Origin of the sequence: Myxococcus guangdongensis, from assembly GCF_024198255.1 — a bacterium.
In the GTDB taxonomy this organism is placed as follows: domain Bacteria; phylum Myxococcota; class Myxococcia; order Myxococcales; family Myxococcaceae; genus Myxococcus; species Myxococcus guangdongensis.
In genome coordinates this window covers 57,056-114,726 of sequence record NZ_JAJVKW010000009.1, presented here as the reverse complement: position 1 = coordinate 114,726, position 57,671 = coordinate 57,056, and the positions used below count along the sequence as shown (strand labels likewise).

At 69.9% G+C, this 57,671-nt stretch carries 45 protein-coding genes and 1 pseudogene (2 of these 46 running past the window's edge); 19 read left to right on the top strand and 27 right to left on the bottom strand.

Translation table 11 applies throughout. The features are described 5' to 3' along the window. From LXT21_RS26410 to srmL, 5 genes and pseudogenes are all read left to right on the top strand, one after another. Nucleotides 1-143: the 3' portion of an iron-containing alcohol dehydrogenase gene (locus tag LXT21_RS26410; RefSeq protein ID WP_407667032.1), read on the top strand. It extends 1,033 nt beyond the left edge of the window; only the last 143 of its 1,176 coding nucleotides appear in the window; its start codon lies off the left edge, out of view; its stop codon occupies nt 141-143. A gap of 58 nt (nt 144-201) precedes the next feature. Next, nucleotides 202-438 (top strand): annotated as a pseudogene (locus LXT21_RS26405) (DUF2380 domain-containing protein); the annotation flags it as partial. Continuing rightward, nucleotides 435-1,214, top strand: a complete 780-nt coding sequence (gene sitI6 / locus LXT21_RS45675; RefSeq protein WP_407667031.1) for a SitI6 family double-CXXCG motif immunity protein — start codon at nt 435-437, stop codon at nt 1,212-1,214. The pseudogene LXT21_RS26405 and the gene sitI6, both read left to right, overlap by 4 nt. A gap of 23 nt (nt 1,215-1,237) precedes the next feature. Then, the gene (locus LXT21_RS26400; protein WP_254040965.1) at nt 1,238-1,975 is read left to right on the top strand and encodes a dienelactone hydrolase family protein; all 738 of its coding nucleotides are present in this window, start codon (nt 1,238-1,240) and stop codon (nt 1,973-1,975) included. Nucleotides 1,976-2,262: 287 nt separating this feature from the next. Continuing rightward, nucleotides 2,263-3,420, top strand: a complete 1,158-nt coding sequence (gene srmL, locus LXT21_RS26395; RefSeq protein ID WP_254040964.1) for a PheS-related mystery ligase SrmL — start codon at nt 2,263-2,265, stop codon at nt 3,418-3,420. Here the strand turns inward: srmL and LXT21_RS26390 are convergent. Beyond that, nucleotides 3,408-4,937, bottom strand: a complete 1,530-nt coding sequence (locus LXT21_RS26390) for a pyridoxal phosphate-dependent decarboxylase family protein (RefSeq protein ID WP_254040963.1) — start codon at nt 4,935-4,937, stop codon at nt 3,408-3,410. The two genes, srmL and LXT21_RS26390, sit on opposite strands and share 13 nt — an antisense overlap. Nucleotides 4,938-4,954: 17 nt before the next feature. Then, nucleotides 4,955-6,553 carry a xylulokinase gene (locus tag LXT21_RS26385; protein WP_254040962.1) on the bottom strand — a complete coding sequence of 533 codons (1,599 nt, stop codon included), beginning with the start codon at nt 6,551-6,553 and terminating at the stop codon, nt 4,955-4,957. A 170-nt stretch (nt 6,554-6,723) separates the two neighbouring features. On the opposite strand from LXT21_RS26385, the gene LXT21_RS26380 reads away from it, so the two are divergent. Both LXT21_RS26380 and LXT21_RS26375 read left to right on the top strand, forming a co-directional pair. Further along, nucleotides 6,724-8,220 (top strand): ArnT family glycosyltransferase, encoded by a 1,497-nt coding sequence (locus LXT21_RS26380; RefSeq protein WP_254040961.1) that lies wholly within the window; start codon nt 6,724-6,726, stop codon nt 8,218-8,220. A 259-nt stretch (nt 8,221-8,479) separates the two neighbouring features. Further along, nucleotides 8,480-12,082 (top strand): endopeptidase, encoded by a 3,603-nt coding sequence (locus LXT21_RS26375; protein ID WP_254040960.1) that lies wholly within the window; start codon nt 8,480-8,482, stop codon nt 12,080-12,082. 113 nt (nt 12,083-12,195) lie between these two features. Here the strand turns inward: LXT21_RS26375 and LXT21_RS26370 are convergent, their stop codons facing one another. Further along, nucleotides 12,196-13,371, bottom strand: a complete 1,176-nt coding sequence (locus tag LXT21_RS26370; RefSeq protein WP_254040959.1) for an AI-2E family transporter — start codon at nt 13,369-13,371, stop codon at nt 12,196-12,198. A 308-nt stretch (nt 13,372-13,679) separates the two neighbouring features. On the opposite strand from LXT21_RS26370, the gene LXT21_RS26365 reads away from it, so the two are divergent. Further along, entirely contained in the window at nt 13,680-14,009 is a 330-nt protein-coding gene (locus LXT21_RS26365) for a hypothetical protein (RefSeq protein WP_254040958.1), read from the top strand. 112 nt (nt 14,010-14,121) lie between these two features. Beyond that, nucleotides 14,122-14,544 carry a cupin domain-containing protein gene (locus LXT21_RS26360; protein ID WP_254040957.1) on the top strand — a complete coding sequence of 141 codons (423 nt, stop codon included), beginning with the start codon at nt 14,122-14,124 and terminating at the stop codon, nt 14,542-14,544. A 34-nt stretch (nt 14,545-14,578) separates the two neighbouring features. On the opposite strand, the gene LXT21_RS26355 is transcribed toward LXT21_RS26360, so the two are convergent. From LXT21_RS26355 to LXT21_RS26345, 3 genes are read right to left on the bottom strand one after another with little or no spacing between them, the layout of a single operon-like run. After that, nucleotides 14,579-17,140 (bottom strand): polynucleotide kinase-phosphatase, encoded by a 2,562-nt coding sequence (locus LXT21_RS26355; RefSeq protein ID WP_254040956.1) that lies wholly within the window; start codon nt 17,138-17,140, stop codon nt 14,579-14,581. Continuing rightward, a complete protein-coding gene (locus LXT21_RS26350; RefSeq protein WP_254040955.1) occupies nt 17,137-18,540 on the bottom strand; it encodes a 3' terminal RNA ribose 2'-O-methyltransferase Hen1 in 1,404 nt (467 codons plus the stop codon). Before LXT21_RS26350 ends, LXT21_RS26355 begins: the two co-directional genes overlap by 4 nt. After that, complete coding sequence (locus LXT21_RS26345; RefSeq protein ID WP_254040954.1) at nt 18,541-19,554, bottom strand: hypothetical protein; 1,014 nt, start codon at nt 19,552-19,554, stop codon at nt 18,541-18,543. Nucleotides 19,555-19,728: 174 nt separating this feature from the next. Between LXT21_RS26345 and LXT21_RS26340 the strand changes: the two genes are divergently transcribed. From LXT21_RS26340 to LXT21_RS26330, 3 genes are all read left to right on the top strand, one after another. After that, entirely contained in the window at nt 19,729-22,119 is a 2,391-nt protein-coding gene (locus LXT21_RS26340; RefSeq protein WP_254040953.1) for a lamin tail domain-containing protein, read from the top strand. Nucleotides 22,120-22,203: 84 nt separating this feature from the next. Further along, a complete protein-coding gene (locus LXT21_RS26335; protein ID WP_254040952.1) occupies nt 22,204-23,487 on the top strand; it encodes a DmpA family aminopeptidase in 1,284 nt (427 codons plus the stop codon). Nucleotides 23,488-23,624: 137 nt separating this feature from the next. Next, a complete protein-coding gene (locus tag LXT21_RS26330) occupies nt 23,625-25,346 on the top strand; it encodes a coiled-coil domain-containing protein (RefSeq protein ID WP_254040951.1) in 1,722 nt (573 codons plus the stop codon). A gap of 11 nt (nt 25,347-25,357) precedes the next feature. Here the strand turns inward: LXT21_RS26330 and LXT21_RS26325 are convergent, their stop codons facing one another. From LXT21_RS26325 to LXT21_RS26315, 3 genes are all read right to left on the bottom strand, one after another. Further along, nucleotides 25,358-27,115, bottom strand: a complete 1,758-nt coding sequence (locus tag LXT21_RS26325; protein WP_254041194.1) for a DUF885 domain-containing protein — start codon at nt 27,113-27,115, stop codon at nt 25,358-25,360. A gap of 35 nt (nt 27,116-27,150) precedes the next feature. Further along, a complete protein-coding gene (locus LXT21_RS26320) occupies nt 27,151-30,105 on the bottom strand; it encodes a DEAD/DEAH box helicase (protein ID WP_254040950.1) in 2,955 nt (984 codons plus the stop codon). Nucleotides 30,106-30,174: 69 nt separating this feature from the next. After that, nucleotides 30,175-32,211 (bottom strand): membrane dipeptidase, encoded by a 2,037-nt coding sequence (locus LXT21_RS26315; RefSeq protein WP_254041193.1) that lies wholly within the window; start codon nt 32,209-32,211, stop codon nt 30,175-30,177. Between the two features lie 294 nt (nt 32,212-32,505). On the opposite strand from LXT21_RS26315, the gene LXT21_RS26310 reads away from it, so the two are divergent. Further along, nucleotides 32,506-33,969, top strand: a complete 1,464-nt coding sequence (locus LXT21_RS26310) for an amidase (protein ID WP_254040949.1) — start codon at nt 32,506-32,508, stop codon at nt 33,967-33,969. A gap of 71 nt (nt 33,970-34,040) precedes the next feature. On the opposite strand, the gene LXT21_RS26305 is transcribed toward LXT21_RS26310, so the two are convergent. The 14 genes from LXT21_RS26305 to LXT21_RS26240 form a co-directional block, all read right to left on the bottom strand. Further along, nucleotides 34,041-34,811, bottom strand: a complete 771-nt coding sequence (locus tag LXT21_RS26305) for a DNRLRE domain-containing protein (RefSeq protein ID WP_254040948.1) — start codon at nt 34,809-34,811, stop codon at nt 34,041-34,043. A gap of 243 nt (nt 34,812-35,054) precedes the next feature. Then, a complete protein-coding gene (locus LXT21_RS26300; RefSeq protein WP_254040947.1) occupies nt 35,055-35,624 on the bottom strand; it encodes an imm11 family protein in 570 nt (189 codons plus the stop codon). Nucleotides 35,625-35,687: 63 nt separating this feature from the next. Next, nucleotides 35,688-36,146 carry a hypothetical protein gene (locus LXT21_RS26295; protein WP_254040946.1) on the bottom strand — a complete coding sequence of 153 codons (459 nt, stop codon included), beginning with the start codon at nt 36,144-36,146 and terminating at the stop codon, nt 35,688-35,690. Between the two features lie 12 nt (nt 36,147-36,158). After that, nucleotides 36,159-36,617 (bottom strand): hypothetical protein, encoded by a 459-nt coding sequence (locus LXT21_RS26290; protein ID WP_254040945.1) that lies wholly within the window; start codon nt 36,615-36,617, stop codon nt 36,159-36,161. Then, nucleotides 36,617-36,835, bottom strand: a complete 219-nt coding sequence (locus LXT21_RS26285) for a hypothetical protein (RefSeq protein ID WP_254040944.1) — start codon at nt 36,833-36,835, stop codon at nt 36,617-36,619. The genes LXT21_RS26290 and LXT21_RS26285 overlap by 1 nt, the downstream gene beginning before the upstream one ends. Nucleotides 36,836-36,844: 9 nt before the next feature. After that, the gene (locus tag LXT21_RS26280) at nt 36,845-37,279 is read right to left on the bottom strand and encodes an acyl-CoA thioesterase (protein ID WP_254040943.1); all 435 of its coding nucleotides are present in this window, start codon (nt 37,277-37,279) and stop codon (nt 36,845-36,847) included. A gap of 16 nt (nt 37,280-37,295) precedes the next feature. Beyond that, on the bottom strand, nt 37,296-38,615 hold the full coding sequence (locus tag LXT21_RS26275; protein WP_254040942.1) for a hydroxyacid-oxoacid transhydrogenase: 1,320 nt from the start codon (nt 38,613-38,615) through the stop codon (nt 37,296-37,298). Between the two features lie 66 nt (nt 38,616-38,681). After that, entirely contained in the window at nt 38,682-39,632 is a 951-nt protein-coding gene (locus LXT21_RS26270) for a serine hydrolase (protein ID WP_254040941.1), read from the bottom strand. After that, complete coding sequence (locus LXT21_RS26265) at nt 39,632-41,242, bottom strand: right-handed parallel beta-helix repeat-containing protein (protein WP_254040940.1); 1,611 nt, start codon at nt 41,240-41,242, stop codon at nt 39,632-39,634. Before LXT21_RS26265 ends, LXT21_RS26270 begins: the two co-directional genes overlap by 1 nt. A gap of 21 nt (nt 41,243-41,263) precedes the next feature. Then, nucleotides 41,264-43,129, bottom strand: coding sequence for a hypothetical protein (locus LXT21_RS26260; protein WP_254040939.1), 1,866 nt, complete (start codon nt 43,127-43,129; stop codon nt 41,264-41,266). Between the two features lie 4 nt (nt 43,130-43,133). After that, nucleotides 43,134-43,895 carry a protein phosphatase 2C domain-containing protein gene (locus LXT21_RS26255; protein WP_254040938.1) on the bottom strand — a complete coding sequence of 254 codons (762 nt, stop codon included), beginning with the start codon at nt 43,893-43,895 and terminating at the stop codon, nt 43,134-43,136. Between the two features lie 20 nt (nt 43,896-43,915). Further along, a complete protein-coding gene (locus LXT21_RS26250; RefSeq protein ID WP_254040937.1) occupies nt 43,916-44,755 on the bottom strand; it encodes a vWA domain-containing protein in 840 nt (279 codons plus the stop codon). Between the two features lie 123 nt (nt 44,756-44,878). Beyond that, on the bottom strand, nt 44,879-46,138 hold the full coding sequence (locus tag LXT21_RS26245) for a M20/M25/M40 family metallo-hydrolase (RefSeq protein ID WP_254040936.1): 1,260 nt from the start codon (nt 46,136-46,138) through the stop codon (nt 44,879-44,881). Nucleotides 46,139-46,351: 213 nt separating this feature from the next. After that, nucleotides 46,352-47,581, bottom strand: a complete 1,230-nt coding sequence (locus tag LXT21_RS26240; RefSeq protein WP_254040935.1) for a mechanosensitive ion channel family protein — start codon at nt 47,579-47,581, stop codon at nt 46,352-46,354. 267 nt (nt 47,582-47,848) lie between these two features. Between LXT21_RS26240 and LXT21_RS26235 the strand changes: the two genes are divergently transcribed. Further along, nucleotides 47,849-49,066, top strand: a complete 1,218-nt coding sequence (locus LXT21_RS26235; RefSeq protein WP_254041201.1) for an endonuclease/exonuclease/phosphatase family protein — start codon at nt 47,849-47,851, stop codon at nt 49,064-49,066. Nucleotides 49,067-49,072: 6 nt separating this feature from the next. Here the strand turns inward: LXT21_RS26235 and LXT21_RS26230 are convergent, their stop codons facing one another. The 3 genes from LXT21_RS26230 to LXT21_RS26220 are packed head-to-tail and all read right to left on the bottom strand — an operon-like array spanning nt 49,073 to nt 52,506. Further along, nucleotides 49,073-49,387: a hypothetical protein gene (locus LXT21_RS26230; RefSeq protein WP_254040934.1), complete on the bottom strand. Its 315-nt coding sequence runs from the start codon at nt 49,385-49,387 to the stop codon at nt 49,073-49,075. Nucleotides 49,388-49,418: 31 nt separating this feature from the next. After that, nucleotides 49,419-50,867, bottom strand: coding sequence for an aldehyde dehydrogenase family protein (locus tag LXT21_RS26225; RefSeq protein ID WP_254040933.1), 1,449 nt, complete (start codon nt 50,865-50,867; stop codon nt 49,419-49,421). Continuing rightward, entirely contained in the window at nt 50,857-52,506 is a 1,650-nt protein-coding gene (locus LXT21_RS26220) for an acetolactate synthase large subunit (RefSeq protein WP_141329782.1), read from the bottom strand. The genes LXT21_RS26225 and LXT21_RS26220 overlap by 11 nt, the downstream gene beginning before the upstream one ends. 104 nt (nt 52,507-52,610) lie before the next feature. Between LXT21_RS26220 and LXT21_RS26215 the strand changes: the two genes are divergently transcribed. From LXT21_RS26215 to LXT21_RS26200, 4 genes are all read left to right on the top strand, one after another. Continuing rightward, nucleotides 52,611-53,495, top strand: a complete 885-nt coding sequence (locus LXT21_RS26215) for a LysR substrate-binding domain-containing protein (protein WP_254040932.1) — start codon at nt 52,611-52,613, stop codon at nt 53,493-53,495. Nucleotides 53,496-53,626: 131 nt separating this feature from the next. After that, entirely contained in the window at nt 53,627-54,022 is a 396-nt protein-coding gene (locus LXT21_RS26210; protein ID WP_254040931.1) for a VOC family protein, read from the top strand. A gap of 88 nt (nt 54,023-54,110) precedes the next feature. After that, complete coding sequence (locus tag LXT21_RS26205) at nt 54,111-54,521, top strand: AgmX/PglI C-terminal domain-containing protein (RefSeq protein WP_254040930.1); 411 nt, start codon at nt 54,111-54,113, stop codon at nt 54,519-54,521. A gap of 55 nt (nt 54,522-54,576) precedes the next feature. Next, entirely contained in the window at nt 54,577-55,374 is a 798-nt protein-coding gene (locus LXT21_RS26200; RefSeq protein ID WP_254040929.1) for a phytanoyl-CoA dioxygenase family protein, read from the top strand. Nucleotides 55,375-55,577: 203 nt separating this feature from the next. Here LXT21_RS26200 and LXT21_RS26195 read toward each other — a convergent pair whose 3' ends face one another. Further along, nucleotides 55,578-56,273 carry a sigma-70 family RNA polymerase sigma factor gene (locus LXT21_RS26195; protein ID WP_254040928.1) on the bottom strand — a complete coding sequence of 232 codons (696 nt, stop codon included), beginning with the start codon at nt 56,271-56,273 and terminating at the stop codon, nt 55,578-55,580. A 38-nt stretch (nt 56,274-56,311) separates the two neighbouring features. On the opposite strand from LXT21_RS26195, the gene LXT21_RS26190 reads away from it, so the two are divergent. After that, nucleotides 56,312-57,671, top strand: the start of a protein-coding gene (locus LXT21_RS26190; protein WP_254040927.1) for a tetratricopeptide repeat protein. The gene runs 1,556 nt beyond the window's last position; only the first 1,360 of its 2,916 coding nucleotides appear in the window; the start codon lies at nt 56,312-56,314; the stop codon falls past the right edge of the window.

Sequence of the window (57,671 nt, the reverse complement as noted above, 5' to 3'; positions counted from 1 at the left end):
TCCCTGGCCTTGCTCGTTATGGATTGACGCTGGAGCGCGTGCCGGAGTTGGTGATGAAGGCGAGAGCCGCGAGCAGCATGAAGGCCAACCCGCTGCCCCTCACCGACGCGGAACTCACGCAGATCGCCACCCGTGCGCTGTAGCCCTCGTCCTTCACGAGGAACGCCATGGAAGACATCGAGACACCGGATGGAGCGATGAGTCCATGAGTGGACCCTGATGATGGACGCGCAAGTACACGCGAGGCTCCATCGCGAGGCGGAGCGCGGGCCGTGGAATACCGAGTGGAAGGAATGGCGGACGCGCACCCAAGGACGCGCGACGAAGGCCGAACACTTCGAGCAGGCCAGCCGGATGATTCAGCGCTACAAGCTCTTCGGACTGCCCATGACCTACTGGCAGAGCTGGAGCCTGCCTCCATCCCCTCCCTCTCCATGACCTACTACGAGGTACAGAGCAGCCCGGCGCCCCATTGGAGCGGCGCCCTCAGAGCCAACAGGCGCTGGTCGCTCCCCGGCATCGAGGACTGCCCGGGATGCCACGCGACATGGAGCGGCGTGCTCGAGTATCCAGCCGTAGACCTCTCGGAACTCCCCGAGGCCCACGAGTTGGAGGAGGCCCGCCCCGAGCACTGGCCCGAATACTCGCGCCTCCTCGAGCTGGTGCGCCCGTACAGCCCACCTGGCGCGCACCTCGAGCCGGGAACCGGATTCGGGCCACTCGTGGGCTCCGCGCGGGGAAAGTGGGGCCCGGTCACGCTCGTGGACATCGCCTCTCTGCTTGTCCGAGAGGATGCCCTCCGCACCCTGTCCGGACTCAACCTCACCTACGTCTGGCCACAGCTCCGAAGTTCCCCGTCTCCGCGCATCGCGGAGGTTCATCTCGCCCCCCTCGGTCGGCTCGCGCCCGAATGCACACAGTCGGGCCGGGAAACACCTTGTGCGGTGTGTGGACGGAACGGAGGCTTGCTCCCCCAACACTACTGGCTCGACGCAGCCTCAATCCCAGCCGATACGGATGCCTTCCGGCTCATGGATGCGGCAACCTTGGTCATCGTGAGCGGGCGGATGGCAGACCGCATCAACGACCTGGGGGATAGCGACGTCACGCTGACTCCCATCGGAACATCCAGACCTCCGAACTTCCAGACTCCCAAATCTCTGAACCCCAATGGAGTAGGCATCGTCATCCGGCGCGCCCCTTCAGACGTATAGCCTTCAGCCCCGCGAGGAACCTCATGGAAGACATCGACCTGGACACACCTGATGGAACGATGGACGCGAAGCTGTTCCAGCCCGCGGGACGCGGCCCCTGGCCCGCCGTGCTGCTGCTCACGGACGCGATGGGCATCCGCCCCGCCTTCGAGCACATGGCCCAGCGGCTCGCGGACGCGGGCTACGTCGTGCTGCTGCCCAATGTCTTCTATCGCGAGGGGCGCGCCTCCTCCCTGGACCTGAACGGCTCCTTCGCGGACGAGGCCTTTCGCAAGCGAATCTACGCGCTCATCGCCACGCTGACGCCAGAGCGGCAGCGCATCGATGGCGGGGCGGAGCTGGACTTCCTCGCGCAGCTTCCCCAGGTGCGCAGCCCCAAGGTCGGCGTGGCCGGGTATTGCATGAGTGGAGGCATCGCCGTGCGACTGGCGGCGGACTTCCCAGACACCATCGCGGCGGCGGTATCCAACCACGGAGGCAGGCTCGCGACGGACGCGCCGGACAGTCCCCACCTGCGCGTGGGCGATGTGAAGGGCGAGCTCGTCTTCGGCCACGCGGACCAGGACGCCTCCATGCCGGCGGACGCCATCCAGCGACTGGAAGCCGCGCTGAAGGCCGCCGGAGTGCGACACCAGTCACGACTCCACGTGGGAGCACGCCACGGTTACGCGGTGGAGGACTCGGCCGCCTATCAGCCCGAAGCCTCCGAGGAGCACTGGCGCGAGCTGCTCGACGTCCTGGGACGCACGCTGGCGAAGTGAGTCGAACCCGAGGCGCTCTTGCCAGGAAATCGCGGGAGCGCTATTCGTACATCCATGGTTCGCGTCGTGATCGCTCGTCGATTTAGCCGCCCCCCGGCCCCCTTCGGGTGTCGGGAGGCCGTGCTGCCCTGAGCGTGCACGCACCTCTCGTTGGCGAAACGCCGTCTGGCGCGACGCCCACCCGGAGCCGCCGGGGGGGCATCCGAGGCCGGTGACGCCTGGCGGACTCCTCGCTCGGCGTGCCGGAGACCGCTGCGTTTCCCGTTCGCTTTCGAGAGGTCTTCCCCATGTCGTCCCTTCCCATCATCGTCCTCAGCGCCGAGGAGCTTCGGCGCGCCCTGTCCGTCCGTGATTTGACCGACCCCGCCACGGGCCCCCACGCCCTCCAGCTCCTGGTCGCCTCCGCGCTCGAAGCCCTGCGCGGCGCCTGGCACTGCGAGGTGCTGACGCATCGCCAGAGCCCCGTCGTCTCCATCGCCGACAACTACGACCGCCTCCACTACCCACCCGGAGGCGTCGCCCGCGACGCGCGTTACACCCGCTACGTCTGCGACACCGCCCTCCTGCGCTCGCAGACCTCCGCCATGATTCCCGGCGTGCTGCGCCGCCTCGCCGCCTCCCCTCCCGAGGACGTACTCGTCGCCTGTCCCGGCCTCGTCTACCGACGCGACTGCATCGACCGGCTCCACACCGGAGAGCCCCACCAGATGGACCTGTGGCGCATCCGTCGCGGCCCGCCCCTCACCTCCCAGGACCTGCGCCAGATGATTGCCACCGTGGTGCAGGCACTCCTCCCCGGACGCGAGCTGAAGCTCACCGACGCCGTGCACCCGTACACGACGGACGGCCTGCAGGTCGACGTCCGCGACGGTGACGACTGGGTGGAGATCGGCGAGTGCGGCCTCGCGCTCCCCGCCCTCCTCGCCGAGAGCGGCCTGGAGGCAGGCCCCGTCACCGGACTCGCCATGGGACTGGGACTCGACCGCATCCTCATGCTGCGCAAGGGCCTGGATGACATCCGGCTCCTGCGCTCCACCGACGCACGCATCGCCACACAGCTGTTGGACCTGACGCCCTATCAGCCCGTGTCCTCCATGCCCGCGGTGCGCCGGGACATGTCGCTGGTGCTCGACGCGCAACGCACGGCGGAGGAGCTGGGCGACGCCGTCCGAGCCACGCTCGGCGCGCGAGCGGAGCTGGTGGAGAGCGTCGAGGTGGTGAGCCAGACGCCCTACACCGAGCTCCACCCCAACGCGGTGAAGCGCCTGGCCCTCCGACCGGACCAGAAGAACGTCCTGCTGCGCGTGGTGCTGCGCTCCCTGGAGCGCACCCTCACCCATGACGAGTGCAACGAGCTGCGCGACGACATCTACGCCACGCTGCACCAGGGGACCACGTGGGAGTGGGCCGCGCGCCCACGCCCCAGAGCGCCTCAGACCTTGTAGAGCAGGTCCATGTACTTCTTGAGCAAGTCGCTCACGAGGCCACGGAAGGGGACGGCGGCGGCCATGCCGTAGACGGGTGCCATCGTCCCCTTCTCGCCGGGGTTCGCCTTCACGTGCTCCACGGCGGCGCGCAAATCCGACAGGAAGCGCTCCGCCACGCCCGGCTGCGCGTGCCGCAACGTCACACACAGGTGCACCGCCGCGGGCTTGTGCAGCCCGTTGAGGCTCCACCCCTGCTCCCCCAGCCGCTCCATCACCTTGAAGATGTCCACCGACTCGGAGCCGAACGCGATGACGAACAGCGGGTCTCCCAGCACGTGCAGCTCGGGGATGGCGCGGATGCCCTGCTTGATCGTATCCGCCGTCTCGAGGATGCGGCGCGTGGCCTCCAGATAGCCCTGCTCCCCCATGCTGACCAGCGACGCCCAGGCCACCGCGATGAGCGCGCCGGGACGACTGCCGGAGAACGTGGGCGAGAAGTAGATGCCGCCGGGCCACTCGGTGGCGGTGAAGTACTGGTGCGAGCGCAGCTCGGTGCCCCGGTACAACACCACCGACGACCCCTTCGCCGCGTATCCGAACTTGTGCGTGTCCGCGGACATCGACGTCACGCCCGGCAGCCGGAAGTCGAACGGCGGCACCTCGCGCCCCAGCTTCCTCGCGAAGGGCAGGACGAAGCCGCCCAGGCACGCGTCGGTGTGGAAGCCGATGCGCTTCTTGCGCGCCAGCTCGGACAGCTCGGCAATCGGGTCGATGACGCCGTGGGGAAAGCCCGGCGCGGAGCCGATGAGCACGATGGTGTTGCGCGTGATCGCCTTCTTCGTCGCGGCCACGTCCGCGCGGTAGTCCGCCCCCACCGGCACGCGCACCATCTTCACGCCGAAGTAGTGCGCCGCCTTGTCGAAGGCCGGGTGCGCGCTGGAGGGCGCCACCATCTCCGGCTTCGAGATGCCCTTCGTCTCCCGCGCCCAGTCCCGATACGTCTTGACCGCGAGCATGATGCTCTCGGTGCCACCCGAGGACATGGAGCCGCAGACATGCTCGGAGGCCGGACGCCCCGCGTTGGCCGCGTCCGCCCCCAGCATCGTCGCGGCCATGGCGACGACCTCGGCCTCGAACTTGGTGGCGCTCGGCCACAGGTCCGCGTGCAGCGGGTTGCTCTGCGAATGCAGCGCGTAGACCCGGTTGAGGAAGTCGATGTGCTCCGAGTCGCCGTTGTACACGGCGCCGGACACCTTGCCGTCGCGCCAGCGCTCCTCCTCCTGCGACTCCAGCGCCTGCAGCTCGCGCAGCACCTCCTCGCGCGCGCGCCCCGTCACCGGCAACCGGTCGAACGCGGGCATCTTGCCCCGGTACGGCTTGAGCCCTCCCTCCAGCTCCGACAGGAGCGTGTCCGTCTCCTTGGAGAGCAGGTCGCGAACCAGCGGCACCGCCTTCAGGTAGCGCTCGGCCGCCGACAGCAGGCGGGGCGGGACGTGGTTCAGCAGGTTCAACGACTTGGGGTCGGGCAATGCCATGCGCGGCTCCTGGGCCTTCAGGCGCTTCGCGCGCGGTTGAGCCGCGCGAAGATGGCCTTGTTGCTCTTGTAGATGTTGACGAATTCGCGGAACAGCTCGTCGTACAGCGCGCGGTTCGCGGGGTCCGGCTCGAAGGTCCGAGCGACGGGGACGAGCGAGGGGAGCTCCTCCACCGTCAGCTCCCCCAACGCCACGGCCGCCTGGAACGCCGCCCCGCGCGCGTTGGCCAATACCGGCTCGTCCACCTGCTGGATGGAGCGGCCCAACACGTCCGCGTGAATCTGACACCAGAGCGCGGAGCGCGCCCCTCCGCCGATGATGCGCAGCGACTCCAGCTTGCGCCCGACGAACTGCTCCACGTAGGTGAACAGCCAGCGCGAGTTGAAGGCCACGCCCTCCATCACCGCGCGCACCAGGTGCGCCCGCGTCGTCTTCAGCGACTGGTTGAAGAACCCGCCGCGCAGCGACTTGTCGTCCACCGGGCTGCGCTCCCCGTTGAGCCAGGGCAGGAAGATGAGCCTGTCGCTCCCGGCGGGGACCTGGCTCGCCTCGCGCTCCATCAACCGGTACACCTCCGCGGAGTCCTCCTCCTGTCCCTCGGGCCGACCCGACTGGCCGTACAGGATGTTGTCCTTGAGGAAGGTGAGGCAGATGCCCGCGGACTCCTGCTCGTTGGCGAGCAGGTAGCGCCCCGGCAGCGCGGACGGCACGGACGCCATCTGGTGGAACAGGTCCGACTTCTTGTACGGCACGTGGCAGCACAACCAGGACGACGTGCCCACGCACAGGTGCGCCTCGAAGTCGCGCACCGCGCCCGAGCCCACCGCCGCGGCGAGGATGTCCGGCGCGCCCGACACCACGCGCACATCCTCGCTCAACCCCAGCTCGCTCGCGGCCCGAGCGCTCAGCGGCCCCAGCACGCTCGCGGCGGGCACCAGGTCCGGCAGCTTCTCGCGGTGCAGCCCCGACATGCGCAAGAGCCCCGCGTCGTAGTCGACGCGGCCCAGCGCCCGGTTGTCCGTCACCCAGTGCAAGGTGATGGAGTCGTACGACGCCGCGAAGCGCCCGCTCAGCTTCAGGTTGAGCCAGTCCTTGGGCTCCAGGAACTTGTACGTCGCGCGGTAGACGTCCGGGTGCTCCGCCTGGAGGTAGAGGATGTGGCCCACCGGGTCCTTCCCGGAGAGGCTCGGCACGCCGCCCGTCAGGCGGATCCACTGGAAGAGCCGCGTGACGCCATAGCCCTCGATGGGCACCAGCCCCCCCGCCACCCGCTTCACGTGCGGCGCCCCGCGCGAGTCCATCCAGATGAGCGCCGGCCGCAGCGGCGTGCCCTGCGCATCCACCGCCACCGTGCCGGACCACTGCGAGCTGCAGTTGACGCCGATGATGTCGCGCGCCGACACCGCCCCCGATTCGAGCAGCCTGCGCGTGCCCCGGACGATGGCGCTCCACCACGCCTCCGGGTCCTGCTCCGCGCCGCCGTCCGGCAACAAATCCAACGCCAGCGGCTCCACCTCGCCCCCGAGGATGCGCCCGCGCAGCGTGACGACCGCCAGCTTCACGGCGGAGGTGCCCAGGTCGATGGCCAGGATGGACTTGTCACCTGCGTGGGACACTCGGCCCTCCGAGCCGGAATGGGGGAGCCGCCCGAGCACGACGGCGGGCCGGACTCTAGGAAGCGCGTCGTGCCGCTTGCCATCCACAAGTCGAGGCAAGGGCGCTTTTCTGAACGACGGGCCCCGCCCCCGGACCTGGTGCTAGCGTGCCCACCTTCCCTGGGGGTGGCATGCGCCGGTTCGTCGTCAGCGCGCGGGAGCTGTGGCAGCGACACCCGATGGCCCTGGGTGTCGCGGTGACGTTCTCACTCAGCCTGCTCTTGCGCTGGCTGTATCTGCAGTCCGCGCCGGACCGAGCCTGGCCCTTCTCCATCTTCTTCTACGGCGACTCGCGCTTCTTCCACACGTACGCGCTCGAGCACGCCCGGGGCCTCGCGAGCTCCGCCACCCTGCCCTACCACCCGCCCCTGTTCCCGTGGCTGCTGGGCCTGCTCTACCGCGTGCTGGGCGAGCCCCAGGGCAACGCCTATCCGTACAAGCTGTGCCTGGCCGCGCTCAGCGCTGGCACCGTGGCGCTGTCGTGGACGTGGTGGCGGGGCCTGTTGGGCACCGCGTGGAGCTTCGTCGGCGCGGGCCTGTTCGCCGCGAGCTTCGGCTGGCTGGTGCTGTCCACCACGTACAGCAACGAAGTGCTCTACGCCTTCTTCCTCACCGCCACGCTCGCGCTCGTGCTGCGCCACCGCGCGGGGCCCACGCCCGTCGGCGCCGTGCTGCTGGGGCTCGCCATGGGCCTGGGCTCACTCACCCGCGCCGAGCACCTGTACCTGTGGCCCTTCTTCCTCGCGTGGGCCTGGCTGTACCGGGGCTCCACGCCGCTGAAGTCACTGGCCACGCGCTGGGGCGCCGCGGTGCTCGTGTCCGCGCTGGTGCTCGCCCCCTGGGCCCTGCGCAACGCGCGCGTGCTCCAGGACCTCAACGCGAGCACGCCCTCGCTGGAGCCCCTGCCCGTCCTGGCGCCCGTCACCGTGTACGGCCCCATCAACTTCGCCATGGCGAACCATGCGGGCGCCACCGGCGGCTTCACCCCGGACTCCGTCAACCAGCTGGGCCAGGACGGCCACCTGGACGTGGCCAACACCGCCCAGCGCCACCTGCTCCTGCACGGCTACGCGGTGGGCCTGTCGTGGATGCGCGAGCACCCCGCCGACGCCGCGCGGCTGTGGAGCGCCAAGCTGGGCCGCTGGCTGGATGGACTGAGCCTGGGCCTGGGCGCGTCCAACCTGCCCTCGGGCCTGAGCGGCTCGCGCGCTCCCGTGGACCTCTTCGTCCCCGAGGGTGGCGGGCTCAAGTGGCTGCTCGTCGCGCTGCTGCTCGCGGGCGTCCTGCTGTCCGTGACGCCCCGCTGGCGTGACTTCAGCCTGCTGTCGCTCGTCGTCCTGCACCGGGCGCTCATCACCGCCGCCTTCTTCGGCTACACGCGCGGCCTGCTCACCATCTTCCCCGCGCTGATTCCATTGCTCCTCCTGCCCCTCGTCGCGCTCACCGCGCGAAGGCCCGCGCTCGCCCTGCGCGTGCCCGCAGCCGCAGGAATCCTGCTGCTCTTGTTGTGGGTGGAGGCCGGGGCGCTCGCGCTCGGCGCACCGCGCGGCTTCATGGCCAGCGGCAGCACGGACCGCACCAGCGGCAAGCTCATCCAGGACGACTGGGTGCGCATCTGGCCGAAGTAAGCCAGAACAACCTGTCAATAAAATTTGAGTGAAGTGGCACAAATACGTCCCCAGCGCCATAGGGGTATTCACTTAGGGTGCGCCAAAATATTGGGCAGTGAACACTTCTACCCCGCGTTTTTCATAGAGAACCTGTTTGGAACGAATCTCTGGGAATAAGCCATATTCAATTTTCTGCGGGGCATCAGTAAGGCGTCTGCGGGCTCCGCTCCGGAGCCTTCGGGGTCCGCCCCTCGGGACCCCCATAGAGGAGAACCGCATGCGCCACACCCAGGTGTCAGCAGCATGTCTTGCCTTGCTCCTGTCAGGGACGAGCTGGGCGGTCCAGCCCCCCCAGGCAGGACCGAGCGCCGTCGCAGACAAGGCCTTCTTCAAGCCGGAGTTCTACCTTCCCATCCAGAACATGCCGCTGCAGCAGGCCCAGCAGACGCTGGACAAGGCGGCGGTGGGCGGCTGGGACGACTTCTTCAAGCGCAACGGGAAGGACTTCCGCGTCCACATCGACCCTCGCACCGGAACGCCGTCGGGCGTCGAGGGTGTCTACCCCATCATCCCCGGCAAGGGCGTGCGCAACCGCGTCACGCTCGACAGCGTGCGCGAGGCCATCGGCCGCTCCGTGGCGGAGGTGGACGAGTCCGTCGTCGGGGACCTGGTGTTCAAGTACATCGCGGACAACCAGGCCGCCTTCAACCTCGACGTGATGCAGATGAGCGCGCCGCGCGTCACGAAGATCAACGACAACCTCTGGCAGGTGCACATCGGCCAGGTGGTCAACGGCATCCCGGTGCGCCACGCGCGCATCGCGGCCACCATCAGCCACGGCAACCTCGTGCTCGTCGGCACCGAGGCGTGGGCGACGGTGGGCATCGAGACCCGCCCGGCGCTGTCGGCCGGTGACGCGCTGGTCGCCGGCAACGGCTTCGTGGGCCTGAACACCAGCCCCCAGGGCCTGTGGCAGCAGCCCACGCTGGAGATCGCCCCCGTCGCGCCGGAGGGTGAGTCCTTCGCCGGCGCCGTGGGCACCGGCTACAAGCACCAGCTGGTCTACGCCTACGGGTTCCAGGACCCGGACGGCCACCAGCGCTGGAAGGTCACGGTGGACGCGAACTCGGGCGAGACGCTCGCCATCGAGGACGACAACCACTACTTCGACGCGCAGATCAACGGCGGCATCTACCCGTCCACGAACATCGGCACGTGCGCGGACAACACCGTGTGCGGCACCATCAAGCCCAACTCGCCCATGCCCTGGGCGAACACGGGCCTGGCCTCGCCGAACAACTTCACGGACGGCGCCGGCATCTTCGCCTACAGCTCCGGCACCGTCACCACGTCGCTCGCCGGCCGCTACGTCCGCGTGTCCGACAGCTGCGGCGCCGTCAACGTCAGCTCCACCACGGGCAACATCGCCCTGGGCGGCGTGAACAATGACCACGACTGCACCGTGCCGGCCGGCACGTCCGCGGGCAACACCGCCGCGTCGCGCTCCAGCTTCTACGAGCTCAACAAGCTGGCCGAGCAGGCCCGCGGCTACCTGCCCAACAACACGTGGCTGCAGCAGCAGCTGCTCGCCAACGTGAACATCAACAGCACGTGCAACGCCTTCTGGAACGGCACCTCCGTCAACTTCTACCGCAGCGGCGGCGGCTGCCGGAACACGGGTGAGATTGGCGCCGTGTTCGACCACGAGTGGGGCCACGGCCTGGATGACTTCGACGCCAACGGCTCGCTGTCCAGCTCCAGCGAGGGCTACGCGGACATCGCGGCCATCTACCGCCTGCAGACCTCCTGCGTCGGTTACGGCTTCTTCCACACGTCCAACCCCGGCTGCGGCCAGACGCCGGACGGCTCCGGCTACAACCAGCAGGAGTCGCAGGTCTCCGGCTACAAGTGGTGCGACACGCGCTGCTCCGGCGTGCGTGACTCCGACTGGGGCGCGGCCCTGTACGCCACCCCGTCCGCCCCGACGCTCGTGCCGGCGCCCCCGGCCACGCCGCAGAACTTCGTGTGCCCCATGTGCTCCTCCGGCACGGGCCCCTGCAGCAAGCAGGTGCACTGCGCCGCCTCGCCCGCGCGGCAGGCCGCCTGGGACCTGGTCGCTCGTGATTTGACGGCCGCGCCGTTCAACTACGACTCCAACACGGCGTTCATCGTCGGCAACAAGCTGTTCTACCAGGGCTCCGGCAACATCGGCGCCTGGCACGCCTGCAACTGCTCGGGCGGCACGTCCGACGGCTGCGGCTCCACCAACGGCTACATGCAGTGGCTGGCGGCGGACGACGACAACGGCAACCTGAACGACGGCACGCCGCACATGACGGCCATCTACAGCGCGTTCAACCGTCACAACATCGCGTGCAACACCATCACCCCGGTGAACTCCGGCTGCTCGTCCGGCCCCACCGCGGCGCCCACGCACACCGCGACGCCGGGTGATGGCCAGGTGGCCCTCAACTGGACGGCCTCCGCGGGCGCGACGGAGTACTGGGTGATGAAGACCGAGGGCATGGGCTGTGACTTCGGCAAGGCGAAGGTCGCCACCGTCGCCGGCACCACCTACACGGACACCGAGGTCGCCAACGGCCGCGAGTACTGCTACTCCATCGTCCCCGCGTCCTCCAACGCCTGCTACGGCGCGGCGAGCGCCTGCTCGTGTGCCACGCCGGTCTGCGCGGCGCCGGGCGTCGCCACCCTGTCCACGCCGTCCAACGGCGCCACCGGCGCGGAGCTGGCCACGGTGCTGGACTGGAACGACGTGACGGGCTCGTCCACGTACGAGGTGCAGGTCTCCACCAGCGCCGCGTTCACCACGCTGGTGGCGTCCGCCAACTCGCTGGTGGGCAGCACCTGGACGGTGACGCCGTCGCTCAACGTGAACACCACCTACTACTGGCGCGTGCGCGCGAACAACTCGTGCGGCGGCGTGGGCACCTGGTCCACGGCGTCCAGCTTCACCACCCGCGGCTGCGTGGCGCTCTCCGCGCCCACGCTCGCGACCCCGGCGGATGGCGCCACGGGCGTGGCCACGGCCACGGCGCTGGACTGGGCCGACGTGCCGAGCGCGGCGACCTACGAGGTCCAGGTCTCCACGGACGCGGGCTTCGGCACCCTCGCCGCCTCCGCCACCGGACTGACCACCAGCAACTGGACGGTGTCCCCGAACCTGAACAGCGCCACGACGTACTACTGGCGGGCCCGCGCGGCGGACGTCTGCGGCACGAGCGCGTTCAGCACCGCGCGCAGCTTCACCACGTCCACGGTCTGCACGCCGACGGTCGCCACGTTCGACACCGTCCGTCAGGCCCCCACGTGCGGCGCGGTGTGCGGCTGCGACACCGGCCCCACGCTGGTCAACGGCCGCGGCACGCTGTCCTCCGGCACCGAGCCGAACCAGCCGAACACCATCAATGACTCGTGCGCGGACGGCGCCTCGGGCACCTACCACAGCGACGAGAGCATCGACCGCGTCGTCATCAAGACGGTCGACCAGGGTCCCTTCGCCGCGGGCAAGCAGGTGACGGTGGAGGTCACGGTGTGGTGCTACAGCACTGGTTCCTCCGACTTCTTCGACCTGTACTACACGACCAACGCCACCACCCCGACGTGGACGGCCCTGGTCACCAACGTGGTCTGCCCGGCGGGCGGGGTGCAGAAGCTCACGCACACGTTCAACCTGGCCAACACGGCGGGCACGCACGCCATCCGTCCGCAGTTCCGCTTCACCGGCACGGCGAGCTCGTGCGCCAGCGGCATCTACAACGATCGCGACGACATGGTCTTCACCGTCGGCGCGGCCGTGGCCTCCGCCGACTCGGGCAAGTCCACCACGTCGCAGGGCCGCGCGGCGCCCGCCGGCCGCTGACCGACGCCTCCCGTCCCCTCCGGCGCGGCCAAGGCCGGAGGGACGCGGGTGAGCAACAGTCGGGTTGAATGACGAGGGCTTCCGGGCGGTCCGCCGGAGGCCCTCCGTCGTTTTCAGTGGCGCTCGCCGTGCTCGTGCTCCGTCGAGGGAGGCTCACCGCCCTCCATCGGCCCCGCGAGCAGGAGCCCCTCCTCCACCGCGCCCTTGCCCACCTGACGGCGCGAGTGCTCGCGGCGGTGGGCGCGCTTGAAGCGCAGCTGCCGCTCGCGGAGGACCTCCTGGAGCAGCACCTGCGCGGCGGCGGCCAGCGGCACGGCGATGACCGCGCCGAGCAGCCCCGCCAGGGCGCCACCGCACAACACCACCAGCGAGATGAGCAGCGGGTTCATCCGGATGGCGCGCCGCTGCACCATGGGGCCCAGCACGTTGGACTCAATCTGGTTGTAGACGACGAAGATGACCAGCGCGATGACGGCCGAGCGGAACCCCACGGTGGCCAGCGTGGTGAGGCTCACCAGCACGCCGCTGATGATGCTGCCGATGTAGGGGATGACGCCCAACACCATCACCGCCAGCCCCAACGGCAGGAAGTACGGCACGCCCTGGGCGAGCGCGACGATGGCCGCCACCACGCCGCCGATGGTCATCACGAGCAGGGTGCCGGCGATGTAGTTGCTCACCGCCTCGCGCATGCGGCTCACCAGCTGGCGTACGTGGTGCTGCCGCCGGGGCGCCACCCACTGGAGGATGCTCTCGTACAGTTCGTTGCCGAACAGGAGGCCGAACACGGTGAGCGCCACCACCGTGATTCCGCCGGCGAGCAACCCCAGGGAGGAGGACAACACGCCCACGGCGCGACCCGCCAGGTCCAGGGGCTCGAAGCGCAGCAGCTCCTCCGGCTTCAGCTCGAAGCCGTAGCGTGTTCCGAGTTCCTGGAGCCACTTCGACTGGGAGAGCTTCTCCAAGAGCCCCGGCGCGGATTGGACCAGGGCCTCCAGCTGCTGCACCAGTGCGGGCACCAGCGTCCCCACCATCACGCCCATCAACCCGAGCAGCAGCAGCGCCACCGCCGCCACGCCCAGGCCCCGACGCACGCCCCAGCGCTCCAGCCTGCGCACGAGCGGGTCCAGCGCGAGCGACAGCAGCAGCACGACGGCCAGCAGCGTCAGGAGCGGATACAGGCTGCGCAGCACCAGCCAGCAGACCGCGAGCAACAGCACCTGCAGCCCCACGGCCCACACCGTGCGGGCGGGCACGTAGACAGGGAGCTGGCGTCCTGAGTCCTTCATGCGCGACAAGGTAGGGAGTGCCGCGCCGCCAGTCAGTCCCCCACGCACACGAGCGCGGGACGCTCGCGCCCACGAGCGCTCGAGCCCCCTGGAATCGACGCCTGCTGTCTCGTGGAGCAGGCGAACGGCCGAGCCCTCGCGCGTGCGCTGACTCCACGGGGTGGTTGGCGGCGCTCCGGAACGGACCCGTGCCGTGAGGGTGTTCGCGCCCCACCCTTCAGTCCGACAGCGACGGGACACAACCGGACCGCGCCATGTCCGATAATCTTCAAGCAGACCTGGAATCACACCCGGAAGGAGGCGACGCGATGTGGGTCGAAGCCATCGTCATGCCCCGAGAGAAGCCCGCGGAGGTTCGTCCCGCTCCCCGCGGCGCGAGCAGGCGTACGTCGCCGGCCGCGCCCGTGGAGAGCCGCGCGGTCATCCACCAGCGAGCGGGTGAGGAGAGCCGTCAGTTCCGGGACCAGGTGCTCGGCTTCCTGCGGGCGCACCAGTTGATGAGCGCGGTGCGCTGGGTGAGCGAGCCTGGGGTGTTCCCGCTGGTGACGCTGCACTGCACGCGCGGCGTGTTGGAGCAGCTGCGCCGGGAGCCGGGCTTCGAGGCGGGCCAGTCCATGTCGCTGGAGCTGACGACCTGAGGTCCTGTCGCGTCCCGGGAGCGTCCCTAGGTTTCCCCTGAGCAATGACATGCGGGCCACGGGGGCCGGGGCGCTCTGGCGCTCCTCCGCAGGCTCGCAGGGGGGAAACACCATGAGCGAGTTCAGCATCAAGCGATTCTCCGCGCCCGACGAACATCGACCGTTCGCCGGCCACGGGCACGCGGACATCCTGCGCTTCGACGAGGATACGACGGTGGGCAGGGTCGTCTTCGAGCCGGGCTGGAAGTGGTCCGTGGACGTCAAGCCGCTGGCGGGGACCGACTCCTGCCAGGCGGCGCACGCCTGCTACATCATCAGCGGGCGCATGGGCATCCGGATGGATGACGGCACCGAGCTCGAGGCGGGGCCCGGGGACGTGGCCATCATCCCGCCGGGACATGACGGTTGGGTGATTGGCGACGAGCCCTGCGTCGCCGTGGACTTCGAGGGCATGGGCCACTACGCGGAGCGCGGCGCCTCCCAGGGCCGCGCCCGCGTGCAGTCCTCCACCCCGCAGCCGCCGGGCGTTCACTGATTCGACGAGCAGGACGAACGCGGTGGACGCTCGGCTACAGCCGGGGGTCCACCGGTTCGCTCTCCAGCGCGAGCACGCCGAAGACACACTCGTGCACGCGTCGCAGCGGCTCCCGACGAACGAAGCGCTCCAGCGCCTCGAGCCCCAGCGACAGCTCCCGCATCGCCAGCGAGCGCTTCGTGGACACGCCCCGCTGGCGCAGGCGCGACAGGTGCTCGGGCGCGGTGTACTCGGGGCCGTAGATGATGCGCAGGTAGTCGGGCCCCCGGCACTTGATGGCCGGCTGGAGGTAGCCCTTCCGGCCTCGCGCCACATAGGCCCGGGGCTTGACCACCATGCCCTCGCCGCCCCCCGCCGTCAGCGACTCCCACCACCGCGTCGCCTCCTCCATCTCGCCTGCGTCCGCCAGCGACACCACGCGATAGGGCGTGGCCACGAGCCACCCGGCATCCGCGCGGCACACCTTCGCCAGGGACTCCATGTGCCACACGTGGTCCTTGTCCGTGTGCACGGCGCCCTCCGTCGCCAGCAGGTGGAACGGCGCGAGCCGCACATCCTCCAGCGAGCTCACCGGCCAGCAGTAGCGTCGATAGGCCGCGACGTACCGCTCCACGCTGTCCGCCTTGCTCTCGAACCGGCTCACGAGCCCCGACACGTCCAGCCCTCGCGCCGCCGCCTGGGCCACCACCTCCCTCGCCGCGCCCACCGAGGCCAGCGCCGCCGCGCCCACCGCCGCGTACTGCTCGCGCACCAGCTCCCGCGCCTTCAGCGACCACGGCATCAGCTCGCAGTCGAGGCAAGCCCAGTCCGTCTGGTGCTCCACCCAGAACCCGGAGGCGTCGAAGGCCGCGCCCAGCCGCGCCAGGAACGCCGCCTCCAGCGCCTCGTCGTGGAAGAACCGCCGCCCGGTCCGCGTGTAGCACGCGCCCCGCTCGTCGCCCTCCAGCCCGAAGCGCCGCCGGGCCACGTCCGCGTCGCGGCACAGCACGACGACGGCGCGCGAGCCCATGTGCTTCTCCTCACACACCACCTCCAGTACGCCCTCGCGCTGGTAGTAGGCGAACGCCTCCTCGGGGTGCTCCAGGAGCCCGGGCCGCGCGCTCGTCTCCGACGGAGACATCGTGGGCGGCAGGTAGATGAGCCACTTGGGGTGGACCGCGAAGCGGCTCATCACCTCCAGCGCCGCCGCCGCGTTCTCCTCACGGATGGTGATGTTGCGCATCAGCCCCGTGGACACGATGCGCTTGCCCAGCACGTCCGCCACGTCGAGCACGTCGTCGTTCTGCTGCTGCGCCGTCAGCGCGGCCGGTGCGCCTCCGATGCCGGGCGGCCTGCGCGCCTCGCAGTACACGCGCGCCGCCTGCACGGAGCTCAGCTCCCGCTCCGGATAGCGCAGCGCCGTCAGCTTCCCGCCGTAGACGCAGCCCGTGTCCACGCAGAGCGTGTTGTTGAGCCACTCGGCCTCGGGCACGGGCGTGTGGCCGTAGACCACCATCGCCGTGCCTCGATACTCCGAGGCCCAGTCGTGGCGGACGGGCAGCCCGTACTCGTCCGTCTCCCCGGTCGTCTCTCCGTAGAGCGCGAAGTCGCGCACCTTGCCCGAGCCTCGCCCCTGCATGGACTCCTTGAGCCCCGCGTGCGCGACCACCAGCTTCCCGCCGTCCAGGACGTAGTGAGACACCAGCCCGTCGATGAACTTCACCACCTGCGCGCGAAACTCCGGGGGCTCGCGCTCGAGCTGCTCCATCGACTCGGCGAGGCCGTGGGACATCTTGACGTCGCCGCCCCGCAGCTTCCGCATCAGCTTGATCTCGTGATTGCCCGGCACGCACAGCGCCGTGCCCGCCTCCACCATCCCCATCACCAACCGCAGCACCCCGGCGATTCCCGGGCCCCGGTCCACCAGGTCGCCCAGGAACACCACCTTGCGGCCCTCGGGCGGACGCACGTCGAAGCCGGGAGCGCCCTCCATGCGCGGCGTGACGACGTACCCCAGCTTCGTCAGCAGCAGCAGCAGCTCATCCAGGCACCCGTGGATGTCGCCGATGATGTCGAAGGGGCCCGTCTCCTGCTTGCGGTTGTTCCACAGCGGCTGCCGCTCGATGACCAGGTCCTCGAGCTGCTCGGGCTTGAGGATGTGGACATGGCGGAAGCCCTCGCGCTCCAGGCCACGCAGGGACTGGCGCAGTTGCTGGAGCTGGTGGCGCACCACGCGGACTCCGAACTGGCGGTTGGGCCGCGATTCGTTGCGCGCGTGGCAGGTCGCCTCCGGTACGTCCAGGACGATGACCACCGGCAGCACGTGGAACTCGCGCGCCAGCGCCACCAGCGGCTTGCGCGCCTCGGGCTGGGTGTTGGTCGCGTCGATGACCGTCAGCCGGCCGCGCGCCAGGCGCTTCGCCGCGACGTAGCGCAGCACCTCGAACGCGTCGCGTGTCGCGTCCTGGTCGTTCTCGTCATCGGACACCAGGCCCCGGCACGTGTCGGACGAGAGGACCTCCGTCGACAGGAAGTGCTTGCGCGCGAAGGTGGACTTGCCGGCACCCGAGGGGCCGACGAGCAGGACCAGGGACAGCTCGGGAATGGAGAGCTTCATCGTGTGAACACCGCCATCTGGGTCGGCGCGCCGACCTCCACGTCCAGCGTCCCGACGGGGACGAAGCGCACGCCGTAGCCGAAGCGCTCCGCCTGCCGCCGCGCCCAGGACTCGAACTGCGCCCGCGTCCACTCGAAGCGGTGGTCCTTGTGCCGGAAGGCGCCCGGGGCCAGGCCCTCGAAGCGCACGTTGTACTCGGCGTTGGGCGTCGTCAGGACCACGACGCCCGGACGCGCCCACTCGAACAGCACCCGCTCGAACGCGGCCAGCCGGGGCGGCTCCAGGTGCTCGACGACCTCCACCACGGTCGCGGCGTCATGGCCCGCGAGCCGCGCGTCCCGGTACAACAGCGAGCCTTGCAGCAGTTGGATGCGCTGTCGTTGGAAGTCAGGGAGCCGCTCCAGCTTCAAGCGCTCGGCGGCGACCTCCAGCGCCCGCGTGGACACGTCCATGCCGGTGATGCGCGTGAAGCGCCGCTCCTGGAGCAGCGCCCGCAAGAGCTTGCCCTCGCCGCAGCCCACGTCCACCACCGTCGTCGCGCCCTGCTCGACGAGCGCCGTCAGCACGGCCTCCCGCCGCTGCTCATCCAGGCTGACCCGGCGCTCCAGCGTGGCCTCGGCCTCGTCGCGCGCAGTCTCGACCGCCTCGGCCACGTCGGTGTCCTCGCCCTCCTGCAGGCGCGACATCGCCTCGCGCGCGAGGCTGCGCTGGTGGCGCAGGTAGCGCCGCGTGATGACCTCCCGCTCCGGGTGCGACGCGAGCCAGCCCTCGCCGTGGCGCAAGAGCTTGTCGATCTCATCCTCTGTCACCCAGTAGTGCTTGTCGTCGTCCAGCACCGGCACCAGCACGTACAGGTGGCTGAGCAGGTCCGACAGCGGCTTGTCGCCCTGGAGCGTCACCGTGAAGTAGCGGCTGGGTCCCCACTCCGGAACCGTCTCGTCGAGCGCGTGCCGGGTGGCCGTGACGGTGTAGCCGAGCGGCTCGAAGAGGCGCCGCAGGAAGGGCTCGCCCCCACGACACGGCAGCACGGACAGTCGCGCAGTGAGCGGCAGGGCCTGGGTGGCCAGCTCGGGCCGCTCGCGGCTGCGACCGGAGAGCGCCGCGCCGAAGACGCGCGACAGCGCCACGCTCAGGAACGACGAGGCCACGTAGGGCCGGTCATTGACGTACTGCTCGAGCGCGCCACCGTCGCCGGAGGGGCCCTTGCGCTCGCGCACCAGCGCGACCGGGTCCACCTCCAACAGGAGCGCGGCCGTGCAGCGCTGTTCGGTCGCCTCCGGATAGAAGACGTGCGCGGTGCCGAACGTGACATCGAACGACTGGGGCTTGTGCGGGCTCTTGTGCAGCAGGTAGCCCAGGTCCGTCGCGGGGGTATGGGTCGTCGAGAGTGTCAGGAGCATTCAGTGCCAGACCCGGGCCGAGGCCACGAGGGTGTCGAGGTCGATGCGAAACGCGCGAGTGCCTTCACCGCCATACAACCAGGGCCCACGCCCGCGCATCCATGTGGGCTGCCAGCGCTCACCGTCCGGGTCCACGAAGACGAAGGTGCCCGCGGACACCAACGACTTCTCGCGCCGGCCGTGCAACACGTACAGCTCGAACTGGGAGCGCGCCGAATACGAGCCGCCGAACAACACGTGCGTGGAGCCCACCGCCATCGCGCTCGCGCCCGCGACGGGGGTCTTCCAGCTCACCGGCTTGGCGCCGTCCCGCAGTCGCACCAGCGGGAAGTCCGTGTAGAAGTACAGCCAGGTCTCGTCGTCCGACGCGACGTTGAGGGCATAGCAGTCGATGATGATGTCCGTGCCCGCGGCCCTCGGGTCGAACTCACTCAAGCGCCGCCCCATCGCATCGAATTGCACCAGCCCGCTGCGACCGATGGGCTCACTGTCGATGTCACCCTGCCCCCAACCCCGGTTGCCGAGCACACCTTCGTCGAAGTAGCTCACCCACAACCGACCATCGCCCGTGGCCTGGATGTCCTGGATGCCATCCCCGAGCGTCAATTCGCGCCGGGCCACGCCTTGCCGCGAATAGACGACGGCGTTGCGGGCGTGGTCATCCTTGTCCACGTAGGCACAGCGGGCGCCCGCCAGCAGCAGGTCGCCCCCCGGAAGTGGCTGGATGAAGTGGAAGTTGCGGCGCTCGGGTGGGAGGACGATGGACTCGGGCTCGGCGTCCGGGGCCCCATAGCGCAGGACTTCGTAAGACTGCGGGACGTCCGCGAGCGACTTGGCGAACGAGGCACCACCCGGCGTGAAGGACATGCGGTCATCCCGCTTGCCATCCAGTGCCACGAGCCACAGGTCGAGGTCGGGCCCAACTCCCTGCGCCACCACCTCTCGACCCGCCAGGGGCTCCGAGAAATCGACGAAACACGGCACCTCCAGATGGGTCAACTCGCGTTCTGACATGGGGTTTTTCCTGGGTTGGGAACCGGGCTCGGGGGGGCCGGTTTCGAGGCAGGAGACGCCAGGTCCGGAGGGGAACTGACGCCCCCTGGGGACACACACCTCCCCCCATGACAGGCACTCGCGCTACACTCGTCATCCCCCCCGTGCGCTCCGTTCCCAACTCCGGAGCACTTCATGTTGTCGCATCGCGCCCTCGCGCCGCTGCTCGTTCTCCTCGCATTGACCGCCTGCTCGTCCGACCCCAAGCCAGGGCCGGACACCGACCCCGTCGGAGAGACTGATGCGGGCTCCACCACCGACGGAGGCCCGCGCCTGGATGCTGGCTCCGATTCGGATGCGGGTCCGATTCCCGACGCCGGTACGGACATCGACGCGGGGTCCATCGCCGACTCCGGCACCGACATCGACGCCGGTCCCATCGCCGACGCCGGCACGGATATCGACGCGGGTCCGCTCCCCGACTCCGGCACGGACACGGATGCCGGCTCGCTTCCCGATGCGGGCACGGACACCGACTCCGGCACGGACATCGATGCAGGTCCGCTCCCCGACGCCGGCACTGACACCGACGCAGGGCCCATCCCCGACGCTGGTACGGACATCGACGCCGGCACGATTCCCGACTCCGGCACGGACACCGACGCCGGTACGCTTCCCGACGCTGGCCATGAGCCGCTCGTCGTCACCACCACATCCCTGCCCCAGGCCGCCCGGGGCAAGGCGTACTTCCACTCGCTCGCCGCGTCTGGTGGCATCGGCGCTGTGTCCTGGAGCATCACGCTCGGCGCTCTGCCAGACGGCCTCCAGCTCTCCGCCTCGAACGGCGACCTCACTGGGACGCCCACCATCGCCGGAGCCTTCGACCTCATCGTCACCGCCACGGACGAAGCGGCGCGCACCGCCTCGCGCGCCCTGACGCTGACCGTCACCGCTCCCACCCCCGCCCTCCTCAAGCTGGGCCAGTACAACCTCACCTACTTCGGCTCCGACACGCAGGGTCCTCCCGACGCGCAGCAAGTGGAGAAGGCGCGCGACGTGATGCTCGAGGTGGGCGCCAACCTGTGGGCCCTGGTCGAGATGGTGGACGCCAATGACTTCCAGACCCTCAAGAGCCAGCTGCCGCGCTTCCGTGGCTTCCTCTCCAACGATCCCACCTACGTGACGGGCAGCACGTCGCCGTACGGCGCCACCACGCAGAAGCTGGGCATCCTCTACGACAGCTCCCTCTCCTTCCAGAGCGCGGAGCTGCTGCGCCTGGGCGACCTGAACGACTTCGCCAACCGCCCGCCCCTGCGCGTGAACTTCCGCACCGAAATCCAGGGCACGATGACGCCGCTCACCGTCATCGTCGTGCACATGCGCGCGGAGAGCGCGGACCCCACCGGGCCTCGCGCCGCGCGAGAGCGGGCCAGCGCCGCGCTCAAGACGTACCTGGACCAGAACCTCGCCGGGCAACACGTGTTCGTGGTGGGCGACTGGAACGACGACGTGGACGAGTCCATCACCCTGGACCCGAGCACCCAGCAGCCCATGCCCACGCCGTACCAGAACTTCGTCTCCGATCCGGAGCACTACACCTTCATCACCCGCGAGCTGTCGCTCGACGGCGAGGCGACCTCCATCGGCTTCGAGAACGTCGTCGACCACACCCTGGCCAGCGCCCCGCTCGCCGCGCGCTATGTCGCGGGCTCCGCCGAGGTCATCCACGCCGACGAGTGGGTGCCCGACTATCTGGAGACCCTCAGCGACCACCGCCCCGTCGCCAGCAGCTACGCGCTCAGCTCGGTGACCCAGCCCTTCATCCGCATCGAGGAGCCCGCCGGCGGCCCGAATCCGCACCTGCCCGGCAGCCCGCTCGAGGTGCTCTGGCACGCCTACGGCGTCAACCTCGTGCACCTGGACGTGTCCATGGATGGTGGCGCGACCTGGGCCCGCGCGGAGCTCTTCATCTCCGCGGCCCTGGGCAGGACCACCTGGACGCTCCCCTCCACCGCGACGAGCGACCTCCGCGTGCGCCTGGTGGACACGTCGGACTCGAGCCTGTTCGACGTGAACGACGCCCCCATCGTCGTCGCCCAGCCCTCGGGCCGCGTCATCATCAACGAGGTGCTCGCCAACGAGCCGGCCATCAACAACACCAACAACGTCGCTTACGAGTTCGTGGAGCTGGTCAACGTCGGCGGCGGCCCGGTGGACCTCTCGGGTTGGAGCATCTCCGACGCGGCGCTCGCCCGCCACGTCTTCCCGGCGGGGACGACGCTGGCCGCGGGCAAGGCCATCGTCGTGTTCGGCGGCGCCGCGGGAATCCCCCCGGGGAGAACCAACGCCGTGGCGGCCAGCACCGGCGCCCTGGGCCTGTCCAACGACAGCGACACCGTCTCCGTGCGCCGCCAGGACGCGAGCCTCGTGGACCAGTACGCGTACACCTCCACGGTGGACAACGTCTCCGACAACCGCTCGCCGGACGCGGACCCGAACGTCACCACGTTCAAGCGGCACAACGTCGTGTCTCCCACCGGGCTCACGTCGTCGCCGGGCCTGCGCGCGGACGGCACCGCCTTCTGACGCGGTGCGAGGGCGCCTGGAATGACGCGGGCGCCCTCATCCCGGCGCTACACGGCCCGCGCGCGGAGGAGTAGGAAGCGGGACATGCGCACCCTGCTCTCCTCTTCCGTGCTGCTGTCGCTGCTGCTGACTCCCGCGCTCGGCGCCGCCCAGGCCGAGCGCCCCAGGCCCCGCGCCCGCGACCTGGGCATCACCTTCGGCGGGCAATCCGGCCCGAACAACGCCATCACCGACGTGGCGGGCGTGGAGGTGGGCCACACCACGCTCATCTCCGGCGAGGGCCGCATCGACAAGGGCAAGGGCCCCGTGCGCAGCGGCGTCACCGCCGTGCTCCCGCGAGGCAAGGCCAACGTGGGCGAGCCCGTCTTCGCCTCCACCTACGCCCTCAACGGCAACGGCGAGATGACCGGCACGCACTGGATTCAGGAGTCCGGTGAGCTCAACGGCCCGGTGATGATCACCAACACCAACGACATCAGCGCCGTGCGCGAGGCCGTCATCACCTGGGCGGAGAAGAAGGACCTCGCCTGGGACCTGGGCCTGCCCGTCGTCGCGGAGACGTGGGACGGCATGCTCCACGACGTGTATGGCTTTCACGTCAAGCCCGAGCACGCACACCAGGCGCTGGAGTCGGCGCGCACCGGCCCCGTCCCGGAGGGCTCCGTGGGCGGCGGCACTGGCATGGTATGCCACAACTTCAAGGGCGGCATCGGCACCGCCTCGCGCAAGCTGCCCGAGTCCGCCGGCGGCTACACGCTCGGGGTGTTGGTGCAATGCAATTACGGCTCGCGCCGCCTCTTCGCCGTGGAGGGCGTGCCCGTGGGCGAGGAGCTCCCGAACCAGCGGCCCTGCTACCTCGGCGCCCAGAAGCCTGGCAGCCCCATGATGCAAGCGGTGCCGTCGTGCGACGTGAAGGGCGCCCCTTCCAAGGCACCCAACCCCTTCGAGGGCGCGGGCTCCATCATCGTCGTCGTCGCCACGGACGCGCCGCTGCTGCCCCACCAGCTCAACCGGCTCGCCCGACGCGTGCCGCTGGGCATCGCCAAGATGGGCGGCCTGGGTGAGAACTACTCGGGCGACATCTTCCTCGCCTTCTCCACCCAGCCCCTGAAGCCGCCGACCCAGGCGCACGTCGCCAACATCGCGGTGCTCGGCAATGATCGACTCAATCCCCTCTTCGAGGCCACCGTGCAGGCCACCCAGGAGGCCATCCTCAACTCCATGCTCGCCTCCGAGACGATGACCGGCGCGGACAACATCCGCGTCTACGGCCTGCCTCACGACGGCCTGGTCAAGGCGATGAAGAAGTACGGACGGCTCAAGCCCGCCGCGGCTCCGCAGGCGCCCCGCAAGACGGCGAAGCCCTGAACCCGCCACGGGCGGCGGCTCGAATGGACTCCAGGCGACCTCCCTGAGACCTCCCCGCCGTCGCCCTGGCCACAGTCATACTTTGTCATGCAAGTATCGGGTGACGACGTTGTCACCTCCGTGATTAAGAAACGGGGATGCGCTTCTCGTTCTTCGCGACTCCCACCACCCTGAAGAAGCTCTATGCCCCTGAAATGTCCAAGGTCCTCCTGGCTGGAGGATTCAATGGATACTGGAACTTCGGGGACATCCTCATGCTGCAGGGCGCCGTGCGCTGGCATCTGGGGCGCAAGGAGTCTGCGGTCGTCTCCATCCACGAGTTGGGGCGGGTGCAGGACGCGCAGTACCTGCGTCAGCTCCCAGTGGTGCTCGGCACGGAGGACTTCGTCTTCTTCTCCTCGGACACCGGCGACACGGCGTCCACCAAGGCGCGGGAGCTGGGCCTCGAGGCCGTCTCGCCCACCCGCCTGAGGGGCGCGGCCCGGCTGCATGTCTATGGCGGCGGCTACTTCAATGGCCGTTGGGGCGACGGGATGTTGGCGCTGGTGGAGTCGCTGCTGCACACCTGGCTGCCAGGGCACTACGTGCTGTCGGGGCTGCAGGTCGGTCCCGAGTTCGCGAGCCGGCTGGCCGCGCACGCGCACCAATGGCAACCGTTGCTGCTCGGCTGTCGGGACCCCGAGTCCGTCCAGGCGTTGGTGGAGCATGGGGCCCCGGCGCTCCTGTCCGGGGATGACGCGCTCGAGGAGCTGGACCGCGCGGCCGAGGAGGCCTCGCGTCAGGAGCCCCGTCCGAAGACGCCCGGTCGCTTCGCGCTGCACATGAACCTGTCCACCTACGCGTATACGGACCCCGGCGTGGACCCGGACTCGCTGCCGCCTCCCGCGGCGACGATGAACGAGCAGCTCCAGGCGCTGCGCGCGCACTTCGGCGAGGCGGCGGCGCCGGTGGTGCTCAATGCCTATATCGACGAGCGTCCCGTGGTGGAGGACAGCCTCGCGGCCATGCGCAAGACGGCCTTCACCGAGCACTTCCCGCAGGCGGACGTGGTCGACCTGGTGGGCCTGCTCTTCCAGGGGCGGCTGTCGCAGGCCGTGGAGCGCATCCGTGAATGCGAGGCGCTCGTCGCGTCCTCGTACCACGTGACGCTGCTGGGCAAGGTGTCCGGCGTGCCCAGCCACCTGTTCGCCTTCAACGAGTACTACCGCCAGAAGAAGGCGGGGCTGGCCGAGTCGGAGGCGTCGCTAAGGGACTTCCTCGAGGGCGGGCTGCCCGCGTCCCTGGAGCGCGGCGGCGCGTACATCGAGGAGCAGCGGAAGGTCCGGCGCGAGTGGCAGTCACGACTGGCGGCGTGCCTCGCGCAGCCGGTGGCCAACGTGAACTGGGTGTCGCGGGCGGCGACGTGGCTGGAGGAGGTCCGCGCCGAGCTGCGCCAGGAGAAGCAGCTGCGGAGCGAGGAGAAGCAGCTGCGGAGCGAGGAGACCCACGCGACGCGCACCGCGCTCGAGGAGCTCCAGGCGCGCCACCACGCCCTGCTCGCGCGCTGCGAGGCGGGTGAGGCGCGGGTGCGGGAGCTGGAGCAGCAGCTCGTCCACCAGGAGGCGGAGGGCACGGCGCTCAAGGGAGAGCTGCACGGCGTGCGCGAGCTGCTCGCGTCGAAGGAGTTCGAGCTCGAGTGCTCCACCAAGCGCGAGGAGGAGCTGCGCGCCAGCTACGAGGCCCTGCTCACCACCGAGCCGCCCCTGCGCCACCGGCTGGTGGATGACCTGAATGACCGGCTCATCAAGTCCGCCGGAGGCCAGCGCGCGCATCGGGCCATCAAGCACCTGATGCGCGTCACCGTGGGGCGCGGCAAGTAGCGCGGGCTGCCCTACTTCGCGGGTGCCTTCTGCCGGGCCACCCACGCGTCCACCTTGCGCTCCAGCACGTCGAGCGGCAGCGAGCCGCTCAGCAGCACCACGTCGTGGAACTCGCGCACGTCGAAGCGCTCGCCCAGCGCGGCCTCGGCGCGGGTGCGCAGCTCGCGAATCTTGAGCTGACCCACCTTGTACGCCAGCGCCTGTCCCGGCCAGGCGATGTAGCGGTCGACCTCGTTGGTGATGTCCAACGCCTGGCGGGGCGCGTTCTCCATGAAGTAGTCGAGCGCCTGCTGACGCGTCCATTGCTTCGCGTGCATGCCCGTGTCCACCACCAGCCGCACCGCGCGCCACATGTCGTACGAGAGCTGACCGAACTTGTCGTACGGGTTCTCGTACAGGCCCATCTCGTCGCCGAGCGTCTCGCAGTACAGCGCCCAACCCTCTCCGTACGCCACGTAGTAGCCGAAGCGGCGGAAGTCCGGCAGCGCCGTCTGCTCGGTCGCCAGGGACGTCTGCAGGTGATGTCCCGGCACGGCCTCGTGCAGCGTCAGCGGCACCATCTCCCAGTGGGGCCGCGTCTCCGGGCGGTACAGATTCACCAGATACGTTCCTGGCCGCGAGCCGTCCGAGGAGCCCGCGTAATAGAAGCCCGTCGTCACGTCCGGCGCCATGGCCTCCGGCGTGGGCTCCACCGCGTACGGCTGCCGGGGCAGCGTCTTGAACAGACGCACCAGCAGCGGGTCGATCTGCTTGGCCAGGCTCCGGTAGCGCATCAACAAGTCGTCACCGGTGCGCGAGTAGAAGCGCGGGTCCGTGCGCAGGAACTGGAAGAACTCCGGCAGCGTGCCCTTGAAACCCGTGCGCTTCATGATGGCTTCCATCTCCGCCCGGATGCGCTTCACCTCCGACACCCCGAGCGCGTGAATCTCGTCGGGCGTCAGCGACGTCGTGGTGAACCTGCGCGCGAAGAAGCCATACGCGGCCTCACCGTCGGGGAACTGCCAGATGCCCACGGCCTCGGGCGCGCCGGGCAGGTACTCCTCGACGAGGAAGCGGTGGAAGGCACGCAGCGCGGGCACCACGCCCTCGCGCACCGCCTTCTGTCCCGCCGCCGCCAGGCGCTGCTGGTCCTGGACGGACAGCTTCGCGGGGAAGCGCAGGAACGGCGTGTAGAAGCCGCTCTTCGTCGGGTCCTCCACCAGCTGCCGCTCGATCTGCGGCGGCACGCGCTGGAGGATGACGCGCGGGTGCACCTTCTTCTGGCGCAGCCCCTCGCGCATCAGCGCCGTCACCTGCTCCACGTAGGTCCCGAAGCCACCCAGCCGGGCCACCCAGTCCTCGTAGTCCTTCACCGTGTCGAAGCGCAGCGTGTCGGCGAGCTGATAGGCCGTCTGCACACCCGGAGGCTGACGGATGCCCTCGGGGATGCCACCCACCTGGTTGACGGGCAACAGGTGCCAGCCGAAGCGGAACTCCTCCAGCCACGTCTCGTGCTCCTTGCGGAACAGGTCCAGGTTGAGCTGGTCCTCCTCGGACAGCTTCGCGCGCTCCACCTTCTTCAGCTGCTCGAGCACCTGGCGCGAGTGCGTGTTGTCCGCCTGGAGCGCGGTGAGGCTCAGGTCATCCCAGCGCGTGTTCCAGCGACGGTCTCCCGCCACGGACGCGTACGTCGGGCTGCGCTCCAGCTGGTATTGCCAGTCGCGCTCGAGGATGGCGCGCAGCGTGGTGGCCGCGTCCTGCTTCTTGGCTTCGGCATCCATGGAAAGCATCAGGAAAAACCCCAGGGTGAGTCCGAGCAACCGCTTCACGAGAACAGCTCCAGCAAGTCTTCACGGGTGATGGCCGCCGCGCCGCCGGCCTCGCTCAGCGCGGCCTCCATCAGCGCGCGCTTCTTGTCCTGCAGGCCGAGGATGCGCTCCTCGACGGTGCCCTGCGACACCAGCCGGTAGACGTTGACGGGGCGCTCCTGGCCGATGCGATGCGCGCGGTCCGCGGCCTGCGCCTCCGCGGCCGGGTTCCACCACGGGTCCACCAGGAACACGTGGTCGGCCGCCGTCAGGTTCAAGCCCGTGCCGCCCGCCTTCAGCGACATGAGGAGCACCGGCGCGCCGTCGTCCGCCTGGAAGCGCGCCGTCACCTCACCCCGGTTCGCCGTGCTCCCGTCCAGCCGGTCGAAGCCGATGCCCGCGCGCTTCAGCGCCGGCTCGATGAGGTCGAGCAGCGACGTCCACTGCGAGAACACCAGCGCCTTGTGGCCCTCCGACACCGCCGTGTCGAGCGCCTCCACCAGCGTGTCCACCTTCGACGACGAGGTGGCCTTCTGCCCGGGCACCAGCGCCGGGTGGCACGCGGCCTGACGCAGACGCAGCAGCGCCTCCAGCGCCTTGAGCACGCTGCCGCCCTCGTTGAGCAGGGCGACCACCTCCGCGCGCGTGGCCGCCATCACCGCGTCGTAGATGGAGCGCTCGCGCTCATCCAGCGACACGTGCATCACCGACTCGATGCGCGGCGGCAGCTCCGGCGCCACGTCGCGCTTGAGGCGGCGCAGCACGAAGGGACGGATGCGGCGGCGCAGCTCGCTCGCGGCGCCCGCGTTGCCCTCGGAGATGGGGCGGGCAATCTTCTCCTCGAACTGCCGCCGTCCGCCGAGCAGGCCCGGGTTGGTGAAGTGCATCAGGCTCCACAGCTCGTCCAGGCGGTTCTCCAGCGGTGTGCCGCTGAGCGCCAACCGGAAGCCGGACTTGATGCCGAACGCGGCGCGCGCCACCTGGCTCTCCGGGTTCTTGATGGCCTGCGCCTCGTCCAGCACCACCATCGCCCAGTCCTGCGCGCCCAGCACCGCCGCGTCCAGGCGCAGAATCGAGTACGTGGTGAGCGTCACGTCCGCGGCCGCGTCCAGCGCGCGACCGGGGCCGTGGTAGACGCAGACCTTCAGCGAGGGACGGAAGCGCTTGAGCTCCGCCACCCAGTTGGGCAGCACGCTGGTGGGACACACGACGAGCGAGCCCTTGCCCAGCACGCAGATGGTCTGGAGCGTCTTTCCCAGGCCCATGTCGTCCGCGAGGATGCCGCCCAGGCCCGCGCTCTTGAGGAAGCCCAGCCAGCTCACGCCCGTCTGCTGGTAGTGGCGCAGCGACGCGTTGAGCTCCTCCGGCAACACCGGCGGCGGCAGCTTCTCGAAGCCCTCGACGAGCGGCGCCAGCTTGTCGAGCCCCGGCGGAGGCGGCTGCTCCAGCGTCTCGCACAGCTGCGACAGCTGCGGCAGCGCGTGGTTGGACACGCGGCCATCCGACTGACGCGCGGCCAAGAGGTCCGCCACGCGCTGGCCGTTCTTCTCCAACCAGGCGCGAGGCAGGGGCGCCCACCCCCCGCCCACCAGCGGCACCAGCCCCAGGCCCTCCTGCCACGCGCGCACCACCGCGGCCGCGTCCACCGAGCGCGTCTCCCCGCCCTTGCCACCCTCCACCTGGAAGTCGAGCGTGAAGCGCACCTCCGGCACGCCCAGCGCGTTGGTCGCCCCCTCCACGGACAGCGAGGGCTTGAGCCGGACGTCCGGGCTCACCACCGACGCGCCGTCACCGGCGAGGTCCCCGCCCCAGCGCCGCAGCTTGTCCGCCCAGCGAACCATCTCCGGGCCCTGCACCGTCACCCGACGGCCGGGCACCAGGTTCAGCTCCTCGCGCAGCTCGTGCACCAGTCGCTGCTCCACGGCCTCGTCGCGCAGCGGCACCGCGCCGCGCAGGTACACCATGCGCCCGTTGTCGATGCGCACCGCCGGCGGCGCGCCGTAGACGAGCGTCGGCAGCACCGACAGCCCGGACTCCAGCTGGTGCAGCTCCAGCAGGATGCGCGGCTTGAGCTCGCGGTCGATGGACGGCACCCGCCTGGTGCGCACGTCCACGGGCATGCGGCGCCCCAGCTCCGGCAGCACCTTGGAGGTCAGCTCGCCGAGCTGCTCCGCGCCGTAGGTGCGGACGATGGGCAGGTTGTTGAGCCATGGGCCCGTCATGCCCGTCTCACCCAGCCGCGCGAGCGCGTCACCCACCAGCGCGACGCCGGGGCTCACCACCTCCGTCACGCGAGGATCCCTCGCCACCGTCACCACCAGCTGCCCGCCCCGCTCCTCCACCAGCGCCCGGGGCACCACGACCTCGTCGGGGATGGCCACGGGACGGCCGTCGAGGAGCACGTTGCGCGCCTGCACCAGGACCTTGAGCAGCGCCTCCAGCGTCTCGGGGGCCAGCGCGCCGCGCGTGCGCCGCTGCTCGAGGATGCGGTCGGCCAGCAGGTCGGCCTGCTCCACCTGGAGCTGCGCGGCCTGCGCCGGCTTCGCCATGTAGGAGGCGAGGCTGCCGTCGAGCGGCTCCTCGCGCCCGTCCGCGTGGGCCAGCGTGCGCTTGAGCTGGAGGCCGTCGCCGGTGCGCGCGAAGTGGTACACCACGCGAGACCAGCGGGTGGCCGCCGTCTCCATGGGCGCGTCCGTCTTCTCCGCCTGTTGGAGCGACAGGGCCGCGGCCACCACGTGCTCGCACGGGTCCACGCGGCTGGGGCAGTCACACTCCCAGGCCTCGTCGGCCGGATAGAGCGTCACCGTGAAGGGAACCGGGCGCCCCGACGAGCGCACCCTCAGCTCCAGCTCGTTCTCCGTCTTCGACTGGAGAACCACCGCCCCGGCGCGGGAGAGGTTCACTCCGTTGGACCAGATACCGGGGCGGGCTTCCTTCCGGACGGCTTCGAGCAGTTGGACGGTGGCGGACATAGGGGATGGGAACTCCCTACGCCCCCGGGGTGCGCCGCGCAACGGCGATGCGCACCCCGGCCCCCCGGCTCAGCCGCAGCTCAGCGTCCAACGGCAGTTACCCGACAGGCACTCCTTCCCGTACAGGCAGGTGGCCCCCTTGGCCTTCTTCGGCTGACACTTGCCGCTGTTCAGGCCCCAGCCGCAGTACTGGGTGGACGCGCAGTCGGCCTCCTCGTCGCAGATGCAGGTGCCGGCGCTGTTGCAGCCGGACGCGGTGCACGCGTCGCTGATGCACTCCTCCTTGAAGCGGCAGGACTCGCCCACGGCCTTGGAGTCGGGCGCGTAGCGCACGCCGCACAGGAGCGGGTACTGCGTCTCGCGGGTGGCCTTGTCCACGTAGGTGGCCACGCCGCTGGTGTCGATGTCCGCCGCCGCGTCCGCCATGCCCGTGCGCGGGTTGACGGCGCGCTCCCACGTCTTCAGGAAGGTCTCCGCCGAGCCCGACAGCCCCGTGGTGTTCGCGCCCACGCGGCCCAGGTCCTTGAGCAGGTCCGGCAGGTAGCCCACGTGCGCGAGGCCGTACTCGTCGAAGCCCGTGCCCAGGCGCGTGGGGCCCGAGACGTTCTGCTGCCGCAGGTGCGCGTCCGCCTCCGCCTGGAACGTGGCCGAGCACGCGCCGTTGTTGCCGAAGCGCGGACGGGTCTGCTGGATGAAGCCGTTCAGGTCCGCGCCGAAGGCCATGGGCACCTTGAGGCCCTGGCGGCCGAACTCGTACGCCTGCGCCAGGGAGCGCGTGGAGCCGTGGCAGTTGTTGGCCACCCCGGAGCGCGAGTACGTGCGCGTCTCGTCATGCGCCGTGCGCAGGCCGAAGATGCCGCCCGTCTGGCGCAGGTAGCGCGCCACCCACGCGGGCGTGGTCTTCTCGTCGTCCGCGAGCTTCGGGTTCATCACCTCGCGGAAGTGGCCGTGGGAGATGACCAGCGGGTAGTACGTGTTCGCCTGCGCCAGGGCGAAGGCGTCCTGCAGGCCCTTCTCCGACAGGTGCGCCACGTCGATGAGCATGCCCCGGCTCATCATCGCCTGGACCAGCGCCTTGCCGTCCGCGGTGAGGCCCTTGGTGTTGCGGCAGTTGCCGGCCGCGTCGCGGTACACGTCGAAGCCGAGCGTCATCGTGCTCGTCGTCACGCCGCAGTCGGTGTCCACGTGGCACGTCTCCAGGAACTGCGCGGCCTGGAAGATGGCGTTGTGCAGCGCCGCGCCGCCGAAGCGGTTGTCCAGCTGGTGCACCGGCTGGAGCGAGCGCACGCCCAGCGCGTGGAAGCGGTCCAGCTCCGTGCGCCAGTCCTTGGTGCCGAACAGCTTGCTCGTCTCGATGGAGAGCACCATGGCGAGCTTCCCGGCGGCGATGATGTTGCGCGCGTGCGAGGGCGTCAGGGCGATCTCCACCCAGTCGTTGCGCGCGTCGAAGTCACGCGCCATCTGGAGCTGCAGCTCCACGTCCGCCATCTCGTCGCACGGCCGCGAGAGGTTCTGGTACGGCAACACCTTGCAGAGGAACTCGTTGCTGACCAGCGACACCATCACCAGCGACATGCCGCCCTGGTGCGCCTGGCGCAGCCACCCCTCCCACGACTGCTGGTGGGCGATGGTGTCCCAGCGCGGCCACTGGGTGTTCACCGACATGCGGCCCAGGTGGATGCCGGTGTCGCCCTCGGTGCCCTCAATCTTGCCGATGAACTCCGAGCCCACCGCGCCGCCCAGACCGAAGAGCGCCGCGAGCAGCGGGTTGCCGCTCAGGTTGATGCCGCCCGAGTTCGGGCACAGGTTGAGCATGTTGCTCAAGTCCATGCGCACGCGGGCGTGGTCGCTCTCCGGCAGACCGCCGTCACAGCTCGTCAGCGAGCCGGTGTGGCTGCCGTGGAACCAGCCGCCGCCAAAGGCCTCCTCGGCGAACATGTGGTGGTGCAGCTCCGCGAAGCCCGGCGCGGCCAGCGGCTGGGTTTCGGTCTCGGTCGTGGGCTGCTCGGATGGCGCTTCCTCCTGCACGGGGCCACAGGCGAGCCCCAGACACAGGCTCAGCGGAAGAAGGGCCAGGACACCCTGGCGTCGATGACGCGGGGACATGAACATAAGCGGGGGATTCCTTCTGGGGATGCGGGCGGATGGCTCCGCGGCCGCGCGCATGAGGATACTCCCCGCTCGCCGCGCATTTCGAGCCGCGTCCGTGCTGCTTGAAACATTCAGTGACAGTTGTCGCCGCCTTGCGTCATCGGCTTCACGGGGTGGTGCGCGGGGTGGTGCGGTGGCGACCCGGCACGGTGACGAATCACACACGCGGGCCCGTGGCGCGGGGTGTAGCGGTATCCTCTGGCGCCGCACCTGGGCCGCGTCCCGACGGCCGGTGCGTCACGAGGACCTATGCACCTGGACGACTACACGCGATACGACGCGCTGGGGCTGGCGGAGCTGGTGCGTCAGAAGGAAGTGAGCCCCGAGGAGCTGCTGCGGGCGGCGCTGGAGGCCATCGCTCGCGTCAATCCGAGGTTGAACGCGGTCATCGACGTCCGGGACGCGGACGCGCGTGAGGCCTTGAAGCGGGGGCCACCGGCGGGGCCCTTTGGCGGGGTGCCCTTCCTCATCAAGGACCTGGTGGCGCACGCCGCGGGAGTCCCCATGGAGCTGGGCAGCCGGCTGGCCCGGGGACTGGTGCTCCCGCATGACACGGTGTTGATGGAGCGCTTCCGCCGCTCGGGCATGGTGCTGCTGGGGCGGACGAACACGCCGGAGTTCGGCAACAACGCGACCACGGAGCCGCTGACGTACGGCCCCACGCGCAATCCCTGGGATTTGTCGCGCAGCCCGGGCGGCTCGAGCGGCGGCTCGGCGGCGGCGGTGGCGTCGGGCATCGTCCCGGTGGCGCACGGCAATGACGGAGGCGGCTCGCTGCGAATCCCCTCCTCGCTGTGCGGCGTGTTCGGCTTGAAGCCCACGCGCGGGCGCGTCTCCGTCGGACCGGACGGGGGCGAGGCGGTCAACGGCCTGGGCATCGAGCACGTCATCACGCGCTCGGTGCGCGACAGCGCGGCGATGCTGGACGCCACACAGGGACAGGCGCCGGGCGACCCGTACTTCGCGCCGCCGCCGGAGCGGCCGTTCCTGGAGGAGGTGCGTCGGGAGCCGGGGAAGCTGCGCATCGCGATTTCACGCAAGGCGGCCTCGGGTGTCCCGGTGCACGCGGACAACGTGGCGGCGGTGGAGGACGCGGCGAACCTGTGCGCGTCGCTGGGGCACGACATCGTGGAGGCCGCGCCCGTCTACGACGACGCGGTCCTGGTGGAGGCCATGGTGTCGGTGTGGTGCGCGAGCAACGCCGCGCTGGCGGAGATGCTCGGCGGAGCGCTGGGGCGCACGCTGGGGCCGGACACGCTGGAGGCCACGACGTGGGCCGCCGTGGAGCACGGACGGCGCATGCGCGCGCTGGACCTGCAGGCGGCGTTCGCGGTCTTCAACCAGGTGAGCCGCGCGGTGGGCGCGTTCTTCGTGGACCATGACGTGCTGCTGACGCCCACCGTGGCCGTGCCGCCCTACCCGCTCGGCGTGCTGGACTCGAACAAGCCCATGAGCGCGGGCGAGTGGTACCGGCACGTCTTCACGCTGATTCCCTTCACGCCGCTCTTCAACGTGACGGGGCAGCCGGGCATGTCCGTGCCCCTGCACTGGAACGCGCAGGGCCTGCCCATCGGCGTCCAGTTCATCGGCCGCTTCGCGGAGGAGGCCACGCTGTTCCGGCTGGCGGGCCAGTTGGAGAAGGCCCGCCCCTGGGCCGCGCGCAGGCCGCCCGTGCATGCGGCGAATGCGACGGAGACCTCCTCCGCGTCCTAGGCCCTGTTCTGGTAGGCCCGAGGATGGGCCACCTGCTGTGTTCCATCAGCAGGTGGCCCGGCGAACGGACCTCAGAGGCACTGACTGTAATAGTCGTTGATATACGCGCAGGTGGAGCCGGCGACGCAGCAGGTGGGGCCTTCCCATCCGATTCCACCGCACTGCCCGTACTTCGCCGCGCAGGTCTTGGTCGTGTAGCAGACCTCGAGTCCCGGGCGTTGATCGACGACGAGCGTCTCACTGCTGGAGAAGATGGCGGGGACGGAGACGGTCGTGGCGGCGGAGTCCAGGAGGAAGCCGTTGTTCGCGACGCCACCGTTGACCCAGTTGTTGACCAGGTTCGAGACATTCGCGGTGCGCGTCGACAGGAGGCTGGGGAGGATGGTGGCCTCGACCGCGGGAGAGTACTGCTGATTGAAGCTCGCATAGGTCACGGTCGCTTCGCTCCAAGGCACGCTGGCCCTGTGGACGAAGACGGAGTTCGTCTGGGCGACGGCGTAGAGCTGGAGCGTGGCGGTATCGATGGTGATGTTGGCGGGGAGCGTGCTGAGATCGAACCGCAGCAGTGACTCCTGTCGCGAGGTGACGCCGAGCGCGGACAGGTAGTCCACGGACAGCGGGCCCGCCCCATTGGCCGCGTTGGGAGAGGCGGACATGATCGTGGCGTCGGCCACCGTCCCCCGGACACCGCGCTGGAACAGCACGCAGGCGCTCACGGGTTGCGACTGCTCGGACAGGTCGTCGCTCGGCTCCACGGTCTCGAGCCCTGCTCCACAGCCGGAGAGGAGGAGCGGAATCGCAACGAACAACCACGTGCCTACGGGGAATGCATGGATGCGCATGGGGTCCTCTGTTGAGCGCCTGGAGAGCCTCGCGAGCAGGAAGGCTTCGCGGTCCCAGACGCCGCACGCGTCATCAAGTCATCTGCTGAATCCATACACCATCAGGAGGCGCATTCGACTGTCTATTTCAATGCAAGGAATTGCCCGCATGAGCAACGACATGCGGGCTCGACGTGTCGATTGCGCCTGGCGCGACAGCTGTGCACCGTGTTTCGTGCCCAGAGCATTTCGAACCAGGTGGTCCTAGACCTCCTCGAACGCCACTCCCGTGATCTTCCTGCGCTCCAGGAGCAGCTTGATGTGCTCCGACACGATGAGCGCGGCAGGCCAACCCCAGGCGCGAAACACCTGGGTGCCGTCCAGCTTCGTCGGGTCGATTTTCATCCGGGTGACGCCACGGGAGTGGCCAGACAGGTCGGGTCGCCCATCCTCGGGTCGCCAGGGCTGTATCCCTTCCGACGCCTCGACATCGATGCACCGGAGGAGCCTCGTGGCCACGAGAATCGAGTACTCATCCGCGCAGCCCTGGATGTCCACGGGGACCAGTTGGACTTCCTGGATGGAGAACTCCGCGAAGAGCGCCGCCATCCTGGCGTGGATGACGGGAACCCCGCCGGCGCTCGTCAGGTTGAAGTCGCGCCGACGCCCTCGCTCTCGCACGCGAAGCCGCATGCGGTCAGGGGCCTCGACGGGCTGGCCCGCGGTGAAGGCCGTCAGGTCTTCCAGCTCCCGCCCCTGTCCATCCAACAGGGCCCCCAGGGACCAGGTGCCTGCCTGAACGGCGTCGGTGAGCCGAAAATATTGCGGGGACATCCCAACGACCTCACTCGCTTCGAGACGAAAACCGCTGGAGCCTCGGCCCCAGGCCCGGGCGTTCTACACGAGCCCCGGGGGCGGCAGGTACCGGGCAAGTCCGTCCATCACCAGGGCCTCGATCCGGACCACGGTCCTGTCCGGCCCGATGACGAGCGTCTCGACGCGCTGGAACTGAGACGTCTCGCGCCGCCGTTCCTTGATTTCGGACCAGGGGATGAGCAGCGGCGGATGGAACGGCGTGAAGCTGGGCATCATCGCGAGATAGAGCCCTGCCTCACTCGCGCCCACCGTCAGGCAGCGGTTGTAGTGGGTCAACCCCATCCGTCCGGTCGACATCTTCATGAACAGGTCCGGCCGGGGCGCGCTCGTGCGGTAGCGCTTCGCGAGCCCGGACCAGCCCCCGTTGACCGACGCGAAGAACGCGATGGCCACGAGGCCCAGGACGAACAACGGCGGAAAGAGCCAGCCCGGGATGGCGCCCGCCGCCCCCAGCAGGAGCATGTCTCGTGATTCCAGCATCCGCGTGCCTCCTCACCCCTCCCGGCGCGGAGCACGCGCCCAGAGCACATCCCAGGTCAGCTCCAATCCCGCGGAGCCAGGCGCCTCGATGACGACCTGCACCTCGGTGGCCGCCACCTGCGCCCCCTCCGCCCGCGCCCGGTTGAAGAGCCGCTGGAGCAACTTGGGCCCATCGACATACGTCGCGAAGAGGAACCCCGACGCGCCCACCGGCGTCAGCGGCTCGGCCTCCGGCAGGTCCACCCCCAGCCCCCACGCGGCCAACAGCTCGTCGTACAGCTCGTCCAGGTCATACAGCGGCGCATGAATCCCCAGCGCGCCACAATCACACGCCCACCCGAAGCTCCCCGCCAGCGCGCCCTCCTCGAGCAGCCGTCCCCGTGCGGGCGCGGAGCACAGCCCACACGACGCCGGAGGCACCTCCCCCACCAACTCCCGCTGTTCGTCGAAGACGAGTCTGAGCGCGTCCATCAGCGACAGCCCTCCAGGTAGGGGTTGAGCGACTCCATCGCGGACGAGGGGACCCTCAGCCGCGGGCGCATCGGGTCCAGGTGGAGCGTGTCGGTCCACCAGAACAAGAACTCCTTGCGCTCCCACGCGCGAACCTCCGACCAGGGGATGCGCAGCGGGGAATGAGCGAGCCGCAGCGGCAGGACAGGCCGGAGGGCTGAATGGGAGAACGACGCCATGACGCCTCCCTAGGCGGGCGGAACCAACCGCGAAAGCGCTGCTCTCAATCGCTCGGGAATCGCCGTGGACTTGCGCGACTGCCGGTCCACGAACACATGGACGAAGTGGCCATGGGCGGCCGCCTCCGTCTCGCCCTCCTTGAAGAGGCCAATCCCATACGTCACCGAGCGCGTGCCCAGCTTGTCCACGCGCAGCCCCGCCCGGAGGCGGTCGGGATAGGCCAGCGGCGCCCGGTACTGGCACTTCGACTCCACCACCAACCCGATGATGGGGCTCGCATGGATGTCCAGCCCGCCCTCGTGGATGAGGTAGTGGTTCGCCACCGTGTCGAAGTAGCTGTAGTACGTGACGTTGTTGATGTGACCGTAGACGTCATTGTCCATCCACCGCGTGGTGATGGGCAGGAAGTAGGCGTAGCGCTCGGCGGTCTCGACGTCACTCACGGCGGAGTCCCTCTCATCACGGCGACCAATATCCCAGGGCCTGATGGAAGAGCCCCTCCAGCACCGGCCGCGTCATCTCACGGGGCGCGTTCTGGAGCAGGCGCTGCTGAGGCAATGCGCCGGACACCAGGGCCGACACATCCGCCTCCGTGTACCCCACGCCCCGCAGCCCATTCGGCATCCCCACCCCGCGCATGATGCGGATGAGCTTGTCCGCCAGCACCTCGCCCGCGTCCCCGGGGCTCGCGCCACGCGTGTCCGCGCCCAACCACGTGGCCGCCTCCAGGTGACGCTCCGGACTCTCGGCCGCCGTGTAGCGGAACACCGCCGGCGCGTTGAGGATGACCGCCATGCCGTGCGGCACCAGCGGTTCGTCCTGGGGATAGCCCGTGGGCCGGAAGTCCCGCACCAGCCCCGCCACCGCGTACGCCATGCCGTGCGGCGCGTGCACCCCCGCGTTGCCGAACGCGATGCCCGCCAGCGTCGCCGCCCACATCAGCTGCTCACGGGCCTCGTGGTCCGTCGCGTCCGCCACGCCCCGCTCCAGGTACAGCCCCATCAACCGCAGCGCCTCACGGCAGCCCAAATCACTCCAGGGGTTCGCCCCCTGGCTCATCGGCCGCAGCGTGGGGCGCGCGGGCGCGGGCCGGCGGACGTAGGCCCGGGCCGTGTAGCTCTCCAGCGCGTGCGACAGGACATCCAGTCCACTGGCCGCGACGACCTCCCCCGGCAGCGTGGCGGTGCAGTCCGGGTCCACCAGGGCCTCGGTGGGACGCAGCGCGTTCGAGGCGATGCCCGTCTTCGCGCCCAGCGAGCGCAAATCGAAGATGGTGATGCCCGTCACCTCGCTGCCCGTGCCGGACGTGGTGGGACAGGCGATGTGCGGCTTGAGCGGCCCGGGCACCGGGCGGCCCTCGCCCACCGGCGCATTCACATACGTCAGGAAGTCGGACGGCCAGGTCGCGAACAGGTTCGCCGCCTTGCACGTGTCGATGACCGAGCCGCCGCCCAGGGAGACGTAGCCATCCGGACGAAAGTCCGCCGCGAAGCGCACCGCCTCCAGGAAGGACTGGTCCGTGGGCTCGATGCTCACGTCCTTGAAGACGCCCAGCTCCAGCCCCGAGGACCGCAGCGACTCCACCACGGTGCCGAAGATGGGGAGCTTCGCCACCCCCGCATCCGTGAAGAGCGCCACGCGCCGCATCCCGAGCACCCGCGCCCTGTCCCCCACCTCCGACAGACAACCCCGTCCGAAGGTGACGCGCGAGGACTCCATGGTGAAGGCGGAGTCACACCCCTCCCCCACCTCCTGGTAGTGGCAGCACCCGAAGCCCATGACGTCCTCCCGCGAGGGTCCTGGCCGCAATCTACCGTGGCTTGATGCCCCCGGGGCGCGCCGTCGTCAGCAGTCGTAGTCCGGAGGGGTGCCCCCATCCTCGAGGACCCACGGCGCGGGGCCGCCCTGCTTCGCGAGCGACTCCCCGCAGTCGAGCGACGCCTCCCCCGACATCGCGCGGTAGAGCACACACGACGCACGCTCGACGAAGAACGCCTGACGCGGCCAGTCCGGCCCGCGCGCCACCAGGATGGCCACCGCGTAGTGCCCGCCGTCCGGCAGCCGCACCAGGCCCACCTCGTTGAGCACGTTGTAGCGCGCGTCATCCGAGCAGCACCCCGGAGGCAGCCACCCGCCCTTGTGCCGCAACGTCGCGCGGGCCTTCGCCGGCAGGCGCGTGCCCAGCCACCCACCACAGCCCTCGCGAGGCGTCAGCTCCATCCACTTCAACAGGCGCGACGTCGGCCGGGGCTTCAGCAGCTCGCCCGCCGCCAGCCGATGGAGGAAGGCCACCGCGTCCGCCGCGCAGAGGTAGTTGTCGTTCCCCATCACCTTCGGGGAGTTGGTGGCCCAACGCGGCTTGCCGTAGTTCCACTTCGTCAGCGCGGTGTTCTTCACCTCGAGCGAGCGCAGATAGTCATTGATGACATCCGGCCCGCCCACCAGGTCGATGACCGCGCCCGAGGCCTCGTTGTCCGAGGTGCGGAACACCTTCTCCGCCAGCGGCGCCACCTTCTTCTCCTCGGCCTTCTTCAGCGCCGCAGCCACCCAGAACACCTTGGCCGAGCTCGCGGAGATGTGCGGCACCGTGTCCGAGAACCCGGCGTACTCCCCGGTCCTCGAGTCCCGCACCGCCAACGCGATGTCCGAGCCCGGCGACAGCGCCTGGGCCTCCGCCGCCAGCGAGTCCACGACGGACTGGAGCGAGGCGCGCGCGGGCCCCGCATCCGTGGCCTCCGACGCCTGGGCGGCCCCCACCGCGAGCCAGCCCCACACCCACGCTCCAGCCCGAAGCATCAGCGCTCCACCTGGGGCGGCGGCGTGACGAGCGGAATCCCCGCGGCCGCCACGTACGCGCCGTAGTCATAGGGCGGCACGCGCTGGGCACCGTCGTAGTCGAAGTCCACCACGCCGGTGAGGATGACGCCCTTGTCCACCGCGGCCGAGGAGGACAGCAGGTGGAAGTCCTTCGCCGCCGCGTCCCTGAAGCCCGCCGCCGACAGCTGCGTGGACACCAGGTTCGTCCTCGCGAACAGGTCCAGGCACGCCGTGTTGCCGCCATTGCCCGCGTGGGTCGTCGGCGCGCCCGCGACGATGTTGTTGGAGAAGGTCACGACGTTGCCGCCCATCAGGTTGCAGAAGACGTAGACGCCCTCCACCGAGGAGGTCACCACCGTGTTGTGGTGGTAGGCGACCGGCCGCGGGTTCGCGACCTGCAGGTTCACATCCGTGGTGCGATTGAAGAGCGTCCCCGTCCGGGCCCCGATGATGATGTTGTTCATCACCAGCGAGCCGCCCAGTCCCTGGAACATGATGCCCTGGGTGTTGCGGGGCTGGTCCGTCTCGATCCAGTTCGAGTCGATGACGCCCTTGCTGCCAGGGTTCACCGTGATTCCACCGGAGTGGCTGCTGTTGTTGTTCAAGCCGTAGTTCTTGATGAAGTTGCGCCGCAGGGTCATCCCCTGGAGCGCGCCGCCCACCTGGATGGCGTCATTGCCGGTGTTCTCCACCCGGTTGTTCACCACCTCGACGCCAATCACATCCGCCTCGTGCACCCGCTTGCCGCCGCCGCAATCGACGCCCGGGTTGTAGGACTGGCCATTCACCCAGCCATGGTGCGACGGGCCGATGTAGACCCCCTCGTAGACGGTGTCGTGGATGTACGTGTCGTGGATGCGGGTGTTGTACTGGGCCCAGGTGCCACGCGCCCAGGCGCCGGCGCACGTCGGATACGTGCGGAAGGCGATGCCCACGCCGCCGTTGGGATTGCCACGCACCTCCACGTGGTCGATCTCCACGTCGGACGTCCCGTCGCGCAGGTCGATGTGCGCTTGATTGCCGCCCGCCGTGCCCGCCACCAGGCCGTAGGCGTGCGTGCTCCCGGTGCCCGTCAGCCGCAGGTACCGGCTCGCGCCCGTGATGCCCATCGGGCTGTTGCCCGCGTTGTTGAAGATGGCCTGACCGCCGCAGTTGGTGATGGTGACAGGCCGCTCGGCCGTCCCCTTCAACCCGTGCAACGCCAGGTAGGAATACGTCCCCGGCTTGATGCACAACGTCTTGCCCGCGTAGCGCTCGGAGCCCGCGTCAGAGGCATCCAACCAGACGTAGCCGCTGCCCGAGCCGATGAACTCCGAGCACCCGCCCCCCGCCGTGCACGACAGCCCCACCGTCGGGTTCTCGGGGGAGCCTCCATCCCCCGCGGTTCCCGCGTCGGCCTGTTCGCCAGCATCGGGAGGTTCCCCCGCGTCAGGCAGCGCTCCCGCGTCCGAGGTGGCCCCCGCGTCCACCTCACGCCCGGCGTCCGGAGGGTCCTCCGCGCGGCGCTCCGCATCCCCTCCTCCACCACACGCCACAGCGAGGACAGCCCATCCCACGGCCGACAAGAAGATGCTCGAGCGAGTCGTCATGGACCCACTCAATACAACTTTTCATGGTTTGTCGGGAGTCTCCTGAAAGAGCCACGCGAGGAAATGGGAGAACTGGCTGGAGCCGTAGGCCGCGAGCGCACATTCGGCGACGCTTTCACGCGAGCCCTCGACGATGAGGTCGTGACGCGTCTGTGACAGCGCGCGGTCCACCTCGACGAGCGCGCTCTCCTGCATCCGCAGCAGGTCGATGAGCGCGGCGGCGCGGGCCATGGCCTCGCGATAGGCCCTGGAGAGGACGCCGGAGGTGCGAGCCTGGAGCGCCGCGGCGTCCTCCTCCGCTTCCAGCGCGGCGCGGCGCTCGTCGAACCGGGCCTCGAGTGCGTCCATGCGTTGCTTGAAGCCCCGCAGCGCGTCGCTCCGCGCGATGGCAGAGAGCCCTCGTTGAAGCTCCGCGTCGTCCTCCCAGCGTCGACGCTCGACCTCCAGGTCCTTGCGGGCGTTGAGCTCCTCGCGGTCCACCTGCGCGCGTCGGCCCTCGATGCGCTCCAGCTCCGAGCTGTCCACGTCGAGGTTGCGGCTGCGCACGTCCTCCATCCACGCGTGCAGGGCGTCCTGTTCCGTGAGCAGCGGAGAGCGCGCGGCCTGGGACTCGCGCGCGATGGCGGGACGGGACCCGGTCAGCCGACGCAGCTGTTCCTCCAACCGGACGCGCGCGGTGGCCGCCTCGGTCCGCTGGCGCTCCCATCCGAGGCGCTCGCGTGCCAGCTCGTCGCGCAGGTACAGCGCGCGGCTGCGCACGGCCCCCACGCTCCCCACGAACCCCGCGCCCACGAGCCACCACGGCGAGAACACCACGGCGGGCACCAGGCCCAGCGCCGCGGTGACCAGCAGCCCGCTGACCATGCCGCGCTCCAGCGAGCCCTCCCGGGAGAACTGCCGCACCACGGGTGTCTCGAGGGGGAGGAATCGCGACAGCTCGCGCAGCCAGGCCATCGTCGGTGACGCCTCGCGCTCGCTCGCCTTGGGTGGCGACGCGGCGGGCGTCACCTCGGGCACCGCATCGGCGGGCATCGCCAACAGCCGCGACAACGTGGGGGCCACGTACTCACGCACCCGCGCATGGGGCGAGGTCCGCAGCGCCTGGAACAGCGGCGAGCGCTCCGGTTCGAGGAAGTCCCTGCGACGGAACAGCAGACAGTCGTCGCCGCCCTGGAAGCGCTCCCAGAGTGACGGCTCGTGCGCGAGCGCCACGAGCGAGAGCCACACCACCCAGCCGGAGAAGTGGTCCAACCGCAGGTCGAAGAACCCCGCGTCGCGGCCGGGGTGTTGGTAGTTCGGATGGCCCGTCTCGTGGCCCTTGCGTCCGACGAGCGGCGGGACGCACATGCCGTCGTAATCGATGAGCCTCAGCCCCCGCTCCGTGACGAGCACGTTGCCGTGCTGCAGATCCCCGTGCGCGATGCCCGCGTCACGCAGGGCCGACAGCAACCCCAGCCACTCGGCGGCGAGGCGGAACAACGTCAGCGGCTCGCGCAGGTGCCGGCCGACGTAGCGCTCCAGCGACTCACCCTGCACCCACTCCATCATGACGAGGGGGAGCCAGCGGCCGCGGACATGGATGCCTCGCGGCTGGAACCAGACGCCCACCGAGGACGGCAGCCAGTGCTGCTCCAGGTGCCGTCGGATTTCGAGGTAGCGCGACTCCTGGTCCCGGGGATACGGGCGCGTGAAGCAGCGCACCGCGTAGACCGTGTCGCCGCAGGTCACCTTGTACGTGGTGGCGAAGTTGCCCGCGCGAGGACGGGGCAGTCCCGCCATCACCCCCGTCCCCTGCTCGACGACGCCCGCCTTCAACCTCGCGTCGGAGAAGGCCTGTCCCGGATGCTGGAGGGCGGATTGATAGTCGCTGTCGGAAGGCAGGGCCATGACGTCACGCCTCCACCGACAGGCGCATCAGCGTGGTGTCGTCGTTGCGCAGGCTCCGCGCCGCGCGCAGCCCCGCCACGAACGACTCGAACGCGGAGCGGTCGTCCTCGCCGGGCAGCGACAGCCAGGGCCGCCCGCCCCGCTCATGCTCCCCCAGGAACCAGTGGGCCAGCGCGTCCGTCATCAGGAGCAGCGTGTCGCCCACGCGCACCTCGCCCGTCATCTCGCGCGCCTGCGCGGCGACGCGCGCGTTCTGCGCGCCATGGGTGGACACCAGGAAGGGACGCGAGCCGAACGACGACGCGAGCTCGAGCGGGAAGCTCCGCACCAGCCGCGCATCGCGCACCTGGAACAGGCACGAGTCCCCCACGGCCAGCGCGGACCACGTGCCCACGATGCCATCCGCTCCCGCCGGGGTCCGCGCGAGGCTCACGCCCAACACCGTCGCGAAGGCCCCCTCACGAAGCTTCTCCTGGGCGTACCAGGGCAGCTCCCGGCCCTCGACCTCCGCGAGCCAGCGGCGCTGCAACCCGGGCAGCGCCTGGAGCAGCCCCGAGGGCTCCCGCATCTGGCCTGTTGCGTACTCACGCGCGAGCAGCCGCGCCCACAGGCCGGAGAAGAGGCTCTCGGTCGCGCCGTCCGCGACGGCCACGTGCAACGAGTCCTCCACGAGGACAGCGGAGTGCTCGGGCGCCGCGGCGTCCTCGTTCTCCGTGGGCGCGTTGCCGTCCTTCTGGACGCCCATCACCTCCAGCGCGATTCGCATGGCCAGCTCGCGTCCCACGCTCAACGCAGGTTGCTCGGCCGCGTCCCGATGTTCAGGAACTTGATGAGCGAGAGGATGTCCGCGTTGAAGACGAAGCCGCGCGCGCCCTCGCGCACCGCGTGGCCCTCATCCCTCGCCGCGGCGAGCATGCCCTGGGTGAGCGGACTGGAGAGGGAGAAGAGCCTGCGCGCGTGCGCGTCCGGCAGGTGCGTCTCGGCATCGGGGAACTGGATGGGCACGGCCGGGTTCGAGGACAGGTGCACGTTGAGCAGCAGCACCTCGCCGTCCGCGCCTCGCACGGAGCGAAGCCCCGCCGCGCCCTCGGTCGGGTCTCCATCCGTGGGCTCGCCGTCGGAGATGTTCACCACGATGGGCGGGAAGCTCTCCGGGTGCTCCCGCATCCAGGCGGTCACCAGCTCACGGGCTCGGAGGAGCACCTCGCACATGGGCGTGGGTCCGTGCGCGTGCGGCTCCACCCAGATGGGGAAGCGGACCTTCTCGCGCACCAGGCCCCCCATGCCATCCTCGCGCTCGCGCGTGCGCTCCTCCAGCCTCGCGGGCGCGTGCCCCACCGCGCTGATGGGCACCAGGCCCCGCCCCGCGAGCGCGCCGCTGAAGGCCGAGCCGACCTTCTCTCCGTACCCGAGCACCCCCAGGTGGAAGTAGTCCCGGATGCCTTCCTCACGGGCACACCGCACCACCAGGTTCTGCACCAGGCGGTTGGTGACATCCGCCACACCCTCGGCCTTCTTGCGCGTGCCCCCCTGGCCCCCGAAGGGGTCGTCCATCGACCCCGACTGGTCGATGAGCAGCAGGATGCAGGCGGGCTGGGTGCGGCTGATCTCCGACGAGTAGGCCATGGGTCCTCGCACCGCGCGGTCCGACTGCGCGCGCGAGCCTACAGTGGCCCTCGCTGGAGGAAGCGACGATTCGACGCCCTCCGCCGCGCCCCCGGACAGGCGACGCGGCGGAAGACGGACGGGCTAGTTCGTGACGCCCTTCGCCAGCTCACCCACGAAGCCCGCGGCGATCTTCGAGAACTTCAAGGCGTGGTTGGCGTTGCTGCCCGACTGCGCGATCGTGTCGTTGACCGTGTGGATGTAGGGGTTGCCCGTGTTGACCGTGGACTCGTGCGGGATGGAGGCCGCGTAGCCCTGGGCCGTCCACGACGCGTGGTCCGAGCACGCGTAGCCGCACGTGGTGTCGCGCTGGACGATGCCACCGCCGTACGTGGTGATGATGTTGCGCAGGAACGTGTTCTGCGCGGAGTTGGTGTAGTCGGTGACCACGCCCACGTCGTGGGTGTTGCCGGCGCGCTTGTAGTTGGTCATGTCCAGTTGGAGCACGCCCACCACGTTGACGCCGTTGTTCTTGTGCCAGGCGGCGATCTCCTTCGAGCCGCGCAGACCGACCTCCTCCGCCGCGTAGCCGATGAACTTCACCGTCCGCAGCGGCCGGTAGTTGCAGGACACCGCCGCGCGGATGACCTCCGTGAAGGACGCGATGCCGGACGCGTTGTCATCCGCGCCAGGCGCCGTGGCGCCCGAGGAGATGGAGTCCAGGTGGCCGCCCACCACCACCACCTCGCTGGCCAGCGTGGAGCCAGGGATGGTGAGGATGACGGAGGGCTGCGCCCACGCCGCGTGGGTGAACGTCGTCGCGGTGATGTCGCTGCGCGACGCGGCGATGTTCGCCCAGAGGGTGCGCAGTCCGTTCGCCGCGTTCACGCCCGTCGTGTGCGTGTAGTAGCGCGTGGTGTACGCCGCCATCGTGTTGATGGTGGAGCGCACGCCGGACTCGGTCAGCCGGCCAATCATGCAGTTGACGGCGGCGGCGTTGTCGATGGTGTACGTCACCAGCTCCTGCGTGGGCGCCAGCGGCGCGGGCACCAGCGACTTCTCCGCCTCGTCCCGCGTCTCGAACGTGACGAAGCCCGCACACCGGTTGAACTTCTCGTGCATGACGTGCGCGATGCGCTCCAGCTGCGACTCGCGCACCTGAATCACCGACACCTCCTTCTTCGTCAGCGACGGAGGCGGCATCTTCCAGCCTTCCTTCGCGAAGGCCTCCGCCACGGGCTCCATGGCGTCGGCACCCAACGAAATCCACAGCTCCCGGTCCTCGGCTCCCGCGAACGACGCGGTGGGGCTCAGCAACATCAGGGCAAACGGAATCAACCGCTTCATGGGCAGCGCTCCTTGCTGGATGGGTGGTGCGTCGCGGAACACCGCGGCCAGCCGCATCGCACGGCCTCCGCGTGTGGACTCCACATGGCGCGCACGACCTGCCGCGCGCCCTCGGGAGACGGAGCCGTACTTTCCGCTTATTCCGCGATTGCGGACAACCTACCCCACCCCGGAGACGCAGGGTGAACTATTCACCACTCAACAAAGACGCCCCGTATGGGCGAAGCGCCTCCACGGGCCCACCTGCACGGCCGTGGAGTGCGGGGTGCGTCACTCGCTGGGGAGCGCGGCCACCACGTGGGTGGCGGGCCGGGAGCCGTTGTTGGAGGACTCGTCGTGCTCGGTGAGGCAGGCCTCGGTGCGCACCATGGGCAGGCCGTAGGGCTGCTCGCGCAGGAAGGCCATGAGCCGCTCGCGCACCAGGCATCGCAGGTCGAACGCCTTGCCGGAGTCCGAGGCGCTCACCAGGGCGCGCAGCTTCATGGTGCGCTCGGACATGTCCGTCACCTGCAGCCCTCCGACCTTGCCATCCCACAAGCCGTTGGACTCGTGCTCCAGGATGCGGCGCAGCTCGGCGCGGGCCGCGGGCACGTCCGTGCGGAAGTCCACGTAGAACTCCGCGGTGCCCATGATGTCCGGGGACACCTTGCTCCAGTTCTGGAAGGGCTTCTCCAGGAAGTGGCCCATGGGAATCACCAGCCGGCGCAAGTCCCAGACCTTCACCACCACGTACGTGAGGGTGATCTCCTCCACCCAGCCCCACTCGTTCTCCACGATGACGGTGTCGCCGATGCGGATGGGCTGGGTGATGGACAGCTGGATGCCGGCCAGCAGCGTGGAGATGGACTTCTGCGCCGCCAGGCCGATGAACAGGCCGGCGATGCCCGCCGAGGCGAGCAGCGACACGCCCACGTTCCGCACCGCCTCGAACTGCAGCAGCATGAGCGACGCGCCGATGAGCACCACGGCGACCTCCACCACGCGCCGCAGCACCGCCAGCTGCGTGCGCAGGCCGCGCGCCCGGCCCACGTTGCCGCCCTTCTCCTCGCGCACCACCGTCTGCTCGACGAAGCCCGCGGCCAGCTTCACGAAGCGCAGGAGGAACCACGCCACGGCCACCAGGCCCACCGAGCGCGTCACCAGGTCCACGCCGTGCTTCGCCACGGGCGGCAGCTTCAGCGCCCACAGCCCCGAGGCCACCAGCACCGTGAAGAGCACGTAGCGCGTGGGGCCTCGCGCGGACGTCGCCAGCTGGTCATCCCAGCCCGACTTCGTCATCGCCGTGGCCCGGTCCACCACCCGGAGCACCAGCCACTCGATGGCCCGCCCCAGCAGCCACGCCCCCACGAACAACACCGCCAGACCCGCCCACTGCCACAGCTCCAGTCCCCACGCGCTGCCCTCGGGCACGGGGACGGGCAACGGAGGCGGCGGGGCGCCCGCCACGGAAGCCTCGGGCGTGGCGGCGGAGAGCCAGGGCAAGGAGATGGAGCGCACCATGTCTGGGGGCCTTTCGAGTCGGGGTGCACGGCGAGCCCCGGCCCCGCGCGCATCCCTCTCGCGTGGGCGCCGTACTCCCGGGCTTAAAGTTTGAGGTCAAACCTACTAACGGTACGAGCTGGGATGGTCCAGGACCTTTTTGGAGGGAGGTTCCCCCGGACCCGGCGGGACTTTCCGGGCTGGCTGGGCTGAGGGAGACTCGCGCCCGAGCAGCCCTCGCGGAACCCCGGCCCGGGCCGTGTGCTTCCTGAGGGCCTGGAGATGGTCATGAGCATCTGGAATGTCGCGGGCCGTTGGGCCCGAAGCGTCGTTCAGCAGCCGCCCGCCTCCTCCACGAGCAATGAGGCACGGCCCACGGGCGCGTCGTCCGGCTCGGCGCAGGCGAAGGACTCCTTCACGCCGTCTCCATCACCGGGCGCCAACCCGTCGCGGCCGGATTTGTCGGGGGGAGCGAACGAGGGTCCGAGCGGGTACTCGAAGCCGGTGCGCGCGGACGAGCTGCCGGACATCCAGAGCGGCACGGGGGTGCTGACGCTGAACCTGGCCAACGGCGCGGGCTCCGAGTACCGCACGGCGAAGAACCGCGAGGAGCAGGCGGAGCTCATCCGTGAGACGGGCGCGACCATCGCCGGGTTCCAGGAGGTGGACGTCGGCGTGGATCGCAGTGGGAACGCGAACACGGCGTTGGACATCGCGCGGCATCTGAATCCGTCGTTCGAGGCGTTCAAGTCGGGCACGGTGCCCACGGTGGGGCTGCACGAGGACGCGCCGGCCACGGCGATTCGCAAGGGCGCGGATGGGACGACGCTGTACCAGACGCCCGAGGGGACGCTGGTGACGGGCGAGTCGTTCTCCGGGGATGACAAGAGCATCAAGGGCGACACGGGCGCGGACGCGACGTACGGCAACGCCATCTACGTGGGGGCGCCGGACAAGGTCGTGGACGCGTACACGGTGACGCTGCCCGCGGCGGAGTCCGGAGGGCCCGCGGTGTCGTCGAAGGAGGACCTGGCGGCGCTGGGTGACGGCAAGCTGACGGAGGCCGAGCGCAAGGCGCTGGGTGCGCGCAACGAGGCGCTGCGGAAGAACAGCCCCTCCGAGCCGCGCACGGCGCTGGTGACGCGCGTGGTGGGGCCGGATGGCCAGGAGAAGAGCATCATCAACGTGCACCTGGCGGCGGGGAAGGAAGGCGCGGGGCTGCGCGAGAAGCAGCTCCAGTTCCTCGCGGAGGTGGCGCGTGCGGAGGCCAAGGGTCCCCCGGCGCGGGAGCTGGTGGTGATGGGCGACTTCAACGATTCGACGGAGAACGTGGGCAAGGCGCTCGAGGGCGCGGGGCTGCACCGCGTGGTGGGCGGGAAGAAGGCCAACGGCGACAACTTCGACCAGGTCTGGGTGTCGGGCGGGTTGGACACGCACAACGCCGCGCAGGTGAAGACGGACGGCGTGAGCGACCACGCGCATGCCGGTTACGCCATCATCCGGTGACGCGGTTCACTCGATGATGTTGACGTGCTGCGCACCGCCGGCCTTCAGGTAGTCGGCGATGCGCTGGACGATGATCTCGCGCTCCGCGTCGGTGACCTTCTTGCCGTCGTCCCAGCGCCGGATGGACTTCTTGACGATGAAGGCGAAGCCGGCGCTGAACTCGAAGAGCAGGGCCCTGTCGTTCTGCTGGTAGAAGCCCATCTCTCCCCGGCCGAGCGCCGCGATTCGGTATTCCTCCGAGTCACTCACGCGAACGCGGAGCCCCCGAGTGGGCTCCGTGTTCTTGATGCTCGCGATGAAGTCGCGCTCGTCCTGGTCCATCCGGGCATCTTGTCCACGCTCGTGCCGCGCCTCAATCCTCCCGAGGCGCGCGCTGGCGCAACACCAGCAGCCGCAGCTCCGTCATGTCCTCGATGGCGTACTTCACGCCCTCGCGTCCCAGGCCGGAGCCCTTCACGCCGCCATAGGGCATGGTGTCCACGCGGAAGCTCGGCACGTCTCCCACCACCACGCCGCCCACCTCCAGCTCGTCCCAGGCATGCATCGCCCGTGAGAGGTCGTTGGTGAAGAGCCCCGCCTGCAACCCGTACCGGCCCGCGTTGACCTGGGCCATCGCCTCCGTGAAGGAGGTGAAGGGCTGGAGCAACACCACCGGACCGAAGGCCTCCTCCGCGCTCAGCGGCGCGTCCTCGGGCACGCCCTCCAGCACCGTGGCCTCCAGCAGCGCGCCCTTGCGTCCGCCGCCCGTCAGCACCCGCGCCCCCCGCCCCACCGCGTCCTGAATCCACCCCTCGAGGCGCTTCGCAGCGGGCTCGTCGATCATCGGCCCCAGCGTCGTCGCCTCGTCACGAGGGTTCCCCGAGCGCAGCGCCCGCGCCCGCTCGACGAGCAGCGCCTTGAACGCCTCGTAGTGCGACGCGTGCACCAACACCCGCTGCACCGAGATGCAGCTCTGCCCCGACTGGAAGAACGCCCCGAGCGCCACGCGGTCCGCAATCACGTCCAGCGCGGCGCCCGGCTCGCGGTCCACCACGCAGGCCGCGTTGCCGCCCAGCTCCAGCACCACCTTCTTGCGCCCCGCGCGCGCCTTGAGCTCCCAGCCCACCTTCTCCGAGCCCGTGAACGACAGGAGCTTCAACCGCTCGTCCTCGATGAGAGGACCGATGTCCTTCAGCGTCGGCGTGACGACCGAGAACGCGCCCTCGGGCAGGTTCGTCTCCGCGAGCACCTCCGCCAGAATCATCGCGCTCACCGGCGTGCGGTCCGACGGCTTCAGGATGAACGGGCAGCCCGCGGCGATCGCCGGCGCGACCTTGTGCGCCACCAGGTTGAGCGGGAAGTTGAACGGCGTGATGAGCGACACCGGCCCCACCGGCACCCGACGCGTGAAGCCCCGGTAGCCCTCGGCCCGCGCGGACACCTCCAGGTTCAGCACCTCGCCGCCCCCGCGCACCGCCTCCTCCGCGGCGGCCTTGAACGTCTCGATGAGCCGCGTCACCTCGCCGCGCGCGTCACGCAGGGGCTTGCCCGCCTCGACGCAGAGCACCTGGGCCAGCTCCTCCGCGCGCTCCTGGAAGCGACGCACGCAGTGCTCCAGCACCGCCTGTCGGGCATGCGCGGGCAGCCGCCGCATCGGCCCCGCTGCACGCACCGCCGCGGCGATGGCCTCCTCCACCGCGGCCGCGTCCGAGAGCGCGACCCGCGTCACCACTTCTCCCGTGTACTTGTCCACCACGGGCAGGTCCGCGTTTGGCCAGCACCGACGGTTGGCCACGTAGTACGGGTAGCGTTCAGCCAACATGGAGCACCTCGCCTTCCTTCTCCCCGACGCCGAGCGCGCGGGTGTTGTCCGAGTAGTCGATGGGCAGGTCGATGACATGCACGCCGCCCGACTCCAGGCAGCGTGACAGGGTCGCGCCGAACTCCGACGCGCTCGTGGGTCGATGCCCCCTGGCGCCGTACGCCTCCGCGTAGCGGACGAAGTCGGGGTTGCCCAGCGCCATGCCGAAGTCCGGCAGGCCCATCTCCCCCTGCTTCCAGCGAATCATCCCGTAGCCGTCGTCGCGCACGACGACCACCGTGAGGTCCAACCCCAGTCGCACCGCCGTCTCCAGCTCCTGCGAGTTCATCATGAACCCACCGTCGCCGCAGACCGCCACCACCTTGCGGCGAGGATGCACCAGCTTCGCGGCGATCGCCGAGGGCAGCCCCGCCCCCATCGTCGCGAGCGCGTTGTCCAGCAAGAGCGTGTTGGGCCGCCGCGTACGGTAGTAGCGAGCGAACCACAGCTTGTACATGCCATTGTCCAGACACACGATGCCGTCATCCGGCAGCGCGCGGCGCACCTCCGCCACCAGTCTCGCGGGGTAGATGGGGAAGCGGTCATCCGCCGCCCCTCGCGCCAGCTGCGCCTCCAGCCCCGCCCGAGCCTTCTCGAACGGCGCGAAGTCCCAGCTCGCCCCACGCTGTCCCAGCCCCTCCGCGATGCGCCACACGGCGTTGGCGATGTCCCCCGTCACCTCCAGCTTCGGGAAGTAGACCGGGTCCACCTCCGCCGACGAGAAGTTCAGGTGGACGACGGCGCGGCTGCTGTCGCGCATCACGAACGGCGGCTTCTCGATGACGTCGTGTCCCACGTTGATGATGCAGTCGGACATCTCGATGGCGCGGTGGACGAAGTCTCCATCCGACAGCGCGGCGGTGCCCATCCACAGCGGGTGGGACTCGTCGACGACGCCCTTGCCCATCTGCGTGCTCGAGAAGGGAATCCCCACCCGGTCCACCAGGACGCGCAGCATCTCCGACGTGAGCTTCCGGTTGGCGCCCGCGCCCACCATCAACAGCGGCCGGCGCGCCGAGGCGATGGTCTCCACGGCCCGCGCGATGGAGCCCTCGTCCGCCACGGGCCTGCGCCACGCGCTGGGCGCGAGCAACGGCGCCTCGGTGGCCTCGCGCGCGACGTCCTCGGGCAACTCCAGATGCGTGGCGCCGGGGCGCTCCTCCTCCGCGCGACGGAAGGCCTCGCGCACCGCGGACGGGACGTGCTCCGCGGAGACGAGCGTGCGCGTCAGCTTGGTGAGCGGGCGCATCATCCCCACCACGTCGACAATCTGGAAGTGGCCCTGCTTGCTCGCCTTGATGGGCTTCTGCCCGGTGAGCATCACCATGGGCATGGCGCCCAGCTGCGCGTACGCGGCCGGCGTGACGAGGTTGGTGGCGCCCGGCCCCAGCGTCGCCAGGGTGACGCCCGCCTTGCCGGTCAGCCGCCCCCACGTCGCCGCCATGAAGCCGGCCGCCTGCTCGTGACGGGTGAGCACCAGCTTCAGGCTGGAGCCCCGCATCGACTCCAAGAGGTCCAGATTCTCCTCGCCGGGCAGCCCGAAGACGTAACGCACGCCCTCGGCCTCCAGCGCTTTGACGAACAGGTCCGATGCCTTCATCTCGCGGTCCTTCCTTCCGGTGACACCGAAGTTCTACGGACCGGGGTCGATTCGTACATTCGTTTGTTCGCATCGCTTCGATAGGCACCATCTATGATGCCGCCATGGAGCTCCGACACCTGCGCTACTTCACCGCCGTGGCCGACACGCTGCACTTCGGCCGTGCGGCGCGGCGGGTCCACGTCTCGCAGCCCACGCTGTCCCAGCAGATTCGTCAGCTGGAGGAGGAGCTGGAGACGCCGCTCTTCGAGCGCTCCCGAGCGGGCGTGCGCCTGACGCAGGCCGGAGAGCTGTTCCGCAGCTACGCGTCGCGCGCGCTGGAGGATGTGGACGCGGGACGGATGGCCGTGGGCGCGCTGCAGGGACTGGCCACGGGCGCGCTGCGCGTGGGCTATCCCCCCAGCATGCGCGGCCTCGTCGTCCCCGCGCTCGCCGCCGTCCTGCGCCGTCACCCGGGCCTCGCGCTCAGCGCGGAGGAGCTGGTGGTGCGCAGGATGGAGCGGCGATTGACGGACGGAAAGCTGGACGTGGGGCTGGGCTACGCGCCAGCGCGCGCTCCGGACCTGGACACCGAGCCGGTGTTCGACAGCCGGCTCGCGCTCGTCGTCGCGCGTGGCCATGTGCTGGCCGGCGCGGAGACGGTGGGCGTGAAGCAGCTCACGAACGAGCCCTTCGCCCTGCTCTCCCCGGGCCTGCGGGTGCGCTCGCGCGTGGACGCGTACTTCGCCACGCTGCGGTGGTCCCCGCGCATCGCGCTCGAGTCCAACGCGGTGGGCACGGTGCTCGCCATCGTCCGCGCGGGGCTCGCCGTCACGGTGCTGCCCGAGCCACGCCTCGCCGACGTGGAGCGACTGGTCGTCAAGCGACTGTCCCCGGCGCCACGCTCCGAGCTGGCCGCCCTCCTCTGGCGCAAGGGCGCGCCCCGAGCCCCCGCCGCGGAGCTGTTCGCCGCCGAGGTCCGCGCTCGCGCGAAGGACTCCGGAAGCTGACCCACGTCACGCGCGAGGTCGATTCACAACCAGATGGTTGACTGTCCCGGCTCCATCGCTATCCTCAACGAAATGGTTGAACGTCACGCGGAGGGTCCGCGTCGACGACGTCATCCCCTTTGGAGGAACCGATGCGCATCTCGATGAATAGCGTGTTCGTCGACGACCAGGCCAAGGCCCAGAAGTTCTACACGGAGAAGCTGGGCTTCGTGACGAAGGTGGACGTGCCCGCGGGTGGAGCGCGCTGGCTGACCGTGGTGTCGCCAGACGACCCGAACGGCACGGAGCTGCTGCTCGAGCCCAACGGGCATCCGGCGGCGGTGGCGTACCAGAAGGCCATCTTCGCGGACGGCATCCCCGCGACGGCCTTCACCTCGACGAACATCCACGAGGAATATGAGCGTCTGAAGGCGCGCGGCGTGGTGTTCACGAAGGAGCCCACCCAGTTCGGGCCCGCCATCATCGCCACGTTCGAGGACACCTGCGGCAATCTGATCCAGATGCTCCAGGTCGTGGGACAGCCCTGACGAAGCGCGGGGGCCCGAGGCGGATGATGGACCTCGGGCCTCCTCACAGTCCGCCCGAGATCACGGTGCCCGTGGCAGAGTGCCCCGGATGCTGCGCACCACCGCCCCCCTGCTCCTCCTATCGACCCTCGCCTGCCACCACACCCCGGACCGCGCGCAGCTCCCACGCGGACAGGACAGGTTGACCCGGCTGCTCGAGGGCCCGCTCGGCGTGGATTCGATTCGACGGGTCATCCAGAGTCACCGCGAGGAGATTCTCCAGTGCTACTCGTGGGTCTGGGGCACACGGCCGCTGCGGGACGGGAAGATCACCATCCGCTTCGTCATCGGTGCCGAGGGACACGTCTCCGAGGCCAAGGTCCAGCAGACGCTCGTGCACGAGCCGGAACTCGAGGACTGCATGGTTGGACAGATCAGGACCTGGCGGTTTCCGAAGCCCTCCAAGGAGCTGGGCAAGGTGGTCGTGAGCTACCCCTTCATCTTCAAGCAACCCTCCTGAACTGCCCCACCTCGCGCGGCGGTCAGGTTTCGCGCGTCCCTTCGTCCCCGCGCCCATGTCCCCTGAATCCTCCCCGGTCCTGAGTGCGTCCCAGATTCAACAGTTCATCGAGCAGGGCTTCGTCCGACTCGATGACGCCTTTCCCCAGGAAGTCGCCGCCGAGGCGCGCGCCCTCCTCTGGAAGGACACCGGCTGTTCCCCCGATGATCCGACGAGCTGGAAACGCCCCGTCGTCCGGCTCGGCGAATACACGCAGGACGTCTTCCGCACGGCCGCGAACACGCCGAGATTGAATGCCGCGTACGACCAGCTCGTCGGCGTCGAGCGATGGTGGCCGAGGATGAGCCTGGGCTCCTTCCCGGTCCGCTTCCCCAGCACCGAGAACCCAGGTGACGACGGCTGGCACGTCGACGTCAGCTTCCCTCCACCGGGCGGCACCGACTCCTTCTTCGAGTGGCGCAGCAACGTCTCCACCCAGGGGCGCGCGCTCCTGATGCTCTTCCTGTTCTCCGACGTCGGCGAGCACGACGCTCCCACGCGCATCCGCATCGGCTCGCATCACGACGTCGCGCGGATGCTGGCCCCCGCCGGGGACGCGGGCCTGTCCTTCATGGAGCTGGCCCAACGGATGGATTCGACGGCCTCGCGTCCTGAAGCGCTGGCCCAGGGTGACGCGGGGACCGTCTATCTCTGCCACCCGCTCATCGCCCACGCCGCGCAGCCGCACCGGGGCACCCGCCCTCGCTTCATGGCGCAGCCGCCGCTGTTTCCTCGCAAGCCCTTCGACCTGGAGAAGGACGACTGCCCCGTGGTGGTCGCCATCCGTCAGGCGCTCGCGACGACGCGGGCCTGAACCTTCGACGAGGAGCGTGGAGAGGCCCCCCGCGGGCCGCCTCCACGCGCCCCTCGAAGTCCCGACCCGGAGCGGTCAGCCCTCCCCGGGTCCGCGCAAGGGGTGTGGGGAAGCAAGCGCGGAAGCGGGCACATCACTGCCTGGACACGCCCTGGCGCGAAGTGGCGCATTCGCGCATCGCTTTTCCGCACGAGCGCGGGCGCTCAAGACGGTGTCGCGTCCCGCATCACCGAGCGGATGCTCAGGTCCAGCTGGCTCTGGAGCACTCGCAGCAGGCTGGTGAGCCCCTCGGAGTTCTCGCCCAATCGGGCCGCGAGACGGTCTCGCACATCCTGCCGCAGCCGCTCGCGGAACTGCGCCAGCCAGCGCTTCACCGTGGAGCGGTCCACCTGGTACGCGCGGGCGATCTGCGCCGTGCCCATCCCCTCCACCAGGTGCAACCGCAACAGCGTCCGTCCCCGGGACTCCAGCGCGCCGAGCGCCTCCTGGAAGGCCACCGTGAAGTCCTCGCGGTAGCGCTCCTGGATGAAGCGCCGGTCCATATCCACGTCCGGCACGCTCGCCTCTGCGAGCTTGGAGTCATTCAGGTCGAGCGAAATCTTCCGCTCTCGCATCAGGTTGAGCGCGGTGCGCAGCGCGGCCACCCGGAGCCACGCCATCAACGTGCCCTGTCCCTCGTAGTCGGCGATGCGCGGCGCGCGCTCTCCGTTGGGAAGGAAAAGCTTCACGCGCAGCAACTGGAGCGCCTCGTCCGCCACGGTGGCCTCCAGGCCCCGGTGCAGCAGCGCCTTGCGGAGCGACGGGATGAAGCGCGACTCGAACTCGCTCAGGGCGCTGGCGTCCTGCCGCGCACAGGCGCGCGCGAAGGCCAGGTCCTCTTCATGCTCGGTGCCATTCATCGTCTTGACCGCCCACGTCGGTTATCGTCACCACGGTCATGGAATGCATCGAGACACGACGGCTCTTCGCCTTCGCACAGGGTGAGCTGGACGTCGAAGCGACGCATCAGGTGGAGCAGCATCTTGATTCCTGCGCCTCCTGTCGAGCACTCCTGGCGGAGGCCGCGCGTTCGCGGGACGAGGAGGCGAGCCCGCCACCGTCGATGCCTGCCGCGCCGCGCTCGTGGCTCGAGCGCGGGGCGCTGCTCGGGCGATATGTCGTTCTGGAGCGAATCGGCTCCGGGGGCATGGGCGTCGTCCACGCGGCGTATGACCCGGAGCTGGACCGGCGCGTCGCGCTCAAGCTGATTCGCATCGACTCCACCAGCTCCGCCCACCTCGAGCGCGCCCAGGCGCGGCTGTTGCGCGAGGCCCAGGCCACCGCTCGCGTCATCCACCCGCACGTCATCACCATCCATGACGTGGGCCGCTTCGGTGAGCACGTCTTCCTGGCCATGGAGCTGGTGGACGGCACCACGCTGCGCGCGCACATCCGCTCGCGCAAGGGACCGAAGGACTGGCGTGAGACGCTGGGCCTGTTCATCCAGGCCGGACGCGGGCTCGCGGCGGCGCACGCGCAGGGGCTGGTGCACCGGGACTTCAAGCCCGACAACGCGCTCGTCGGCAAGGACGGGCGCGTGCGCATCACCGACTTCGGGCTGGCGCGCATCGTCGAGGGCGTCGAGGACACGCCCACGCCCACCCCGGGCACCACGGCCGCGCCGCTGCGCAGCGAGTGGCACACCCGCTCGGACATGGTGCTGGGGACGCCGGCCTACATGGCGCCCGAGCAGAAGCGCGGCGAGCCCTCCGACGCGCGCAGCGACCAGTACAGCTTCTGCGTCGCGCTGTACGAGGCCCTCTACGGCAAGCGGCCCTTCGCCCCCGCCGAGTCCCCGAGCCTCCCCACGGAGGCCTCTGTTCGCGTGCCGCCCGGACCTCGGCCTCCGCCGGGCTCGAATGTCCCGGCGTGGCTGCATCAGGTGTTGCTGCGAGGACTCGCCCACTTGCCGGTGGCGCGCCACGAGTCGATGGACGTGCTCCTGCGCAGGCTCAGCCATGCGCCCGGAGCCCGGTGGCGCCGCGCCGCGCTCGCCACGGCCGCGGGGCTGGTGTTGCTCGGGGGTGGCGCCGTCCTTCATCGCACCACGTCCGCGTCACCCTGCTCCGGCAACGAGCAGGCCCTCGTCGGCGTCTGGGATGACGCCCGCAGGTCCACCGTGCGCGCGCTCTTCACGCAGAGCCCCCTGCCCTACGCCGCGGGCGCATGGACGGAGGTGGAGCGCACGCTGAACGGCCAGGCGCGGGCCTGGGTCGCCGCGAGCCACGAGGCGTGCGTGGCCACCCGCGTGAAGGGAC

Excerpts from the sequence above, each read along its gene's own strand:
- sitI6 (WP_407667031.1), top strand. The coding sequence starts at position 435 with ATGACCTACTACGAGGTACAGAGCAGCCCGGCGCCCCATTGGAGCGGC.
- LXT21_RS26400 (WP_254040965.1), top strand. The coding sequence starts at position 1,238 with ATGGAAGACATCGACCTGGACACACCTGATGGAACGATGGACGCGAAG.
- srmL (WP_254040964.1), top strand. The coding sequence starts at position 2,263 with ATGTCGTCCCTTCCCATCATCGTCCTCAGCGCCGAGGAGCTTCGGCGC.
- LXT21_RS26390 (WP_254040963.1), bottom strand. The coding sequence starts at position 4,937 with ATGGCATTGCCCGACCCCAAGTCGTTGAACCTGCTGAACCACGTCCCG.
- LXT21_RS26380 (WP_254040961.1), top strand. The coding sequence starts at position 6,724 with ATGCGCCGGTTCGTCGTCAGCGCGCGGGAGCTGTGGCAGCGACACCCG.
- LXT21_RS26375 (WP_254040960.1), top strand. The coding sequence starts at position 8,480 with ATGCGCCACACCCAGGTGTCAGCAGCATGTCTTGCCTTGCTCCTGTCA.
- LXT21_RS26370 (WP_254040959.1), bottom strand. The coding sequence starts at position 13,371 with ATGAAGGACTCAGGACGCCAGCTCCCTGTCTACGTGCCCGCCCGCACG.
- LXT21_RS26365 (WP_254040958.1), top strand. The coding sequence starts at position 13,680 with ATGTGGGTCGAAGCCATCGTCATGCCCCGAGAGAAGCCCGCGGAGGTT.
- LXT21_RS26360 (WP_254040957.1), top strand. The coding sequence starts at position 14,122 with ATGAGCGAGTTCAGCATCAAGCGATTCTCCGCGCCCGACGAACATCGA.
- LXT21_RS26355 (WP_254040956.1), bottom strand. The coding sequence starts at position 17,140 with ATGAAGCTCTCCATTCCCGAGCTGTCCCTGGTCCTGCTCGTCGGCCCC.
- LXT21_RS26350 (WP_254040955.1), bottom strand. The coding sequence starts at position 18,540 with ATGCTCCTGACACTCTCGACGACCCATACCCCCGCGACGGACCTGGGC.
- LXT21_RS26345 (WP_254040954.1), bottom strand. The coding sequence starts at position 19,554 with ATGTCAGAACGCGAGTTGACCCATCTGGAGGTGCCGTGTTTCGTCGAT.
- LXT21_RS26340 (WP_254040953.1), top strand. The coding sequence starts at position 19,729 with ATGTTGTCGCATCGCGCCCTCGCGCCGCTGCTCGTTCTCCTCGCATTG.
- LXT21_RS26335 (WP_254040952.1), top strand. The coding sequence starts at position 22,204 with ATGCGCACCCTGCTCTCCTCTTCCGTGCTGCTGTCGCTGCTGCTGACT.
- LXT21_RS26330 (WP_254040951.1), top strand. The coding sequence starts at position 23,625 with ATGCGCTTCTCGTTCTTCGCGACTCCCACCACCCTGAAGAAGCTCTAT.
- LXT21_RS26325 (WP_254041194.1), bottom strand. The coding sequence starts at position 27,115 with ATGCTTTCCATGGATGCCGAAGCCAAGAAGCAGGACGCGGCCACCACG.
- LXT21_RS26320 (WP_254040950.1), bottom strand. The coding sequence starts at position 30,105 with ATGTCCGCCACCGTCCAACTGCTCGAAGCCGTCCGGAAGGAAGCCCGC.
- LXT21_RS26315 (WP_254041193.1), bottom strand. The coding sequence starts at position 32,211 with ATGTCCCCGCGTCATCGACGCCAGGGTGTCCTGGCCCTTCTTCCGCTG.
- LXT21_RS26310 (WP_254040949.1), top strand. The coding sequence starts at position 32,506 with ATGCACCTGGACGACTACACGCGATACGACGCGCTGGGGCTGGCGGAG.
- LXT21_RS26305 (WP_254040948.1), bottom strand. The coding sequence starts at position 34,811 with ATGCGCATCCATGCATTCCCCGTAGGCACGTGGTTGTTCGTTGCGATT.
- LXT21_RS26300 (WP_254040947.1), bottom strand. The coding sequence starts at position 35,624 with ATGTCCCCGCAATATTTTCGGCTCACCGACGCCGTTCAGGCAGGCACC.
- LXT21_RS26295 (WP_254040946.1), bottom strand. The coding sequence starts at position 36,146 with ATGCTGGAATCACGAGACATGCTCCTGCTGGGGGCGGCGGGCGCCATC.
- LXT21_RS26290 (WP_254040945.1), bottom strand. The coding sequence starts at position 36,617 with ATGGACGCGCTCAGACTCGTCTTCGACGAACAGCGGGAGTTGGTGGGG.
- LXT21_RS26285 (WP_254040944.1), bottom strand. The coding sequence starts at position 36,835 with ATGGCGTCGTTCTCCCATTCAGCCCTCCGGCCTGTCCTGCCGCTGCGG.
- LXT21_RS26275 (WP_254040942.1), bottom strand. The coding sequence starts at position 38,615 with ATGGGCTTCGGGTGCTGCCACTACCAGGAGGTGGGGGAGGGGTGTGAC.
- LXT21_RS26270 (WP_254040941.1), bottom strand. The coding sequence starts at position 39,632 with ATGCTTCGGGCTGGAGCGTGGGTGTGGGGCTGGCTCGCGGTGGGGGCC.
- LXT21_RS26265 (WP_254040940.1), bottom strand. The coding sequence starts at position 41,242 with ATGACGACTCGCTCGAGCATCTTCTTGTCGGCCGTGGGATGGGCTGTC.
- LXT21_RS26260 (WP_254040939.1), bottom strand. The coding sequence starts at position 43,129 with ATGGCCCTGCCTTCCGACAGCGACTATCAATCCGCCCTCCAGCATCCG.
- LXT21_RS26255 (WP_254040938.1), bottom strand. The coding sequence starts at position 43,895 with ATGCGAATCGCGCTGGAGGTGATGGGCGTCCAGAAGGACGGCAACGCG.
- LXT21_RS26250 (WP_254040937.1), bottom strand. The coding sequence starts at position 44,755 with ATGGCCTACTCGTCGGAGATCAGCCGCACCCAGCCCGCCTGCATCCTG.
- LXT21_RS26245 (WP_254040936.1), bottom strand. The coding sequence starts at position 46,138 with ATGCGGCTGGCCGCGGTGTTCCGCGACGCACCACCCATCCAGCAAGGA.
- LXT21_RS26240 (WP_254040935.1), bottom strand. The coding sequence starts at position 47,581 with ATGGTGCGCTCCATCTCCTTGCCCTGGCTCTCCGCCGCCACGCCCGAG.
- LXT21_RS26235 (WP_254041201.1), top strand. The coding sequence starts at position 47,849 with ATGAGCATCTGGAATGTCGCGGGCCGTTGGGCCCGAAGCGTCGTTCAG.
- LXT21_RS26230 (WP_254040934.1), bottom strand. The coding sequence starts at position 49,387 with ATGGACCAGGACGAGCGCGACTTCATCGCGAGCATCAAGAACACGGAG.
- LXT21_RS26225 (WP_254040933.1), bottom strand. The coding sequence starts at position 50,867 with ATGTTGGCTGAACGCTACCCGTACTACGTGGCCAACCGTCGGTGCTGG.
- LXT21_RS26220 (WP_141329782.1), bottom strand. The coding sequence starts at position 52,506 with ATGAAGGCATCGGACCTGTTCGTCAAAGCGCTGGAGGCCGAGGGCGTG.
- LXT21_RS26215 (WP_254040932.1), top strand. The coding sequence starts at position 52,611 with ATGGAGCTCCGACACCTGCGCTACTTCACCGCCGTGGCCGACACGCTG.
- LXT21_RS26210 (WP_254040931.1), top strand. The coding sequence starts at position 53,627 with ATGCGCATCTCGATGAATAGCGTGTTCGTCGACGACCAGGCCAAGGCC.
- LXT21_RS26205 (WP_254040930.1), top strand. The coding sequence starts at position 54,111 with ATGCTGCGCACCACCGCCCCCCTGCTCCTCCTATCGACCCTCGCCTGC.
- LXT21_RS26200 (WP_254040929.1), top strand. The coding sequence starts at position 54,577 with ATGTCCCCTGAATCCTCCCCGGTCCTGAGTGCGTCCCAGATTCAACAG.
- LXT21_RS26195 (WP_254040928.1), bottom strand. The coding sequence starts at position 56,273 with ATGAATGGCACCGAGCATGAAGAGGACCTGGCCTTCGCGCGCGCCTGT.